50 protein-coding genes, 2 tRNA genes and 1 pseudogene (1 of these 53 running past the window's edge) are annotated in these 57193 nt (G+C 64.0%); 43 read left to right on the plus strand and 10 right to left on the minus strand.

Annotated elements, in window-relative coordinates; genetic code table 11:
• Positions 1-97: 97 nt before the first annotated feature.
• The 27 genes and pseudogenes from rpmI to M0D43_RS19800 all read left to right on the plus strand — a co-directional run bounded on the left by rpmI (position 98) and on the right by M0D43_RS19800 (position 27313).
• Entirely contained in the window at positions 98-295 is a 198-nt protein-coding gene (rpmI, locus tag M0D43_RS19670) for a 50S ribosomal protein L35 (RefSeq protein WP_002811096.1), read from the plus strand.
• Between the two features lie 10 nt (positions 296-305).
• Positions 306-665, plus strand: coding sequence for a 50S ribosomal protein L20 (gene rplT, locus M0D43_RS19675; RefSeq protein WP_003484828.1), 360 nt, complete (start codon positions 306-308; stop codon positions 663-665).
• A gap of 258 nt (positions 666-923) precedes the next feature.
• Positions 924-1919 (plus strand): phenylalanine--tRNA ligase subunit alpha, encoded by a 996-nt coding sequence (gene pheS, locus M0D43_RS19680; protein WP_260807507.1) that lies wholly within the window; start codon positions 924-926, stop codon positions 1917-1919.
• A gap of 112 nt (positions 1920-2031) precedes the next feature.
• Entirely contained in the window at positions 2032-4410 is a 2379-nt protein-coding gene (pheT, locus tag M0D43_RS19685) for a phenylalanine--tRNA ligase subunit beta (protein ID WP_260807508.1), read from the plus strand.
• A gap of 21 nt (positions 4411-4431) precedes the next feature.
• Positions 4432-4731, plus strand: coding sequence for an integration host factor subunit alpha (locus tag M0D43_RS19690; RefSeq protein WP_002811076.1), 300 nt, complete (start codon positions 4432-4434; stop codon positions 4729-4731).
• Positions 4712-5068: a MerR family transcriptional regulator gene (locus tag M0D43_RS19695; RefSeq protein ID WP_005914014.1), complete on the plus strand. Its 357-nt coding sequence runs from the start codon at positions 4712-4714 to the stop codon at positions 5066-5068. The genes M0D43_RS19690 and M0D43_RS19695 overlap by 20 nt, the downstream gene beginning before the upstream one ends.
• Positions 5069-5129: 61 nt before the next feature.
• A tRNA-Pro gene (locus tag M0D43_RS19700) sits at positions 5130-5206 on the plus strand.
• 469 nt (positions 5207-5675) lie between these two features.
• Positions 5676-6374 (plus strand): polysaccharide biosynthesis/export family protein, encoded by a 699-nt coding sequence (locus tag M0D43_RS19705; RefSeq protein WP_162301074.1) that lies wholly within the window; start codon positions 5676-5678, stop codon positions 6372-6374.
• Positions 6356-7795: a GumC family protein gene (locus M0D43_RS19710; protein WP_252162692.1), complete on the plus strand. Its 1440-nt coding sequence runs from the start codon at positions 6356-6358 to the stop codon at positions 7793-7795. The genes M0D43_RS19705 and M0D43_RS19710 overlap by 19 nt, the downstream gene beginning before the upstream one ends.
• A 244-nt stretch (positions 7796-8039) precedes the next feature.
• Positions 8040-9494 (plus strand): undecaprenyl-phosphate glucose phosphotransferase, encoded by a 1455-nt coding sequence (locus tag M0D43_RS19715; protein WP_252162693.1) that lies wholly within the window; start codon positions 8040-8042, stop codon positions 9492-9494.
• 94 nt (positions 9495-9588) lie between these two features.
• Positions 9589-10878: a polysaccharide biosynthesis protein GumE gene (locus M0D43_RS19720; protein ID WP_252162694.1), complete on the plus strand. Its 1290-nt coding sequence runs from the start codon at positions 9589-9591 to the stop codon at positions 10876-10878.
• Positions 10875-11966 (plus strand): acyltransferase family protein, encoded by a 1092-nt coding sequence (locus M0D43_RS19725; RefSeq protein ID WP_260807510.1) that lies wholly within the window; start codon positions 10875-10877, stop codon positions 11964-11966. Before M0D43_RS19720 ends, M0D43_RS19725 begins: the two co-directional genes overlap by 4 nt.
• Positions 11967-11979: 13 nt before the next feature.
• The gene (locus tag M0D43_RS19730) at positions 11980-13056 is read left to right on the plus strand and encodes an acyltransferase family protein (RefSeq protein WP_252162695.1); all 1077 of its coding nucleotides are present in this window, start codon (positions 11980-11982) and stop codon (positions 13054-13056) included.
• A gap of 67 nt (positions 13057-13123) precedes the next feature.
• Positions 13124-14265 (plus strand): annotated as a pseudogene (gumH, locus tag M0D43_RS19735) (GDP-mannose:cellobiosyl-diphosphopolyprenol alpha-mannosyltransferase).
• Positions 14262-15311 carry a glycosyltransferase gene (locus M0D43_RS19740; protein ID WP_252162696.1) on the plus strand — a complete coding sequence of 350 codons (1050 nt, stop codon included), beginning with the start codon at positions 14262-14264 and terminating at the stop codon, positions 15309-15311. The pseudogene gumH and the gene M0D43_RS19740 overlap by 4 nt, the downstream one beginning before the upstream one ends.
• Before the next feature lie 17 nt (positions 15312-15328).
• A complete protein-coding gene (locus M0D43_RS19745; protein ID WP_252162697.1) occupies positions 15329-16816 on the plus strand; it encodes a lipopolysaccharide biosynthesis protein in 1488 nt (495 codons plus the stop codon).
• 66 nt (positions 16817-16882) lie between these two features.
• Positions 16883-18079: a GumK N-terminal domain-containing glycosyltransferase gene (locus M0D43_RS19750; protein WP_252162698.1), complete on the plus strand. Its 1197-nt coding sequence runs from the start codon at positions 16883-16885 to the stop codon at positions 18077-18079.
• Between the two features lie 38 nt (positions 18080-18117).
• Positions 18118-18912 carry a polysaccharide pyruvyl transferase family protein gene (locus M0D43_RS19755; protein ID WP_252162699.1) on the plus strand — a complete coding sequence of 265 codons (795 nt, stop codon included), beginning with the start codon at positions 18118-18120 and terminating at the stop codon, positions 18910-18912.
• Between the two features lie 4 nt (positions 18913-18916).
• Positions 18917-19711 carry a WecB/TagA/CpsF family glycosyltransferase gene (locus M0D43_RS19760; RefSeq protein ID WP_252162700.1) on the plus strand — a complete coding sequence of 265 codons (795 nt, stop codon included), beginning with the start codon at positions 18917-18919 and terminating at the stop codon, positions 19709-19711.
• A gap of 34 nt (positions 19712-19745) precedes the next feature.
• The gene (locus M0D43_RS19765) at positions 19746-20207 is read left to right on the plus strand and encodes a cupin domain-containing protein (RefSeq protein WP_252162701.1); all 462 of its coding nucleotides are present in this window, start codon (positions 19746-19748) and stop codon (positions 20205-20207) included.
• Positions 20208-20296: 89 nt separating this feature from the next.
• Positions 20297-21307 carry a TraB/GumN family protein gene (locus M0D43_RS19770; protein ID WP_252162702.1) on the plus strand — a complete coding sequence of 337 codons (1011 nt, stop codon included), beginning with the start codon at positions 20297-20299 and terminating at the stop codon, positions 21305-21307.
• Positions 21308-21482: 175 nt separating this feature from the next.
• A complete protein-coding gene (locus M0D43_RS19775) occupies positions 21483-22514 on the plus strand; it encodes a ketoacyl-ACP synthase III (protein WP_252162703.1) in 1032 nt (343 codons plus the stop codon).
• On the plus strand, positions 22514-23362 hold the full coding sequence (locus M0D43_RS19780; RefSeq protein ID WP_252162704.1) for an MBL fold metallo-hydrolase: 849 nt from the start codon (positions 22514-22516) through the stop codon (positions 23360-23362). The genes M0D43_RS19775 and M0D43_RS19780 overlap by 1 nt, the downstream gene beginning before the upstream one ends.
• Positions 23359-24318 carry an NAD-dependent epimerase/dehydratase family protein gene (locus tag M0D43_RS19785; RefSeq protein WP_252162705.1) on the plus strand — a complete coding sequence of 320 codons (960 nt, stop codon included), beginning with the start codon at positions 23359-23361 and terminating at the stop codon, positions 24316-24318. Before M0D43_RS19780 ends, M0D43_RS19785 begins: the two co-directional genes overlap by 4 nt.
• Complete coding sequence (locus tag M0D43_RS19790; RefSeq protein WP_252162706.1) at positions 24309-25463, plus strand: glycosyltransferase family 2 protein; 1155 nt, start codon at positions 24309-24311, stop codon at positions 25461-25463. The genes M0D43_RS19785 and M0D43_RS19790 overlap by 10 nt, the downstream gene beginning before the upstream one ends.
• Complete coding sequence (locus M0D43_RS19795; protein ID WP_252162707.1) at positions 25453-26052, plus strand: hypothetical protein; 600 nt, start codon at positions 25453-25455, stop codon at positions 26050-26052. The genes M0D43_RS19790 and M0D43_RS19795 overlap by 11 nt, the downstream gene beginning before the upstream one ends.
• Positions 26042-27313, plus strand: coding sequence for a glycosyltransferase (locus M0D43_RS19800; RefSeq protein ID WP_252162708.1), 1272 nt, complete (start codon positions 26042-26044; stop codon positions 27311-27313). The genes M0D43_RS19795 and M0D43_RS19800 overlap by 11 nt, the downstream gene beginning before the upstream one ends.
• A 20-nt stretch (positions 27314-27333) precedes the next feature.
• Here M0D43_RS19800 and dxs read toward each other — a convergent pair whose 3' ends face one another.
• From dxs to M0D43_RS19825, 5 genes are all read right to left on the minus strand, one after another.
• On the minus strand, positions 27334-29247 hold the full coding sequence (gene dxs / locus M0D43_RS19805) for a 1-deoxy-D-xylulose-5-phosphate synthase (protein ID WP_260808296.1): 1914 nt from the start codon (positions 29245-29247) through the stop codon (positions 27334-27336).
• Positions 29248-29679: 432 nt separating this feature from the next.
• Complete coding sequence (locus M0D43_RS19810) at positions 29680-30336, minus strand: HNH endonuclease (RefSeq protein WP_104621445.1); 657 nt, start codon at positions 30334-30336, stop codon at positions 29680-29682.
• A 273-nt stretch (positions 30337-30609) separates the two neighbouring features.
• Positions 30610-32403, minus strand: a complete 1794-nt coding sequence (locus tag M0D43_RS19815; protein ID WP_252162709.1) for an acyl-CoA dehydrogenase C-terminal domain-containing protein — start codon at positions 32401-32403, stop codon at positions 30610-30612.
• A gap of 38 nt (positions 32404-32441) precedes the next feature.
• Positions 32442-32918, minus strand: a complete 477-nt coding sequence (locus M0D43_RS19820; protein ID WP_252162710.1) for an LEA/WHy family protein — start codon at positions 32916-32918, stop codon at positions 32442-32444.
• 115 nt (positions 32919-33033) lie between these two features.
• Positions 33034-33570: a lipocalin family protein gene (locus M0D43_RS19825; RefSeq protein ID WP_252162711.1), complete on the minus strand. Its 537-nt coding sequence runs from the start codon at positions 33568-33570 to the stop codon at positions 33034-33036.
• A gap of 180 nt (positions 33571-33750) precedes the next feature.
• Here M0D43_RS19825 and M0D43_RS19830 point away from each other — a divergent pair.
• From M0D43_RS19830 to M0D43_RS19840, 3 genes are all read left to right on the plus strand, one after another.
• Positions 33751-33826, plus strand: a tRNA-Phe gene (locus tag M0D43_RS19830).
• Between the two features lie 247 nt (positions 33827-34073).
• Positions 34074-34349, plus strand: a complete 276-nt coding sequence (locus M0D43_RS19835) for a hypothetical protein (RefSeq protein ID WP_101363997.1) — start codon at positions 34074-34076, stop codon at positions 34347-34349.
• 639 nt (positions 34350-34988) lie between these two features.
• A complete protein-coding gene (locus M0D43_RS19840) occupies positions 34989-35549 on the plus strand; it encodes a hypothetical protein (protein WP_252165136.1) in 561 nt (186 codons plus the stop codon).
• A 16-nt stretch (positions 35550-35565) separates the two neighbouring features.
• Here M0D43_RS19840 and M0D43_RS19845 read toward each other — a convergent pair whose 3' ends face one another.
• A complete protein-coding gene (locus tag M0D43_RS19845; protein ID WP_101363731.1) occupies positions 35566-36240 on the minus strand; it encodes a class I SAM-dependent methyltransferase in 675 nt (224 codons plus the stop codon).
• Positions 36241-36513: 273 nt separating this feature from the next.
• Between M0D43_RS19845 and M0D43_RS19850 the strand changes: the two genes are divergently transcribed.
• The gene (locus M0D43_RS19850) at positions 36514-36846 is read left to right on the plus strand and encodes an SMR family transporter (protein ID WP_039523025.1); all 333 of its coding nucleotides are present in this window, start codon (positions 36514-36516) and stop codon (positions 36844-36846) included.
• Between the two features lie 131 nt (positions 36847-36977).
• A complete protein-coding gene (locus tag M0D43_RS19855) occupies positions 36978-38603 on the plus strand; it encodes a hybrid sensor histidine kinase/response regulator (RefSeq protein ID WP_252162712.1) in 1626 nt (541 codons plus the stop codon).
• Positions 38604-39001: 398 nt separating this feature from the next.
• Here the strand turns inward: M0D43_RS19855 and M0D43_RS19860 are convergent, their stop codons facing one another.
• The 4 genes from M0D43_RS19860 to M0D43_RS19875 all read right to left on the minus strand — a co-directional run bounded on the left by M0D43_RS19860 (position 39002) and on the right by M0D43_RS19875 (position 43293).
• The gene (locus M0D43_RS19860; RefSeq protein WP_252162713.1) at positions 39002-39280 is read right to left on the minus strand and encodes an oxidative damage protection protein; all 279 of its coding nucleotides are present in this window, start codon (positions 39278-39280) and stop codon (positions 39002-39004) included.
• Between the two features lie 21 nt (positions 39281-39301).
• Positions 39302-40375, minus strand: coding sequence for an A/G-specific adenine glycosylase (mutY, locus tag M0D43_RS19865; RefSeq protein ID WP_252162714.1), 1074 nt, complete (start codon positions 40373-40375; stop codon positions 39302-39304).
• Positions 40376-40691: 316 nt separating this feature from the next.
• On the minus strand, positions 40692-42371 hold the full coding sequence (gene ftsY, locus M0D43_RS19870; RefSeq protein WP_260807512.1) for a signal recognition particle-docking protein FtsY: 1680 nt from the start codon (positions 42369-42371) through the stop codon (positions 40692-40694).
• 205 nt (positions 42372-42576) lie between these two features.
• The gene (locus tag M0D43_RS19875; RefSeq protein ID WP_007965956.1) at positions 42577-43293 is read right to left on the minus strand and encodes an AraC family transcriptional regulator; all 717 of its coding nucleotides are present in this window, start codon (positions 43291-43293) and stop codon (positions 42577-42579) included.
• Positions 43294-43453: 160 nt separating this feature from the next.
• On the opposite strand from M0D43_RS19875, the gene M0D43_RS19880 reads away from it, so the two are divergent.
• The 11 genes from M0D43_RS19880 to M0D43_RS19930 form a co-directional block, all read left to right on the plus strand.
• Positions 43454-44392, plus strand: coding sequence for a proline racemase family protein (locus tag M0D43_RS19880; RefSeq protein WP_252162715.1), 939 nt, complete (start codon positions 43454-43456; stop codon positions 44390-44392).
• A gap of 116 nt (positions 44393-44508) precedes the next feature.
• The gene (locus M0D43_RS19885; protein WP_425510682.1) at positions 44509-45669 is read left to right on the plus strand and encodes an NAD(P)/FAD-dependent oxidoreductase; all 1161 of its coding nucleotides are present in this window, start codon (positions 44509-44511) and stop codon (positions 45667-45669) included.
• A complete protein-coding gene (locus M0D43_RS19890) occupies positions 45666-45911 on the plus strand; it encodes a 2Fe-2S iron-sulfur cluster-binding protein (RefSeq protein ID WP_252162717.1) in 246 nt (81 codons plus the stop codon). The genes M0D43_RS19885 and M0D43_RS19890 overlap by 4 nt, the downstream gene beginning before the upstream one ends.
• The gene (locus M0D43_RS19895; RefSeq protein ID WP_252162718.1) at positions 45904-47217 is read left to right on the plus strand and encodes an NAD(P)/FAD-dependent oxidoreductase; all 1314 of its coding nucleotides are present in this window, start codon (positions 45904-45906) and stop codon (positions 47215-47217) included. Before M0D43_RS19890 ends, M0D43_RS19895 begins: the two co-directional genes overlap by 8 nt.
• Entirely contained in the window at positions 47214-48122 is a 909-nt protein-coding gene (locus M0D43_RS19900) for a dihydrodipicolinate synthase family protein (protein WP_252162719.1), read from the plus strand. The genes M0D43_RS19895 and M0D43_RS19900 overlap by 4 nt, the downstream gene beginning before the upstream one ends.
• Before the next feature lie 210 nt (positions 48123-48332).
• Positions 48333-49949: an aldehyde dehydrogenase family protein gene (locus tag M0D43_RS19905; RefSeq protein WP_252162720.1), complete on the plus strand. Its 1617-nt coding sequence runs from the start codon at positions 48333-48335 to the stop codon at positions 49947-49949.
• Positions 49946-51145 carry a M24 family metallopeptidase gene (locus M0D43_RS19910; protein ID WP_260807514.1) on the plus strand — a complete coding sequence of 400 codons (1200 nt, stop codon included), beginning with the start codon at positions 49946-49948 and terminating at the stop codon, positions 51143-51145. The genes M0D43_RS19905 and M0D43_RS19910 overlap by 4 nt, the downstream gene beginning before the upstream one ends.
• A 140-nt stretch (positions 51146-51285) precedes the next feature.
• Entirely contained in the window at positions 51286-53103 is a 1818-nt protein-coding gene (locus M0D43_RS19915) for a DUF885 domain-containing protein (protein ID WP_252162721.1), read from the plus strand.
• Positions 53100-54965 (plus strand): DUF885 domain-containing protein, encoded by a 1866-nt coding sequence (locus tag M0D43_RS19920; RefSeq protein ID WP_252162722.1) that lies wholly within the window; start codon positions 53100-53102, stop codon positions 54963-54965. Before M0D43_RS19915 ends, M0D43_RS19920 begins: the two co-directional genes overlap by 4 nt.
• A gap of 62 nt (positions 54966-55027) precedes the next feature.
• On the plus strand, positions 55028-56614 hold the full coding sequence (locus M0D43_RS19925) for an APC family permease (protein WP_252162723.1): 1587 nt from the start codon (positions 55028-55030) through the stop codon (positions 56612-56614).
• Positions 56604-57193 carry the 5' end (the start) of a S9 family peptidase gene (locus tag M0D43_RS19930; protein WP_252162724.1) on the plus strand. Its footprint extends 1750 nt past the window's final position, so only the first 590 of its 2340 coding nucleotides appear in the window; it begins with the start codon at positions 56604-56606; its stop codon lies beyond the right edge, outside the window. The genes M0D43_RS19925 and M0D43_RS19930 overlap by 11 nt, the downstream gene beginning before the upstream one ends.

Genomic DNA, 57193 nt, shown 5'->3' on the forward strand with positions numbered 1-57193 from the left:
CGATCAAGGACTTACAAGCAGGCAAGGGCAAGGATGGAAAGCGTGGTCGCAAGACTGCCGCCCGTGTCAGTGACAAAACACCATCAAGGACATTGCAATGCCCAAGATCAAGACCAACCGGGCGGCGGCCAAGCGTTTCCGCAAGACCGCCTCCGGCAAGTACAAGTGCGGCCACGCGAACCGTAGCCACATCCTCACGAAGAAAGCGACCAAGCGGAAGCGCAACTTGCGGCAGACGAATCACGTCCGTGCCGAGGACGCAGGCCGTCTCGATCGTATGCTTCCCTACCTCTGAGGACTGACCCATGGCACGAGTAAAGCGTGGCGTACAGGCGCGTCGCCGCCACAAGAAAATTCTGACCCTGGCGAAGGGTTACTACAACGCTCGCCGCAAGGTCTTCCGCGTTGCCAAGCAGGCAGTCATCAAGGCGCAGCAGTACGCCTACATTGGCCGTAAGCAGAAGAAGCGTAATTTCCGTTCGTTGTGGATTACGCGCATCAATGCGGCTGCCCGCATCAACGGCTTGAGCTACAGCCGTTTCATGAATGGCCTGCTCAAGGCTGGCATCACCCTGGACCGCAAGGTGTTGGCTGATATCGCCGTACACGACGCCGCCGGCTTTGCCGCGCTGGCTGAGAAGGCCAAGGGCGCGCTGGCGGCATAGTGCGAGTCCCTCGCAAGAGCCCGCACATCCATGCGCGGACTTTTGAAGGGGGGGGTCTCGAGGGAGCTTGCACATTCGTGTACAGGCCTCCGGCGAGGCAAGCAGATATGCAGGGGAAGGGCGCGAGTCCTTCCCCTTTTGCGTTTTTAGATGGCTGGCATTGCTGACTGGATGCCGGGCTAGACCAGATTTGAGTGGCAATGCGTTCCGGTGCATCCGGAAACACCGTTCGGTTGACGCAGTTGAGGCGCGAGTGCAATGAGTGAGATTCAATCCCTGACCGAACGTGCGCTGGCCGATGTTGCCGCGGCGCAGACGCCGGAACAACTGGAAGCCTTGCGCGTCGCATTGCTGGGCAAGAGTGGCAGCATCACCGCCCAGCTCAAGCAGCTCGGCACGCTTCCGGCCGATCAGCGAAAAGCCGCTGGCGAAGCGATCAATCTGTCGCGCGACGCGTTGACTGCGGCGTTGGCCGAACGCAAACACACGCTGGACACCGCCGCGCTGGATGCACGTCTGGCCGGGGAGCGAATCGATGTCACCTTGCCGGGGCGTCGCAGCGAGCGCGGTGGTCTGCACCCGGTGACGCGCACACTGGAGCGCATCGTCGAAATCTTCGCGCGGCTCGGCTATGAGCTGTCGGACGGTCCGGAAATCGAGGACGACTGGCACAACTTCGAAGCGCTGAATTTCCCGCCGCATCATCCCGCACGCGCAATGCACGACACGTTCTATTTCGGCGATGGCCGTCTGTTGCGCACCCACACTTCAGGTGTGCAGGTGCGTTACATGGATGCGCATAAGCCGCCGCTGCGCATGATTGCGGCCGGCAAGGTGTATCGCTCCGATTCGGATCAGACCCATTCGCCAATGTTCCATCAGGTCGAGGGTCTGCTGGTGGACGAGCATTCGACTTTCGCCGACCTCAAGGGCACCTTGTCCGAGTTCGTGCGAGCGTTCTTCGAGCGCGATTTCGAAATGCGCTTCCGCCCCAGCTATTTCCCGTTCGTGGAGCCGGGCGCGGAGGTGGATATCGCCTGGCAGCAGCCCGATGGCAGCACGCGTTGGTTGGAAGTGCTGGGCTGCGGCATGGTGCATCCGAACGTGCTGCGCAGCGTCGGCATCGACCCGGAGCGCTACACCGGCTTTGCCTTCGGTCTGGGCGTGGAGCGCTTTGCGATGCTGCGCTACGGCGTCAACGACCTGCGTGCCTTCTTCGAGAACGACGTGCGTTTTCTCAGGCAGTTCGCCTGACGGCGGGGAATCGGGAATGGGGAATCGCAAAAGCCACGCGCTTTGCGGATCCCGTCTCGAAGCCCCGGTGCCCCCGCTTTTGCGATTCTCTATTCCCGATTCCCGGCCCCTCATGAAATTCTCTGAAAATTGGCTGCGTAGCCACGTTCCGATCCAGGCCTCGCGCGACGAACTGGCTGCGACGCTGACGGCGATCGGCCTGGAAGTCGAAGACGTCACGCCGCTGGGCGAGTCGCTCGGTCAGGTGGTCGTGGCGCGCATCGTCGAAGCCGTGCGACATCCGGAAGCCGATCGCCTGCAGGTCTGCAGCGTCGATGCAGGGCAGGGCGAGTTGCTGCAGATCGTGTGTGGCGCGCCGAATGCGCGCCCGGGTCTGGTGGCGCCGTTGGCGCTGGTCGGTGCGAAGATCGGCGATCTGACCATTGCCGCTGCCAAGCTGCGCGGTGTGGCGTCCAATGGCATGTTGTGTTCGGCCAAGGAATTGGGCCTGGATGGCGATGCGTCGGGGCTGTTCGAGTTGCCGGACGATGCGCCGGCGGGGCAAGCGCTTGCCGAGTATCTGGGGCTGCCCGATGCCAGCATCGAGATCAAACTCACCCCCAATCGCGCCGACTGTTTCAGCGTGCGTGGTATCGCCTTCGACGTGGCTGCAGCGTGCGCCAGCGAAGTGGTGGCATTCGATGCCGGGGCCGTCGCTTCGGTGTCCACGCGCACGCTCGCGGTGGAATTGAATGCCGGCAAGGAAGCGCCGCGGTACTGCGGGCGGGTGATCGAAGGCATCGACCCGCTGGCGAAGACGCCGGTGTGGCTGGCCGAGCGGCTGCGTCGCAGCGGCGTGCGTCCGGTGTCGTTGCTGGTGGATATCACCCAGTACGTGATGCTGGAACTGGGCCAGCCGATGCATGCCTTCGATCTGGATACCTTGCAGGGACCGATCGGGGTGCGTCGTTCGCGCAGTGGCGAGCAGTTGGCGCTGCTGGACGGGCGGCAGGTCACGCTGGACGACAGCTTCCTGACCATTACCGATGCCGACCGCCCCGTGGCGCTGGCTGGCTTGATGGGCGGGCTGGACACGCGCGTCACCGACACGACGCGCAATGTGTTCCTGGAGTCGGCGTATTTCGATCCGGCCGCCATCATGGGCCGTGGCCGCAAACTTGGCCTGCATACCGATGCCGGGCATCGCTTCGAGCGGGGCGTGGATCCGGCATTGCCGCCACAGGCGATCGAGGTCGCCACGCGTCTGGTGCTGGAACTGGCCGGCGGCACGCCGGGCCCGGTGGTGCACGCGCAATTGCCGGAGCATCTGCCGCAGCCGGCACGCATTGCGCTGCGTCGCGCACGCATCGCGCGCGTGCTCGGCATCCCCATCGACGACGCCGATGTCGTGCGGATTTTGAGCGCGCTCGGCATGCAGCTCGAGGCGGTGTCCGAAGGCTGGCACGTCGTCGCGCCGAGCCGTCGGTTCGATATCGCCATCGAAGAAGATCTGATTGAAGAGCTGGCGCGTATTCACGGTTACGACCGGGTGCCGACCACGCTGCCCGGCGGCGCCAGTCGCATCGCAATGCCGAGCGAAACCCAGCTGGACGAACTCAGCGTGCGACGCCAGCTGGTGGCGCGCGAGCTGCAGGAAACCATCAACTACGCCTTCGTCGATGCCGGTTTGCTGGAGCGCTGGCAGCTCACCGATGGCTTGGTGCCGTTGGCCAACCCGCTGAGTGCGGAGCTGGCGATCATGCGTCCACGCTTGTTGCCGGGCCTGGTGGCGACACTGGGCCGTAACGCTGCCCGTCAAGCCGGGCGGGTGCGCTTGTTCGAACTAGGCAAGGTGTTCGCCGCGGCCACCGATGCCGGCGCAGCGCCGCTGGAATCGCAGCACGTTGCCGCGGCGGTGTGCGGCGATGCGCTGGCGCTGCAGTGGGGCGAGGCCGCGCGCAAGGTGGATTTCCACGATTTGAAGGGCGACCTGATGGCGCTGGCTGCGGCCAGTGGCGCGCAGCTGGAGTTCCAGCCGTCGACGCAGCCGTTCGGGCATCCGGGCCGGTCGGCCGATATCTATCGTGACGGTGCCTGCATCGGCTGGATCGGGCAGGTGCATCCGCGTCTGGTCAAGGCGCTGGACATCGATGTGGACGTGGTCGCGTTCGAACTGCAGCTGGCGTCGTTGGTGCAGCGGGCACTGCCGCGTGCCGGTGAGCTGTCCCGCTTCCCCTCGGTACGCCGCGATCTGGCCTTCCTGGTGCCGGAAGAGGTGAGCTGGGCGGCAGTGTCGGCGAGTGTGCGGACCACGATCGGGCCGTTGTTGCGCGAGGTGCAGTTGTTCGACCGCTATGTTGGGCAAGGGGTCGAGCCAGGTTTCAAGAGTCTGGCTATGGGCTTGATTTTGCAGGATAAATCGCGCACTCTCACTGACCGGGACGTCGATGCGGTCGTCACCGATGTGGTGGCCGTGATCGAGCGCGAGCATCGCGCCCGGATCCGGAGTTGAGGCGGTAACCAGGGGATTGGCATGGCATTGACGAAAGCGGAGATGGCCGAACGTCTGTTCGACGAGGTCGGTCTGAACAAGCGTGAGGCAAAGGAATTTGTCGACGCGTTCTTCGATGTGCTGCGCGATGCGCTGGAGCAGGGCCGTCAGGTGAAGCTGTCCGGTTTCGGCAACTTCGATCTGCGGCGCAAGAACCAACGGCCCGGTCGCAATCCCAAGACCGGCGAAGAAATTCCGATCTCGGCACGGACCGTAGTGACGTTCCGCCCCGGGCAGAAACTCAAGGAACGGGTGGAGGCTTATGCTGGATCCGGGCAGTAATCGCGAGCTACCGCCGATCCCGGCCAAGCGCTACTTCACCATCGGTGAGGTGAGCGAGCTATGCGACGTCAAGCCGCATGTGCTGCGCTACTGGGAAACCGAATTTCCCAGCCTGGAGCCGGTCAAGCGGCGCGGCAACCGGCGCTACTACCAGCGCCATGACGTGCTGATGGTGCGCCAGATCCGTGGGCTGTTGTACGAACAGGGCTACACCATCGGCGGTGCGCGCCTACGCCTGGAAGGCGAGGGTGCCAAGAGCGAGTCCGCGCTGAGCAATCAGATCATCAAGCAGGTGCGCATGGAGCTGGAAGAAGTCCTGCAACTGCTGCGCCGCTAGGAAAACGTTTCACAAAGCCGCTATAATCGCAGGCAGCCCTCGCGGCGGAGCGCAGCATCTTCGGGGTATAGCGCAGCCTGGTAGCGCACTAGTCTGGGGGACTAGTGGTCGTCGGTTCGAATCCGGCTACCCCGACCACCTATCAAGCCCATGACGTTCTGTCATGGGCTTTTTGTTGCCATGCAACATTGCATTTTTATGTCTACGCCCGAGGCGCAGCATATGTAGATCGGCATATCGCACCGCAGCATGAACGCTAGGCGAGCGCTCGGTTTCTGCGGCCCAGTTCGCTATGGACTTGGGTCACGGAATGATGCTAAGTGTCCGGAAACGCTCCAAAACCTCGAGGCTACGCCCAAACGTGGATCACGGTTCGTTAACGCGATATCGACGAACTTGAATCAATAGGCCAACGCCGTCAAAAAAATGGCGTGTAGCGTCTTGCAGTGCAATCTTTCTATGCCATAGTGCAGTGCAACACGCCTTACCTGTCGTGATCCCGATGTCCTGGGATGAACCCTCAGTCGTACGTTCGTGCTGGCGTGTTTGGCCGGTTGAATGCTGCGCGAGCTCCTGTCCCACCCAACCGAGGCAGCCAGCCACACGCATGAAGAAACTGATCGGACGATTTTGCCAAGCGCTGAGCCTGGCCTTGATCTGCTCGATAACACTGGGCGCTTGCAGCACCGGGAAAGACATGGCGACGTCGTTGCCGCTTCCCGATCCGCTCGCAATGTCTGCAGTGCAGCCCGAGTATCGACTCTCTCCAGGCGATCTGCTGCTGGTCAAGGTGTTCCAGATCGACGATCTGGAACGACAGGTGCGTATCGATCAGAACGGCCACATTTCGTTGCCGCTCATCGGCGATGTCAACGCAGCCGGCATGGGCGTCGGCGAGCTGGAAAAGATGGTGGCCGACCGGTATCGCAACGGCTACCTGCAAAATCCTCAGGTGTCGGTGTTCGTGCAGGAATCCAACGGTCGCCGCGTCACTGTGACCGGTGCTGTTACCGAGCCCGGCATCTATCCGGTCATCGGGGCAAATCTGACCCTCCAGCAGGCGGTGGCGCAGGCGAAGGGCGTCAGCACCGTGGCCAGCCGCGGCAACGTCATCGTGTTCCGCATGGTCAATGGGCAAAAGATGATCGCGCGGTTCGACCTGACCGAGATCGAGAAGGGCACCAATCCGGATCCTGAGATTTACGGCGGCGATATCGTCGTGGTGTACCGCTCGGATGCGCGCGTATGGTTGCGCACCATGCTGGAACTGACTCCTCTTGTGATGGTGTGGCGCGCTTACCGATGAGTATGAATTCCGACAATCGTTCCTCTTCGTCTCATCGTCACGGGCATCTCGAACTCGCTGATGTGGGCTTGCTCGATTACTGGCGCGCCGTGGTGTCGCAGCGTTGGCTGATCATCGCGATCGCACTGGCCTCACTGTTGCTTGCGCTGGCCATCACGTTGCTGATGCCGGAGAAGTACCGCGCGACCAGCACGCTGCAGATCGAGCGCGATTCGCTCAATGTGGTGAACGTCGACAACCTGATGCCGGTGGAATCACCGCAGGATCGCGATTTCTACCAAACGCAGTATCAGTTGCTGCAGAGCCGTTCGCTGGCGCGTGCGGTGATCCGCGAAGCCAAGCTGGACAAGGAGCCGGCGTTCAAGGAGCAGGTGGACGAGGCGCTGGAAAAGGCCGCAGCGAAGAATCCCGAGGCAGGCAAGTCGGTCGATTCGCGTCAGGCGATCGTGGACCGCAGCCTCACCGATACGTTGCTGGCGGGTCTGGTAGTCGAGCCGATCCTCAATTCGCGCCTGGTCTACGTCAATTACGATTCGCCTGACCCGGTGCTGTCGGCCAAGATCTCCAACACGTACGCAAAGATGTTCATCATCAGTACGCAGGAGCGCCGCATGAAGGCGTCCTCCTTTGCGACCAAGTTCCTCGCTGAGCGATTGGAGCAGTTGCGCGGCAAGGTGGAGGACTCGGAAAAGTCGCTGGTTGCGTACTCGACCGATGAGCAGATCGTTTCGGTGGGCGACGACAAACCGTCCTTGCCCGCCCAGAACCTGACCGATCTCAACGCGTTGCTGGCTTCTGCGCAGGATGCCCGAATCAAGGCCGAGGCTGCCTGGCGCCAGGCTGATAGCGGCGATGGTATGTCGTTGCCGCAGGTGCTCAGTAGCCCGTTGATCCAGAGCCTGCGCAGCGAGCAGGTACGTCTGACTGCCGAATATCAGCAAAAGCTGTCGACCTTCAAGCCGGATTACCCGGAGATGCAGCGCCTGAAGGCGCAGATCGAAGAATCGCGTCGGCAGATCAATGGCGAGGTCATCAATGTTCGCCAGTCGTTGAAGGCAACCTACGACGCGTCGGTGCATCAGGAGCAGTTGCTCAACGAACGCATTGCCGGTCTGCGCACTAACGAGCTTGATCTGCAGGGCCGCAGCATTCGTTACAACATGCTCAAGCGCGACGTCGACACCAACCGTCAACTCTACGATGCGCTTCTTCAACGCTACAAAGAAATCGGTGTTGCCGGCAATGTCGGCGCCAACAACGTGACCATCGTCGATACCGCAGATGTGCCAACGTCGAAGACTTCGCCGAAACTGAAACTGAATCTCGCTTTGGGACTTATCTTTGGCGTATTCCTAGGCTTGGCTGTGGCTCTCGTTCGGTACTTCTTACGCGTCAATGGGCAGGAAACGCGGTTGAACTGACATCGTGATGTTGCAAAACGATGGTTAATTAAAGTGACAACTGATTCAGCGTGGAAAAGGTGGGATCCCTTATGTTTCGGGTTCCCTCGTTTGAAAGTTTGTCTCTGTTGAAACAAAGGGCTGTCGAGTGATCTGGGGTCGGTAGGTTTTGCCGCGGTGATCGCTTTGACGGAGATGATTGAAAGCTCGCGTGCGATTCGTATGTTCCCCCGCATGCGTCGTATCGAGTTTGGAGGACATCCCCATGCTTTTGGCAGACTTGAGTAGCGCGACTTACACAACTTCCTCGCCGCGATTGTTGTCCAAATATTCGGCTGCGGCCGACTTGGTTCTGCGCGTCTTCGACCTGACAATGGTTGTGGTGTCCGGTCTGGTCGCTTACCGCATCGTATTCGGTTCCTGGGTGCCGGCAGCGCCGTATCGGCTGGCGATCGCCACCACGCTGCTGTATTCGGTGATCTGCTTTGCGCTGTTTCCGTTGTACCGCAGCTGGCGCGGCCGTGGCTTGTTGAGCGAACTGATGGTGCTGGGCGGCGCGTTTGGCGGCGTCTTCGCGCTGTTTGCGGTGCATGCGCTGATCGTGCAGGTGGGCGAGCAGGTGTCGCGCGGTTGGATCGGCCTCTGGTTCGTCGGCGGCTTGGCATCGCTGGTCGCTGCCCGCACGGTGCTGCGCGGGTTCCTGAACCATCTGCGTACTCAGGGTGTGGACGTCCAACGTGTGGTGGTGGTGGGTCTGCGTCACCCGGTGATGAAGATCAACCATTATCTGAGCCGTAACCCGTGGGTCGGCATGAATCTGGTCGGTTATTTCCGCACTCCGTACGATATTGCCGTGACCGAACAGCGCCAGTCGCTGCCGTGCCTGGGCGAGCCGGATGCGTTGATCGACTACCTCAAGGAGAACCAGGTCGAGCAGGTGTGGATCTCGCTGCCACTGGGTGAGCGCGATCACATCAAGCAATTGCTGCAGCGTCTGGATCGTTACCCGATCAACGTCAAGCTGGTGCCGGACCTGTTCGATTTCGGTCTGCTGAATCAGTCTGGCGAGCAGATCGGCAATGTGCCGGTGATCAACCTGCGCCAGGGCGGTGTGGACCGCGACAATTACTTCGTGGTGGCCAAGGCGTTGCAGGACAAGATTCTGGCCGTCATCGCGCTGATGGGCCTGTGGCCGCTGATGGCCGCGATTGCAGTGGGCGTCAAGTTGAGCTCGCCGGGCCCGGTGTTCTTCCGCCAGCGCCGTCATGGCCTGGGTGGGCGCGAGTTCTACATGTTCAAGTTCCGCTCGATGCGCGTGCATGACGACCATGGCACCACGATCCAGCAGGCGACCAAGAACGATGCCCGTATCACGCGTTTCGGTGCATTCCTGCGCCGCAGCAGCCTGGACGAGTTGCCGCAGATCTTCAACGTGCTGGGCGGCAGCATGTCGATTGTCGGCCCGCGTCCGCACGCCGCGCAGCACAACACGCACTACGAAAAGCTGATCAACCATTACATGCAGCGTCACTACGTCAAGCCGGGTATCACCGGTTGGGCGCAGGTGAACGGCTTCCGCGGCGAAACCCCGGAACTGCGCACCATGAAGAAGCGTATCCAGTACGACCTCGATTACATCCGTCGTTGGTCGCTGTGGCTGGACATCCGCATCATCGTGCTGACCGCAGTGCGCGTGCTCGGACAGAAGACCGCGTACTGATGATGGTGGACAGCGTGCGACCTGGCGCGTTCGGCGCCGCGGGCGGCTGCATCGCAGCCGCCTCTTTCAAGCAGGCGGCTGCATGCTGATTCGAATGAGCGAGGAGACTCGCGTCCGCTGGCACAACCTGCTCATCGAGCTGACGTTGCTGGTGGGCGTGGGTTACAACCTGGTACTGGCGTTCATCAACGCTAACGTGTTCACCGTGCGACCGGTAATTACCTACGCGGTCGAGTTCATGGTCTACGCGGCCTGCTTCCTGCTGGGGCTGGGCTCGATGAGCCGCAAGCGCATTGCCTTGATTTTCAGTGGACTCGGCTTCATCGTCGCGCTGATGTTCGTGCGTTTCCTGGTGAACTGGCAGATCGACCCCAAGTTTTTCCGCGACGCGCTGGTGGTGTTCGCCTTCGTCGTGCTTGGCTCGGCCTACACGGGTTCGGTGCCGAAGCTCTTCATCCGCATGACCATCATCGTCTCGCTGGTTGCCGCCTTCGAGCTGGCGATGCCAGTGAAATACGGCGATCTGATCAATCCCAAGAGTTTCTTCGTCAATGCGCGCGGCATGAGCGCGGAAGGCTTCTGGAACGAAGACAGCAATCTGTTCGTCAGCGCGACGCGGCCGGGTGAGCGCAACTTCCTGCCGGGTTCCAATCTGCCACGTGCGTCCTCGATGTTCATCGAGCCGGTGACGATGGGCAACTACATCTGCTTCTTTACCGCGATCGTGTTGGTGTTCTGGCGTTGGATGCGGCCGGCAGCGCTGATCCTGTCGGTGGGGTTGATCGGCTTCATGATCGTGGCTTCCGACGGACGATTGGCGGCGGGCACCTGTGTGCTGATGGTGTTGTTGTCGCCGCTATTGAAACGGCTGGATCAGCGACTAGCCTTCCTGGTGTTTCTGTTGGTGATCATGAGCGCGTGGCTGCTGGTCTGGGCCACGGGCATCACCGCGTACCAGGACACCACGATGGGGCGGGTGTTCTTCACCGTGTATTCGATGAATAACTTGTCGTTCGAGTCCTGGATGGGTCTGGATTTTGATCAGGCGTACCGTTACTTCGATAGCGGGATCTCGTATTTCATTGCGTCGCAGTCGATCGTCGGCGTGCTGGCGTTCCTGCTGTCGTATTCCTTCCTGTTGTTGATGCCCAGCAAGGAAGGGCAGCTGTTCAAGAATCTGGCGATCTTTGCGTTCGCATTGAGCCTGCTGGTGTCCAACGGCTACTTCTCGATCAAGACGTCGGCGTTGTGGTGGTTTGTCTGTGGTTGCATGTGGCACATGCTGCCAACCTGGTCTGCGTCCGGCACACCGGCTGTTTCGATCAAGGACGATCCAACGGTAGATGGCGCGCAGTTGCCATTGCCTGCGGGAGCGGCACGATGAGCGTGTCGGCAACGCCGGCATCGCTATCGGCTTTGCCGGCCGCCGGCGCGCAGGTTGCAAGCACTGGCCGCGCCCGCGATCCGCGCATCGATGCGACGAAGGCAATCGCGATCCTGCTCGTGATGTTCTGCCATGCCAAGGGCGTCCCGCATGGCATGACGTTATTTGCCTATAGTTTCCACGTGCCGCTGTTCTTCCTGGTGTCGGGTTGGTTGGCAGCGGGTTATGCCTCGCGCGATACCGGCTTGACGCAGACGATCAGCAAGCAGGCACGCAGCCTGCTGCTGCCGTATGTCACCTTTTATCTGTTGGGTTACGCGTACTGGCTGCTAACCCGCAATATCGGCGAAAAGGCTGCGCGCTGGGGAAGTCATCCCTGGTGGGAGCCGATCGTTGCGATGTTCACCGGTATTGGCCCGGACCTGTATGTGCAGCCACCGCTGTGGTTTCTACCGGTCATATTGGTGACCGTCGTGAGTTACATGGTATTGCGCCGCCTGATGTCGCCGATATTGATCGCCGGGCTGGCGTTAATCGTGGCGTGGTTCTGGATGAACTGGTTCCCGGCCCAGCACGTGCGGATTTTTTTCGGCTTGGACGTGCTACCGGTGTCGCTGTGTTTCTACGCATTGGGCGCTTTGCTGGTCCACGTGTCGCCACGCCTGCCGATATCCTTGGCTGGCAGCGCCGTGGCGACGGTCGTGTTGGCAGTGCCGGTGGCCTGGCTGGCCAAAGCCAACGGGCGAATCGACGTCAACATGCTCGAATTCGGGCACAACCACGCGCTGTTCCTGATGAGCGCGTTGCTTGGCGCGTTGATGGTGATCTGCGCAGCGCGGCTGGTGCAGAGCTGGGCGTGGCTGCAATGGATCGGCCGCAATACCTTGCTGATCCTTTGCACGCATGTGTTGGTGTTCTTTGTATTGTCCGGGGTTGCGGCATTGGCTGGTGGATTCGGCAGTGCGCGTCCAGGGCTTGGCTGGGCGGTCTTCGTCACGCTGTTTGCATTGGCCGCCTGCGTGCCGCTGCGTTGGATCTTGATGCGCTTTGCCCCATGGACGCTGGGTGCGCGCCGGGTGGCGGCATGAGCGGCGTTTTCGCATGACAAGCGAACTATCTCCAGCGCACTTTACGCGTGCGCACAGCCCGGCAGACGCCAGGCCGACGCGCGATTGGCAGATCGACGCTGCAAAGGCGATGGCTATCGCGCTGGTCGTACTGGGCCATGCCAGCGGAATGCCGCCAGCCTACAAGCTGTTCGCTTACAGCTTCCATGTGCCGCTGTTTTTCGTGTTGTCGGGCTGGGTTGGCGAACGGTTTGGGCAGCGCGCATTGACGGGTGCAACGGTTGCCAAGCTGGCGCGCACCTTGCTGGTTCCGTATCTCGCATTTTTTATGGTGGCCTATGCGCTGTGGTTGCTGACCGCTGCGATGGATGGGCACGCGGGCCATCCACAGGCGCGAGCGTTGTGGCATCCGCTCACGGGATTGCTGTGGGCCAATGGCTCACGCCTGTACGTGCTTCCGGCGCTGTGGTTCCTTCCCGCGCTGTTTGTCACAACGCTCGCTTACCTTGCGTTGCGGGCGCGCTTGGGTGCTGCCACGATCGCGGCGGTCAGTTTGCCACTGGCGCTGGCATGGGCAGGCTGGTTCCCGTCGCTGCAGTTGCGTTTGCCGCTCGCGCTGGATGTGCTGCCTATCGCGTTGTTCTTCATTGCGATCGGCGGCTGGCTGTCGCGTTTTGCCGATGCGCTGCGATCGCTGGGCGCGCAGGTGTGGGCGCTGGCGTTGTTGCCGTTGGCCGCAGCGTGGTGGTGGCTGGCCGGGTGGAACGGGCAGGTGGACGTGAACAACCTGCAGTTCGGGCAGTCGGCTGCCGTGTTCCTGTTGGTCAGTCTGCTAGGAACGGCGATGACGTTTTGCGTCGCCTATTTCATTCGGGGCATGCGCTGGGTGCAGTGGATCGGTACCAATACGCTGCTGATTTTATGCACGCATACGTTGGTTTTCTTGGTGACCACCAGCGTGGTGGCGCGCACGGGCGTGATCGCACGCAGCGCAATCGGTACGCCGGCCTGGGCGTTGGGGCTAAGCGCTTTCGCGATCGCGATGAGCGTGCCGATGCGCGCGGTGCTGGTGCGTGTGGCGCCTTGGATGCTGGGATTGAAACGCAAATGACGAGTTTTCGGAATCATCAGCCGTCGCAGCAACTGGGTGCGCGTCGCTGGCAAAGGAGATTGGCGTAATGAAAGTGGTGCATGTCGTCCGCCAATTCCATCCTTCGATCGGAGGCATGGAAGAGGTCGTTCTCAATGTTGCCCGCCAACATCAAGCCAATAGTACCGATACGGTTGAGGTCGTGACGCTGGATCGTGTGTTCACCGATCCCAGTGCGCGGCTGTCGGCGCAGGACACGCATCAAGGACTGCCGATCCGGCGGATTGGCTATCGCGGATCGTCGCGCTATCCGCTGGCGCCGTCGATACTTGCTGCGATTCGTTCGGCCGATGTTGTCCATCTGCACGGCATCGATTTTTTTACGACTATCTGGCGTTGACAAAGCCGCTGCACGGCAAGCAGATGGTGGTATCCACGCATGGTGGGTTTTTCCACACTGCCTACGCATCGCGCATGAAGCAGCTGTGGTTCCAAACGCTCACGCGCGCCTCGGCACTGGCCTATGCGCGTGTGATCGCCACCAGCGAGAACGATGGCGATCTGTTCGCCAAGGTGGTGGCGCCATCGCGGCTACGGGTGATCGAAAACGGTGTGGACGTGCAGAAATATGCAGGGCAGGGTGCGAGCACGCCCGGCCGGACGATGCTGTATTTCGGGCGTTGGTCGGTCAACAAGGGGCTGATCGAAACGCTGGAGTTGTTGCAAGCCGCGCTCAAGCACGACCCACAATGGCGGCTGATCATCGCCGGCCGCGAGTACGATCTGAACGAGGCCGATTTGCGCAGGGCCATTGCCGAGCGTGGGCTGCAGGACAAGGTGCAGCTGAGCATGTCGCCCTCGCAGGAGCAGTTGCGGGCGCTGATGCAGCAAGCGCAGTTCTTCGTCTGCCTGTCGCGGCATGAGGGCTTCGGTATCGCGGCAGTGGAAGCGATGAGTGCGGGTCTGATTCCGATCCTCAGCGATATTCCGCCGTTCGTGCGGCTTGCCAACGAATCGGGCCAGGGCGTGATCGTCAATCGCGACAAGATCGCGGCAGCAGCCGATCAGGTGCAGGCGCTCGCGCTGCAGGCCGACGGCGATTTCGACACCCGTCGTGCCGCGTCCATGGCTTACGTCAGCCGCTACGACTGGAAGCACGTAGTCGGGCGCTACATCGACGAATACCACGATGCATTGGGCATTCCGCGCGTGCAGGAGGTTGTGCGATGAGTGCGCTGGCTTCTCCGTCGATGACGCATGCGGCAACCCAGCCGCAGGTCACGGTGCTGTTTTCCACCGAAAAACCCAATGCCAGCACCAACCCGTACCTGACCCAGCTCTACGACGCGTTGCCCGCTGCTGTACACACACACTTTTTTTCGATGCGTGATGCATTGCTGTCGCGCTACGACGTGTTGCATCTGCATTGGCCCGAATACCTGCTGCGCCATCCAACTGCTGCCGGCACCTTGGCCAAGCAGGTCTGTGCTGCCTTGTTGTTGCTCAAGCTGCAGCTGACCGGCACGCCGGTGGTGCGCACCCTGCACAATCTTGCGCCGCATGAAGACCGAGGTTGGCGCGAACGGAGCCTGCTGCGCTGGATCGACCGGCTGACACGTCGCTGGATCCGCATCAATGCGACCACGCCGCCGCGTCCGCCATTCACCGATACGATTCTGCACGGGCACTATCGCGACTGGTTCGCGACGATGGAGCAGGGCAACACGGTGCCGGGGCGGTTGCTCCATTTCGGCCTGATTCGCCCGTACAAAGGCGTCGAAACGCTGCTGGACGTCATGCGCCAGGTCGACGATGCGCGCGTGACTCTGCGCATCGTCGGCAACCCGGCCACGCCGCAGATGCGTGCCTTGGTTGAAGACGCCTGCACGCAGGATCCGCGCATCAGCGCGTTGCTGGCCTATGTCGAAGAGCCGGTGCTGGCGCGAGAAGTCAGTGAGGCCGAACTAGTGGTGTTGCCGTACCGGCAGATGCATAACTCCGGCACCTTGTTGCTGGCATTGTCGCTGGCGCGCCCGGTGCTGGCGCCGTGGAGCGAATCGAATGCAGCAATCGCCGAGGAAGTCGGCCCCGGTTGGGTGTTCCTGTATGACGGCGAGTTCGATGCGGCGCTGCTGACCGGCATGCTGGATAAGGTGCGTGCTGCACCACGCGGACCGGTGCCGGATCTATCACAGCGCGACTGGCCACGGATCGGGCAGTTGCATTACCGCACCTATCTGGAAGCGCTGGGCAAGGATGGAGACGCCGCGCTGTGACCGCAGAGACACCTCCGATGACATCTCCCACGCCACCGCCGCCGCCGCAACGCAGCCTGGGGTCGCGCGCTGCCGGCGGCGCAGCGGTGACCATGCTTGGCCAGTCGGCCAAGATGGTGGTGCAGTTCGGCGGCATCATTCTGTTGGCGCGATTGCTGACGCCTTACGACTACGGTCTGATGGCGATGGTCACCGCGATTGTGGGGGCCGCCGAGATCCTGCGCGATTTCGGCCTGTCGGCAGCGGCGGTGCAAGCCAAGCATGTCAGCCGCGAGCAACGCGATAACCTGTTCTGGATCAACAGCGGTATCGGTTTGCTGCTGTCGTTGGTGGTGTTCGCGTCGGCGCATTTGATTGCGAACTTCTACAAAGAGCCGGCCTTGGTGACGATTTCCCAGGCACTGGCGGTCACCTTCCTGATCAATGGCATGACCACGCAGTACCGCGCGCACCTGAGCCGTGGGCTGCGCTTCGGGCAGGTGGCGCTCAGTGACGTGGGGTCGCAGGTACTCGGCCTCGGCGCAGCGGTCGCTGCTGCGCTGCTGGGCTGGGGCTACTGGGCGCTGGTGGTACAGCAGGTGGTGCAGGCCATCGTCAATTTCGTCATCGCCGCAAGCTGCGCACGCTGGTTGCCGGGTGGCTATCAGCGTTCGGCACCGATGCGCGATTTTATGAATTTCGGCTGGAACCTGATGGCTGCGCAGTTGCTGGGCTATGCCAGTCGCAACGTGGGGCAGGTGATCATCGGGTGGCGGACCGGGCCGGACGCCCTGGGCTTGTACAACCGCGCATTCCAGTTGTTGATGATGCCGTTGAACCAGATCAATGCGCCGGCCACCAGTGTGGCATTGCCGGTGTTGTCGCAGCTGCAGGACGACCGCGAACGCTTCAGCGCGTTCCTGCTGCGCGGACAGACCGTGATGGTGCATCTGATCTTTGCGCTGTTCGCGTTCGCTTGCGCACTGGCGATGCCATTGATCGTGCTGGTGCTGGGCGAGCAGTGGCGCGAGGCCGTGCCGCTGTTCCAAGTGCTGACACTGGGCGGTATCTTCCAGACTGCGGCCTATGCGACGTATTGGGTGTTCCTTGCGCGGGGATTGATGCGCGCGCAGCTGGTGTATTCGCTGGTCAGCCGCATCCTGCTGATCGCCTGCATCTTCGTCGGCTCGCGGTGGGGCGCGATGGGTGTGGCGGTCGGCTATTCGTTTGGTTTGTTGCTGACCTGGCCGCTGTCGCTGATATGGATCGGCAAGATTTCCGATGCGCCTGTCGGAGCTCTCTTCACCAATGCGATGCGCGCCATGGCCGCTTACGGCATTGCGGGCGGATGCGCGTATTACGCATCCATCACGGTTGGCGGCCCGCTCTGGGAGCAGCTGGCCGTTGGCGCACTGGCGATGCTTGCGGTTTGCCTGCTTGCCCTGGCGATCTGGCCTGCATTCCGTCGCGATGTGATTGCCATCGTCAACATCCGCAAGCTGCTGACGCAGGCCAAGGCGCGTTAACGAGTCGACATTGTCTTCGCCTGCAATCAGTCATGCTTTCTCTCACTCATTCATAGGACACGGCCCATGAGCGACACACCCGCCGCCGCTTCCGGCATCCGCCGGCCTTGCTATCTGGTCTTGTCCGCCCACGATTACCGCACGCCGCGACGCGCCAATATCCATTTCATCACCGATCAACTGGCGCTGCGCGGAACCACGCGGTTTTTCTCGCTGCGTTACAGCCGGTTATCGCGCATGAAGGGTGATATGCGGTTGCCGCTCGACGAGACTGCAAACACGGTTGTCTCGCATAAGGGCGTCGATTGCTACCTGTGGCGGACGACGGTGCATCCGTTCAATACGCGCCGTCCGTGGCTGCGTTCGGTCGAGGATGCGATGTTCCGCTGGTACGCCGCGCACCCGCCGCGCCAGTTGCTCGACTGGATGCGCGAGTCGGATGTGATCGTGTTTGAAAGCGGCATTGCGGTCGCTTTCATCGAGCTGGCCAAGCGCGTCAATCCGGCAGCGAAGCTGGTCTATCGCGCGTCTGACGGGCTGAGCACGATCAATGTTGCGTCCTACATCGAACGCGAGTTCGACCGCGTCGCGCCCACGCTCGATGTGATTGCATTGGTATCGCCGGCAATGGCAGAAGAGATCGCCAGCCGCGACAACGTGTATCACGTGGGCCATGGGGTGGATCACAACCTGGATCAGCTTGGCGACCCGTCGCCGTACGGCGAGGGTATCCATGCGGTTGCGGTCGGTTCGATGTTGTTCGATCCGGAGTTCTTCGTGGTTGCCAGCAAGGCCTTTCCGCAGGTGACGTTTCACGTGATCGGCTCGGGCATGGGCCGGCATCCGGGCTATGGCGATAACGTGGTGGTCTATGGCGAGATGAAGCACGCCGAGACGATTGGCTACATCAAACACGCGCGTTTTGGAATTGCGCCGTACGCATCCGAGCAGGTGCCGGTGTACTTGGCTGATAGTTCGATGAAGTTGTTGCAATACGACTTCTTCGGCTTGCCTGCAGTGTGTCCGAATGCCGTGGTCGGGCCGTATCAATCGCGTTTTGGCTACACTCCAGGCAACCCTGATTCTGTCATTGCGGCCATTGGCCGCGCCTTGGAAGCACCGCGCGTACGTTATCGCCAGTGCCTGAATTGGTCCGACACCACCGATCGCGTGCTCAATCCCAGTGCGTATCCGGAAACCCGTTTGTATCCACAGCAAAGCGCAGCGGTGCATGCCTCGTCGGAGGCTGCGCTTTCGCATTGATGCGGCGCACATCTTTTCTTTTTAGGAGATCATATGTTATGGCCAACGCCTTGCTCCAGAAATGGATAGAACATGCAGAACGTCGTGCACTGTTCTGGTGGCAGCCCAAGAACGCTGGCGTGAATATGGGAGATCACCTATCCAAGGTGATCGTCTCCTGCGTGCTGTCCTTGCAGGACAAGACGCTGATCGAGAAGCAGGATCTGAGCAAGAAGCTGATCGCGATCGGCTCGGTGCTGCATTTCGCCAAAGACGGTGACACCGTCTGGGGCAGTGGCATCAATGGCAAGATTCCCGCCGAACGCAACACGTTCAGTACGCTCGACGTGCGCGCAGTGCGTGGGCCGAAGACGCGTATGTTTCTGCTCGATCGCGGCATCGCGGTGCCGGAAGTGTATGGCGACCCCGGGCTGCTGACACCGATGTTCTTCCCGGCCGACGCGCTCGGCCCGATCAACAAGCGGCCCTTTGCCATCGTTCCGCACTTCAACGAGCCGATCGAAAAGTACAGTGCGTACAAGGACCACTTGGTGTTTCCCAACGTCAAGCCTGCGACCTTCATGAGCGCACTGCTTGGCGCCGAATTGGTGATCAGTAGCTCCTTGCATGGCCTGATCCTTGCCGAAGCCTATGGAATCCCCTCGGTGTATCTGGACTGGGGCAACGGCGAAGATCGTTTCAAGTACGACGACTACTACAACGGCACCGGACGCATGCAGTGGCATTCCGGTAATAGCGTGGAAGAGTGTCTGCAGTTGGGCGGCAACGGCGATTTCGATTTGGAAAAACTGCAGGCCGGGTTGTTGGCTGCATTCCCTTACGACCTTTGGTGATTCGATGATGCAGGGCCAGCGCGTGGATGTAGAAATAACGGGAATCGCCAGCGGGACCACGCCACCCGGTGTGGTGATTCCGCTAGGTGGCTTTCCGGTGTTGTCCACCACGCAGGAAGCTTTCGCGCTGGATCTGTTCCATGCGTTGGCAGCCCGTCAGCCGCGTCGTGTGTTCTTCGCCAATACCAATTTCATCGTGCAGTGCCAGGCGCTGCGCATGCGCATGCGCGATTCTGGCGTACGCATCGTCAACGATGGGATCGGCATGGATCTGGCCGCGCGGCTGATCCACGGCCGCCGTTTCGCCGGCAACCTCAACGGCACCGACCTGATCCCGTATCTGTGCCGTGAAAGCGCGCAGCCGCTCAAATTCTTTTTGCTGGGCGGTCGTCCCGGGGTCGGCAGGACCGCTGCAGCCACGCTGACCGAGACATTAGGGCAGCAGGTGGTCGGCATGTGCGATGGCTACGGCGAATTCGCGGCGGCAGGCGAGGCACTGGCAGAGCGCATCAATCGCTCCGGTGCCGATGTGTTGCTGGTGGCGTTCGGCAACCCGCTGCAGGAGCGCTGGATCCTGGATCACAGCCACGCGCTGAGCGTGCCGCTGGTCTTCGGTGTGGGTGCGTTGCTCGATTTCTTGTCGGGTACCGCCAAGCGTGCGCCCGAGTGGGTGCGGCGCCTGCATATGGAATGGATCTATCGGCTGCTCAACGAGCCACGCCGTTTGCTCAAGCGCTATAGCTGGGATCTGCTGGTGTTCTTCCGCACCTGCCTGCGCGCGGGCAAACAGCTGCCCTGACGCAGCAGTGGCGTGTCTGGTCTAGCATGCAGGTATGCATCCGACCGCCGCCGCCCTGATCCGCTCGCTGGACCTCGCCCCGCATCCGGAAGGCGGGCACTATCGCCGCGTGTATGCCTCCGCACGCCAGATCACCGACCGCGGCCAGACGCGCCCCGCGTTGACCGCCATCCGCTTTCTGCTGAGTGCAGGCGAATGCAGCGCGTGGCACCGTGTGGACGCCGAAGAGACGTGGCATTGGCAGCACGGCGATGCGCTGGAACTGCTGATCTACGACGCCTCCAGCGAGCAATTGCAGCGTGTGATCGTGGATGCCGCCGAGCGCGGCGAGCCGATGCATGTGGTGCCCGCCGGCTGCTGGCAAGCGGCACGCTCGCTCGGTGACTTCACCCTGGTGGGCTGCACGGTGTCGCCGGGCTTCGTATGGGAAGGCTTCGCGCTGCTTGACGAGGGCGCGTCGCTGGCCGCGCACCTGGCGACGCTGCTTCCACGCTAACCATCGACGACGAGTCCGGCCGAACGCTTCCCTAACGCGTCCGCTGGCGGGTTTGCGTACTGTCCACCTCAAACAGGGGGCCACACGCAATGCAACGCAAGGCAGCGGGATGGGCAATGGCCTTGATGCTGGTGTCGCTGTTGGCGACCGCCGGCGAGACCGTGCCACCGAAGACTATGCCACCGCCGGTGGTGGATCTGGAGGCGATGGTCGTGCGCGGCGTGCAGCCCGGACCGGGCTTGTGGAAGGTCAGCAAGGGCGACCACGTGTTGTGGATACTGGGCACGCAGTCGCCGCTGCCCAAACGTCTGCAATGGCAATCGACCGAAGTGGAGACCATCATCGGCCAATCCCAACAGGTATTGATGGCGCCGACCATAGAGCTCGATGTCGGCCTGGGGTTCTTCGGCAGGCTGACGTTGTTGCCATCGGCGATGAAGGCAATGAAGAACGAGGATGGCCGCGAACTGCGCGAGGTGCTGCCGCCCGATCTGTATGCGCGCTGGAGCGTGGCCAAAGCCCGCTATCTCGGCAGCGACCGCGGCGTCGAGCGCAAGCGCCCGATGCTGGCCGCCGGCGAATTGTATCAGGCAGCGCTGAAACGCTCGGGCCTGGCCCGCTCGCCGGTGATCTGGTCGGTCGTGGAGCGTGCCGCCAAGCGCGCAGGCATCACGCCGACGTCCACGGCGCTTGACTACAAGATCGCGGACCCGCGCCAGGCGCTCAAGGAATTCCGTGCTGGTGGCATGAACGACATCGAATGTTTCCGCCGCATTCTGGTGACGGTGGAACGCGATCTGCCCACGATGGTGGAGCGTGCCAATGCCTGGTCGGTGGGCGATCTCGAGGCCTTGCGTCAGCTTCCGCGCGAAGACCCGCAGGCCGCCTGCATGAGTGCGGTGGCTAGCTCCGGTGCCGCGAAGAAGCGTGGCATCGACGATCTGGAACGGCGCATGCGCGACCATTGGCTAAGCATCGCCGCCGCCGCCCTGCAACGTCATCGCAGCACCTTCGCGGTGCTGTCGATCAGCCGGCTGACCGCGCCGGATGGCTATCTGGCACGACTGCAGGCGCTGGGCTATGAGGTGGAAGCGCCTTGAGCCGGTTTCGGTAACTGCGTCTGGCGCGTCCTGCCGAGCGCGATCACAGATGCAGGCACAGGTCGGTCGTTGCATCATGCGGCCGCAGCGCGTCGGGCACGCGTCGATGGCATGCACTCTGGGTGGGGCATCGGCATACAAGGCGCAGGGTTAGGCCTGCCGATGCCGCCACGGTATGCTGCGCGCCTTCAGTCTTGAGAGTTCCGCGTTGAACGCATTGCCGCTGCGCATTCTGGGCACCGGGTGCCATCTTCCGGCGACGGAAGTGACCTCGCACCAATTGGACGCGCGCTGGCAGTTGCCGGCGGGTACCACGTTCGTGCGTCTGGGCGTGGAAACGCGCCATTACGTGGGCGAGGGCGAGACCGCATCGTCGATGGGTGCAGCCGCTGCACAACAGGCCTTGGACAGCGCCGGTCTGGACGCCAGTCAGATCGATTGCCTGATCTCCGCCTGCAGCGTCATGGAGCAGCCGATCCCGTGCCAAGCGGTGTTGATCCAACGCGCGCTCGGCCTCGGCGATTCCGGCATTCCCGCCTTCGATGTCAATGCCACCTGCCTGAGTTTTCTGGTGGCACTGGATATGGCGGCTAACGCACTGACGCTTGGCCGTTACCGGCGCGTGCTGATCGTCTCCAGCGAGGTCGCATCGGTCGGACTGGATGCGGCGACGCCGGCCACGGCCGGCTTGTTTGGCGATGGCGCAGCTGCAGTGGTGGTCGGACGCAGCGATGCAGAGCAAGGCTCGGCGCTGCTTTCCAGCCGCCTGGCAAGTTATGGCAGTGGCGCGGAGCTGTGCCGCATTCGCGGTGGCGGTACGCGGTATCCGCACGGCGAAGACAATGCGCCCGATGCCTCGCGCGTGTTCTGCATGGACGGACGGCGGGCCTACCGCTTCGCCGCGCGGCATCTGCCGGCGTTCTGGGAACAGCTGCTGCAGGAGGCCGGCACCACCACTGCAGCCTTGCGTTGCCTGGTCCCGCACCAGGCCTCCGGTGGCGGTCTGGATCATGTGGTGCAGACCTTGGAACTGCGCCCCGATCAGGTGGTGCGCATCCTGCAACGCACGGGTAATCAGGTCGCCGCTTCGTTGCCGCATGCGTTGCATCACGCACGTGTCGAACTCGGCCTGCAGCGCGGCGATCTGGTGGCGTTGCTCGGCACCGGCGCCGGGCTCGCCATCGGCGGCATGGTGTTGCGCTACTGATGCCGGTGCGCGTGTCGCTCGAACTGCTGCGCGTCGGCCACTGTCGCCATTGCGAACGCATGGTGCGTGCCGATGGCCATTGGCATGCGGTGGAATTCCCGGCATTGAGCGTGTTGATCCGGCATCCGCAGCGTGGCGCGCTGCTCTACGACACCGGTTATGCCACGCATTTTTTCCGCGCCACCGATCCCTGGCCGGAGCGTCTGTATCGCTGGACCACGCCAGTGCGCTTGCCCACCCACGAAACCCTGGGCGCACAGCTGACCAAGCGCGGCGTGGCGCTGGATGAGATTGCCTGGTGCCTGATCTCGCATTTCCATGCCGACCATGTCGGCGGTCTGCGCGATCTGCCGAATGCGCGCTTTCTCTGCCTGCGCGCGGACTATCAGCAGTTGCGCAGCTGTTCGCGCGTAGGCGGATTGCGTCGCGCCTTGCTACCGCAGTTGCTACCCGACGACTTCGACCAACGGCTGCAATTTGCCGACCAGGCACCGCAGCGTGTGTTGAGCGGAGCTTGGCAGACGCTCGGCCCGGCCTACGATCTGTTCGCAGACGGCAGCGTGCTCGCGGTACCGCTACCCGGGCACGTACCCGGCCAAATGGGGCTGTTGGTACGCGATCAGCACGACCGCGAGGTGTTGTTGTGTGCGGACGCCGTATGGTCGTCGGCCACCTGGGCAACGCTGCAATGGCCGGCTTGGCCCACACGTCTGCTGATGCACGATTGGCGCGCATTCCAGCGCACCGTGCATCACTTGCACGCGTTGTCGCAGGCGCATCCGGAGCTGGCGATCCTGCCGTCGCACTGCCAACCCAGCCTTGACCGTTATCAACCGGAGTGGCGATGAGCCTGCGCATTCTTGTGACCGGCGCGTCCGGCTTTGTCGGTGGTTCGTTCCTGCGGCGCTTTCAGGAATGGCCGGGTGTCGAGATTCACGGCATCGGCCGCCGCGCCAGCGATCTGCCCAACTACCACCGCATCGATCTGAGCCAACCGTTTTCACTCGATTGGCGGCCGGATGTGGTGATTCATGCGGCTGCGCTGGCATCGCCGTGGGGCACGCGTGCGCAGTTTCAGCTGCACAACGTGCAAGCCACCGCCAATGTCATCGATTTCTGCAAACGCAACGGCTGCCCACGCCTGCTGTATGTGTCGTCCAGCTCGGTGTTCTATCGCGAAGCGCATCAATACGATCTGGACGAAGACAGCCGGATCGGTCCGGCGTTCGTCAATACATACGCAGAAACCAAATATCTTGGCGAAACCCTGCTCGATGACTATCCCGGGGAAAAGAGCGTCTTGCGCCCGCGTGCCGTGTTCGGGCCCGGCGACACGGTGCTCTTCCCGCGCGTGATCGCCGCGGCACGCAAGGGCGTGTTGCCACGTTTCGTCGGCCAGACCCAGCCGGTGATCGGTGACCTGATCTATATCGATGCGCTGTGCGATTACCTGTACCGCGCGGCCACCGCGCCGCAGCTGCAGCCGGCCTACAACCTCACCAATGCGCAGCCGGTGGATCTGCAGCAGCTATTGCTGGATGTGTTGACGCGCCTGCGGCTGCCGTTGCCGCAGCGCGAAGTGCGGATCAGCACCGCGCTGCGCATGGCCAGCGTAGTGGAGGCGGTGTATCGCGTGCTGCATCTGCGTGGCGAACCGCCGATCACCCGCTTCGGCGTAGGCGTGTTCGCCTATTCCAAGACCTTCGACCCACGCCGCACGCTTGCCGATCTCGGCCCGCCCAGTGTCAGTCTGGACGAGGGCGTGGAGGCCTTCGTGCGCTGGCAGGCAGCGCAATGGAGCTGATCGTTCCGACCCTGGCCGTGCTGTATCTGGCCGTGCTGCTGGTCAAAACGGTTGCCGTGCTGTGGGTCATGCGTGGCGAACGCATTAGACCAGCGCCCATTGCCGTTGCAACACCGGCAGACGTGGCGATTCTGCAGCCCATTCTTGGTGGCGACGCGCATCTGCAAGAGGTGCTCACTGCCAACGTGCAGGCATCGCCGCAGGCGCACTTCATCTGGTTGCTGGACGCAGACGATGGTCCGGGAAACGCCGCTGCCGATGCAGTGATCGCGCAGCATCCGCAGGTGCAGATCGCACGCGTGCAGGTGCCTCCGGCGCCTGGCGGCATCAATCCCAAGGCGTGGAAACTCGATTACGCATTGCCGCACATCAATGCGCCGGTCAGCCTGATTCTCGACGACGATGCGCATCTCAGCAGCCGCGCGCTATCGCAGCTGTTGTGTGATCTAACCCATGCCGATGTGGTCACCGCATTGCCGTATTACTGCGACAGCGCCACGGTGGCGGGTCGCTTGTTGGCACAGTTCGTCAACAACAATGCCGCGCTGACGTATCTGGGTTGGCTACCGTTCGCAGCGCCGTTGACCATCAACGGCATGTGCTACGCCGTGCGTACCGAGCGACTTCGCAGCTGGGGTGGTTTTACTGCACTGCTGGAGCAACTGACCGACGATCTGGCGTTCGCCACCCTGGTGCGCGAGCGGGGCGGGCGACTCTGGCAATCCACCGCGCCGGTGGCGATGCGCACCGCGATACCGGATTTGCCTGCGTACGTGCGCCAGATGCATCGCTGGATGCTGTTCGCATCGATCCTGCTGCGCCGTCAGCGCCTGGGCGTGCGCAGCGCCATCGGCGTGTTGCAGGGGCTGCCGCCGGTGCTCCTGCTGGCCATGCTGATTTGCGCTTGCATGCAGTACAGCTGGCCGGCCGCACGCTCGTTGTCGATCGTCTTGCTGGTACGCGCGCTGCTGCTGTGCGGTGTGCAATGGCGCGTGTCCGGCGCAATGCGCCACTGCGTGTTGCTTTCGATCGTTGCCGAATGTCTGCAGCCGCTGCATCTGCTGCACGCAGCGCTGGTGCGCACGATTCGCTGGCGCACGCGGCGTTATCGCGTGTTGTCCAACGGGTGCTTCCGTGCGGAATGAGCCAGGCCCGCTGCAGATCGCCTTCCTCACCGGACAAAGCAATCCTTCATGTTGCGCTTTGAGTGCGGAGCAGGTGGCGTTTGTGCGGCAGCTGCAGGGCAAAGGCCGGCAGCTGGTGGATTGCAATTATCCGTACCGCCGCAACAGCGCGCCGCATCGGCGCACGCCGCTGTGGCGGGCCAGCGTGGCCAATGCGCGGCAGTATCTTGCGGCCCGCAATGCCCGTGTTGCCGATGCCGATCGCGCGCGTGTGCATGCGTTGCTCGAACAGGCGCCGATGACCCTGCTTCTTGCCGGTAGTTGCGGGCTGCAGTTGTTGAGCGCTTTGCAGTTGCCGGATGCGCTGCGTGCACGCCTGGCCGTTTTTGCATACGGCCCTGTGTGTCATGCGCCCTCAGCGTTCGGCCAGCTGCGCGTCGTGCAAGGGCGTGGCGACTGGATCTCGCGCGCGCTGTTCGGTGGGCGCGTGGATCTGAGGCCTGCATGCGGGCACATGGCGTACCTGCGCAACGCCGAGGTGCTTGCCGATTGCCAGCGCTTTCTTACCCAACTCGAACGGGCGCGATGGGACATAACGCATGCGGATTGATCTGATCGCACCACCTTACAGCGGCCATCTGCATCCCATCCTGGCGATTGCGCAGCAGCTTGCGGCGCAGCATGACGTGCGCGTCATCAGTACGCCGGCCGCGCAGGCGCGCATCCGTGCGTGTGGGCTCACCGCTGACAGTGTGCTGGATGCGCAGGCCGATCACGTGCTGCTGTCCATCGCCAACCCGCCGCATGCCGTGGGCCATAACCCCTTGCGTCTGCGTCGGCAGCTACACAGCGCGCTCGGTCTAATGGCGCAGCTCGGGCAAGCGCTACAACAGCGCTGGCGCGCGCGGCGGCCCGATCTGGTGATCGTCGACTTCACCTTGCCCAGTGCAGGACTGGTCGCACAGACGATGGGTATCGCGTGGTGGACCAGCATGCCGTCGCCGTGCGTGATCGAAAACACTGACGGGCCACCGGTGTACTTCGGTGGATTGCTGCCTGCGACCACGCCGTTGCAGCGGATCTGGCATGCAGTGGCGCGCCGGCTCACGCGCGGCTTCAAACGGACCTTGCACTTCTGCTATCGGCGCCAGATGCGCGCCTGCGGGCTGCCGGCCATTTATCGCAGCGATCGCAGTGAGGCGGTGTATTCGCCGCACTGCATCCTGGCCTTGGGCGTGCCGTCGTTCGAGCTAGCACAGCGTTGGCCTGCGGCAGTGCGCTTCGTCGGCCCACAACTCTGCACGCCGCCCTGCTCGGTGAGCGCGCCCAACTTCGTCGCCGGTCGCCGGCATGTACTGGTGACGCTTGGCACGCATCTGCAATGGGTCAAGCAGCGCATGGATGGCGTGTTGCGTGCGCTGGCGCCGCAGTTCCCCGAGGTGATCTTTCATTTCAGCGATGGCGACACCGCAGCGCCGCTGCAGCCAGGGCTGGGCAATTATCAACGGCTGCCGTACGTGGATTACGCGCAACACTTGCAGCGCTATGCACTGGTGATTCACCACGGTGGCGCAGGCATTCTGTATGCCTGCCTGGCCGCAGGATTGCCGGCGATTGTCTACCCGCTGGATTACGACCAGTTCGACCACGCTGCTCGCCTGCAGGTGGCAGGCGCTGCCTGGTGGTTGCGCGATCTGGACGGCCTACCGGCACTGTTGCGCGAGGCGCTCAGCGTTGATGAGGTGCCATTGGGCGTGCGTCACTTGCAGGCCGAGCTGCAGACGATCCAGTCGCAGGCGCGCATCGTGCAGTTGGTGGATGAGGTTGCGCGGACTGGCGCAGTGCCGCCGACCTCGAGCGGCACCGCGTAACGCGGAGCTGTCAGGCGTTGTCAGCCAGCCGCCGCATTCAAGGGCGGCTGGCTGGTCATGAGCTGCGGCCAGCGCTTGAACACCGCGGCGCGAATGCCGGCTTGGTCGATACCGGCCTCTGCAAGCAGGTCTTCGCGGCTAGCGTGGTGCTGGAAGCTGTCCGGCAGGCCCAGATGCAGCATCGGCAAGGTAACGGCTTCGGCATTGAGCAGTTCCGACACACCAGAACCGGCGCCACCGGCAACCACGTTGTCTTCGATGGTGACGAAGCCGGCGTGGGTCTTTGCCAGCTCCAGCAGCATCGCCTTGTCGAGCGGTTTGACGAAGCGCATGTTGACCACCGTCAGACCCAGTTCGCGGCCGACTGCTTCAGCCGCATCCACGGTCGCGCCGAAGCCGAGCAGGGCGATACGGGTGCCGCCGTGACGCAGCTGCGCCTTGCCGATCGGCAGGGTGGCGAGCGAGCTGTCCAATCCTGCGCCGGGGCCGGTGCCGCGTGGGTAGCGCACCGCCGCCGGGCCTTGGTACTGCACGCCGGTGCTCAGCATCTGACGGCATTCGGCCTCATCGGCCGGCGCCATCACCACCATATGCGGCACGCAGCGCAGGAAGCTCAGGTCCAGATTGCCGGCATGGGTCGCGCCATCCGGGCCGACCACGCCGCCGCGATCGATCGCAAACAGCACATCCAACTGCTGTACTGCCACGTCGTGCACCAGCTGGTCGTAGCCGCGCTGCAGGAAGGTGGAATAGATCGCCACCACTGGCTTGGCGCCCTGGGTCGCCATGCCTGCGGCCAGCGTCACCGCATGCTGCTCAGCAATCGCCACATCGAAATAGCGCTGCGGATATTCCTTGCTGAAACGCACCAGGCCCGAGCCTTCGCGCATCGCTGGGGTGATCACCAGCAGCTTCGGATCGGCAGCGGCCATGTCGCAGACCCAGTCGCTAAACACATCGGTATAGGTCGGCTTCTTGGCGCCGGCCTTGGCGACCAGGCCCTTGCTCGGGTCGAACGGGCCGACCGCGTGATAACCGATCTGATCGCCTTCGGCGAGCTCGTAGCCCTTCCCCTTGGTGGTGATGACATGCAGCAGCTGCGGGCCCTTGAGCGTTTGCAGGGTCTTCAGTGCACCGACCAGGCTGGGCAGGTCGTGGCCATCGATCGGGCCGGTGTAATGGAAGCCCATTTCCTCGAACAGCGTGGAGGGCACGAACATGCCTTTCCAGTGTTCTTCCCAGCGTCGCACGAAGCGCGCTGTGGGGTTGTTCTTCTTGTCGCCGAGGATCTTCTTGCCGCCTTCGCGGATGGCATTGAGCGTGCGGCTACCGCTGGCGCGGCCCAGCATCTTGGTCAGCCCGCCCACCGCTTCGGAGATCGACATGCGGTTGTCGTTGAGGATCACCAGCAGGTTCGGTTCCGGGTCCATGCCGCCGGCGTGGTTGAGCGCCTCGTAGACCATGCCGGCGGTCATCGCGCCGTCGCCGATGACCGCGACCACCTTGCGGTCGTCGCCATTGCGCTGCGCGGCGATGGCCATGCCGAGCGCAGCCGAGATCGAGGTCGACGAATGACCCACTCCGAAGGTGTCGTAGATGCTTTCTTCGCGCTTGGGAAACGGCGCCACGCCGTCCTTCTGCTTGACCGTGTGGATCTGGTCGCGCCGGCCGGTGAGGATCTTGTGGGGGTAGGTCTGATGCCCGACATCCCACACCAGCTGATCGACCGGGGTCTGGTACAGGTAGTGCAGGGCGACGGTGAGCTCGATCACGCCCAGGCCGGCCGCGAAGTGCCCGCCGCTCTTGCCCACCGACTCGATCAGATAGGAACGCAGTTCTTCGGCGATCGCGGCCAGCTCGGCTTCGTCGAAGCGGCGCAGGTCGTCGGGCGTCTGGATGCGGGACAGGCGCGGATAGCGGGTGGTGTCGATCATCATCGTGTCATTAATCTGAAGCCGTATTGTCCTCCCCATGCGAAGGCCGGGCAAGCAAACCGGTTCAGCTGTCGGCGGGAAGTGATGGGCACGCGCGCTGTTACGCCTGGGGCGCGTGACGCTCACGAGCGCCTGCGGCAATCTGCCGCACCGGGCGATGTGCCGATTGCGGCGTGTTTGCCTGGCGCACGACTGGTCCGCGCGCGTCGGCTGGCGGAAATGCCGACGCATCAGGGAAGGTATGTAGTTGATCGCCCTCGGACGGGTGTGGCGTCGTCTCGGACAGGTGGTGCATGGTGAAAGGACCGACGCTTTGCGAGTGGGGCAACGGCACGTACCGTCCAGGCTCCGCCACCCGCGGATGTCGTGGCGCTCATTGGAAGATTGTGCGCGCCGCTGCCAGCCAGGATCCGCGACGCGTGGCTCGCCGGCCTACAGCGAGAGCTTGGAGCGTTTGGGCAGTTGCGCGCGCAAGAATGCCATCTGATCGGACAGGATGTTGCGGTTGGACAGGATCAGATGCTCGATCCAGCTCGGCCGGTACGGCACTGCCAGCAGCGGCATATGCGCTTGTTGCGGAGTACGGTTGGCCTTGCGCGAGTTGCATTGGAAGCAGGCGGTCACCACGTTTTCCCAACTGTCGCGTCCGCCCTTGGAAACCGGCATGACGTGATCGCGGGTCAGGTGCGGGCGACTGAAATGCTGGCCGCAGTACATGCACAACTGCGAATCGCGTGCGAACAGGGCGGTGTTGCTGAGGGTGGGGGTCGGGTCCAGCGCGCGCGAACGGGCATGGCCGCGTGCGGCGATGATGGGGTGCAATTCCAGCGTGCTGCGCTCGCCGGTCAGCCGCGAGATGCCGCCGTGGATTTGCATGCAGGGCTCGCCCAGTGTCCACGACACCGCATCGCGGGCGTACAGGCAGGCAGCATCTTGCCAGTTGATCCAATCCAGCACGCGGCCGTGCGCATCGAGCGACAGTAGGCGAAGCGTAGGGAGTTGGTGGATCGCAGCGACAGCGCTGCCCGCGTCCGGGGCAGGGCTGCCTCCGGGGACGATCACATCACGAACGTGCGTGTCTGTCTCCATCGGGAAAACAGCTTATACCCGATCGTTGACAGTTTGTGTATCGCAGCGAACACCTGGTGCTGAAGCGTGTGTGCGTGGGCAAGGTGCGGCTGAAAGCAGGCGCCCTCACATGGCCGGCATCGATTCGGCCCATCGCCCCGCATGACTCGCCTCGCCTGCTGTGTAGGAGCGCGCTTGCGCGCGATCAGGCGTCATCGGCAACGCCTGATCGTGCGCAAGCGCGCTCCTGCAAGGCCAAGGCTCGTCGCTCGCAGAGAGCGGTCGAGGTGCGGCTCAGCCTTCGCCGAACAACTCCGCTTCCAGCGTCATCAGCGGTGCGGCGCCGCTGCGGATGGTGGCGGCATGGGTCAGCGTGCGCGGCAGGATGCGGGCGAAGTAGAAGCGCGCAGTCTCGCGCTTGGCACGCTTGAAGTCCTCGCCATGCGCCGATGCATCGGCCGCGGCCACGCTGCGTGCCCACCAATACGCCAGCACCACGTAGCCCGAATAAAACAGGTAGTCGTAGCTCGCAGCGCCGAGTTCGTCCGGGTTGCGCGCGGCGCGATCGAGCACATCGCGGGTCAGCATCGCCCATTCGCTGCACTTGTCGCGCAGCGGCTTGATGAACTCTGCCAGCGCCGCATTGCCGTCCTGCGCATTGGCGAAGATTTCCACATCGGCCAGGAACAGCTTCAGCCCGGCGGCCTGGCTGGCGGCAGTCTTGCGGCCGATCAGGTCCAGCGCCTGGATGCCGGTGGTGCCTTCGTAGATGGTGGTGATGCGCGCGTCGCGGGCCAGCTGCTCCATGCCGTATTCGCGGATGTAGCCGTGGCCGCCGAAGCACTGCAGCGCGTGGTAGGTGTTTTCGATCGACCATTCGGTCTGGCAAGCCTTGGAGATCGGGGTGAGGAAGCTCACCAGGGTCTCGGCATCGGCGCGTTCCTGTTCGCTGCCGCCGCGGTGGGCCACATCGACCAGGCTGGCTGCGTGCAGCGCCAGCAGGCGGCTGCCTTCGGTCAGCGATTTGATGGTCAGCAGCATGCGGCGCACGTCCGGGTGCACGATGATCGGGTCGGCCGGCTTGTCGGGGAACTTGGCGCCGCTGAGCGCGCGCGATTGCAGACGCTCGCGGGTGTAGCGCAGGGCGTTCTGATAGGCGCGCTCGGACAGTCCGATGCCTTGCAGGCCCACGCTCAGGCGCGCGGTGTTCATCATCGTAAACATGGCCTGCAGGCCTTTGTGCGGTTGGCCGACCAGATAGCCTTGTGCGCCTTCGAAGTTCATCACGCAGGTCACCGAGCCCTTGATGCCCATCTTGTGCTCGATGGAGCCGCAGTGCAGCGCGTTGCGCTCGCCCACGGTGCCGTCGCGGTCCACCTTGAACTTGGGGGTGACGAACAGCGAAATGCCCTTGGCACCGGCAGGCGCGTCGGGCAGCTTGGCCAGCACCAGGTGCACGATGTTGTCGGTGAGGTCGTGCTCGCCGGCGGTGATGAAGATCTTGGTGCCGGTGATGGCATAGCTGCCATCGGTGTTGGGTTCGGCGCGGGTCTTGAGCAAGCCCAAGTCGGTGCCGCAATGCGGCTCGGTCAGGCACATGGTGCCGGTCCAGCGGCCGTCGATCAGCGGCTTGAGGAACACGTCCTGCTGCCAGGTTTCGCCGTGCTGGCGCAGCGCTTCCATCGCACCATGCGACAGCAGCGGGAAGTTGCCCCAGGCCAGGTTGGCGGCATTGATCATTTCGCTCAGCGGCACGCCCAGCGTATGCGGCATGCCCTGGCCGCCGAATTGCGGTTCGGCAGTCAGGCCGTTCCAGCCGCCTTCCACGAACTGGTCGTAGGCAGCGCGGAAGCCGGGCGGGGTGGTCACCGCACGGGTGCTCTTGTCGAACGCGCAACCGATCTCGTCGCCTATGCTGTTAAGTGGCGCCAGCACCTGCGAGGTAAAGCGCCCAGCTTCTTCGAGCACGGCGTCGATGATGTCGGTGCTGGCATCGGCGTAGCCGAGCCTGGCGAACAAGGCGTGCGCGCCGAGCACGTCGTGCAGGGCGAAGCGGAAGTCCGTCAGTGGGGCGCTGTAGCTGCTCATGCGGGATCCTTGCAAAGAGGGTGCAGAAGGCGTGCGCGTTAGCGCAGCACGCCGTTGAGGCCGGGGGCCGGGCTGAGCGTATTGCGCGACTGCACCGCGAAATCGCGTTGTTTCTTGTCCTGCGGAGTAGCCCATACCGTGCCCTTGAGCGTGTACGGAAACGAGCGGCCGCCGGCCAGAACATCGGCCACGGTGATGCGGCCCAGCGAGGTCGGTTGCAGGGTGACGGTGACCACGTCGGCGGTTTCCGGGCCGATCGACATGCCGACTGCCTGGTCGAGCTTGCCGGCCAGTTGGTCTTCCGCGGAGATTTCCAGCGCCACGCGTTCGAACTGCATCGGAATGCTGCTGTAGTTTTGCAGCCGTAGGTCCACCGACCAGGAGCCATCGGCACGCACGGTCAGTTGCTGAATGCTGGCGGCCGGCTCGGATACCCGACGCACCGCGCCGCCGCAGGCGCTCAGCAGCAGCCCGCAGGCCAGCGACACAAGAAGAAGGCGATAGGCACGACGCATGTACTCGGGTCCTTGGCGGAATGAGGCGGTGCCAAGAATACTACGCAGTACGGTCGCTGCCCCTGAGCACGCGCGGCGTCGGTGGCGGCTCAGCGGGCTGGGTCGTGGACAAGCCTCACAACAACGGCGCGGCCACGATCAACGGTGATAGGTCGTAGCCCATCTCGGTCGCCTGCGCCTTAAGCCGTTCGAGCTGCGTGCGCTGCATCTGTGGCGAGCGCGACAGAATCCACAGGTATTTGCGATCCGGCTCGCCGACCACCGCCCATTGATACTCAGGGTCGAGCGCGATGACCCAATAGTCGGCCCACACCAGCGGTAACCAACCCAGCCATTCCGGCGCAAAGCGCACCTGTAACTGTCCCGGCTGGCCCTCGACCGGGCGCGCCACGCCGTCGGCCTGGGTCAGGTTGCCATCGGCGGTGCGGCAGCCATTGCGCACGCCGATCAAGCCATCGTCGCGCAAGGTGTAGCTGGCGGTAATGTCGCTGCGGCACTTCTTCTGGAACGACACCGGCAGGTGCGCAATCTCGTGCCACTGGCCGGCGTAGCGCGAGATATCCAGCTGCGGCACCGCACGCACCGGCTGTTGTGCAAACGCTGTCAGCGGCAGTAGGGCGATGAAGCACAACAGCAGGCGGGGCAGGCGCATCACAGTCTCCGGTGGACGCATGCAGGCTAGGTCATGCCCCCCGCCGCGCGGCGTGAACCGGTGCAAGAAACGCGGCGCCGACAGCGGGCAGCAACAAAGTTGGCCGCAGCGCTTGCCCAAACTGCGCCTGCTCGCTATAGTGCGCGTCCTCGCAACGCAGGCATCGTGTTGCAGGTAAGTGGCCGAGTAGCTCAGTTGGTAGAGCAGGGGATTGAAAATCCCCGTGTCGGCGGTTCGATTCCGTCCTCGGCCACCATTTCCAAGCCTTCGTTCGCAAGGCTTCCCGGGTATCACCGGATCCGTTGCTCCCTGTGACTCGCTCGATTGCACCCACGGTGCGCGTTGCTCGTGTTATGTGCGCGGTGGCAACGCTTGGCTAGTCGCGTGTGGACGCAGATTTGGGTGTCCGTTTGGCATGGCTGGGCATCTGCACAGCTCTGTGGTGCCGCGCGATGCAATCGATTTCCACGCCGTCTTCAACTGCGCGTGGCGATACTGTGCGCATGACGCACAAGACACTTCGACGCACCTTGATCCACGGCTACTGCGGTGAATTTCGCGTGGAGACCCTGGAAAGCCAGGCGCCTGGCGCGACGCAGTGGCTCTCGACCGCGTTTGTCTACCACCGCGACCGCGCCGCGCCCGTAGCCACGATCGAGGGTGCAGGGCAGGGGGAGTACCGTGGCGACGCGCGCGAGCAGGCGCTGCGCGTGGGCTCCTGTCTGGCTGAGTTTCTCGACCCCAAGGAATACCGCAGCTGCGCGCTGAAACGCAGTTGAGGACTCGCGAGCGTTTTGCGACTGAACTGCGTTTGTTGTGTGGCGGCGGAGCGCAACGGCCGCGCGAGCGGCGCCAGTGTGCAATTGCTGTGGCGACGTGCGACGCGTTGCATGCGCTGCAGTGAACGGAGTGCCGCCTTCAATCTTGGGCATGGCTTGTCGCAATCACGCGTTGTGCGGATGCGGTTCCAGGCCTCTGCACAGAATCCGGTAGCAGTCATGATTAAAGTCGCCAGGCCCGGCCTTCCGTTCGCGCGCAGCAGTCAACGAGGTGATGCTGCCCAGCGAGTGCCGGTCGCGCAGCACATGAAGTGGCGCAGCCGCGCGCTTTGTATTTTCAGCAGGCCCGGCACCAGGAAACGGGCGCAGGGCCTGCTCTAGATGCTGAAGGGCAGCGCATAGACGCTCTTCGTGGTCGCCAAGCGTCTGGGCACCGTAGCAGGCGCCCAACAGGATGTTGGCGCACTCCTGCGCATGCGCTGCGGGTGTGCGTCGACGAGGCCGTTCTGCCTCTTGCCGCTGCATGCCACGCGTCACCGCCGGCATGGACCGCTATGCTGGCAGCCTCGATGCAGACAGGACATGGCAATGACGACACGGTGCGGTTGGTGTGCAGCAGCGATGGTCATCGCGACGGCAATGGCGATGCCAGCTGCCGCCGCCACGTTGCCCGCGGGTGCCGTCAAATTACTGCCTGCCGGGCAATCGGTGATGCGTGTCGCCAGCGCAGATCTCACCGGCGATGGCCGGCAAGATTATGTCGTCGCGTTACGCGCCTCCGCAGAAGATGCGCTGCGGACCAATGGCCGAGCAGCGCCGCCGCGCACCTTGCTGGTGCTGGTTGCGAACGCGGACGGTCGTTTTGTCGAAGCCGCACGCAATACACGGGTGATCTTCAAGGCCGACGAAGGCGGGCAGTGCGATCCGTTTCTGGACAGCGACCAGGGCCTGTTCGCGAAGGGTGCGTATTTCACCGTGCAAAACGGAGTGGCGTGCGGCCAGCATTGGACCGACTACATCACCTTTCGCTACGACCGCAGCCGCCGCGCCTTCGTGTTCCACAAGCGCGTGATCGAGGCGTGGGAAATGAACACCCAGGACACGTCCGACGCTGATGCGCTGCGTCTGCGCGAGCACAAGGAAATTGCCGCCGACCCGCGTCGGCCAGTATTGCTGTCTGCCTACACGCCTGTGCCGTGATGACGCAACTGCGCGATCAGCCGCCTGCCGGCCACCAGTTGTCCATGTTGCGCCGGTAGACGAACAGGCGCGGCGCCTTGGCCACCTGCACCGAGGCCTGGCGTTCGCCGGCGATCAATGAAAAGCCGATGTCGGCCAGCATGCGCGACAGCGCATTGGCATTGCCGCGGCCGGGGTCGCTGACGACGATCTCGCAGGACGGCTTGGCCAGCTCTGGGATCAACTTGGCCAGCATGGTGGCGTGGCGGGTTTCGTAGAGCACGTCGCTGGCGATGATCATGTCGAACTGGCCCATGTTCGGCCCGCTGGCGTCCCAGTCGAGACGGCGATACGGCACCGATGCCAGCGCATTGAGCGCAGCGTTGTAGGCCAGAAAGACTTCTGCCAGCGGGTGATAGTCGCTGGCAACCACATCGGCGCCGCGTCTGCGCAACACCAGACTCGCCAGGCCCAGGCCGCAGCCGAGCTCGAGGATGCGCTTGCCTTCGATGGGGCGCGTGGCCATGGCCTCAGCCAGCAACTGGCCAGCGGGCCAGACCTGGCCGAATAAGCTCCATTGCGCCGATGAGATACCGGCATCGGCAGCGGTCTGATCGGGATCGGCGTACTGCTGCTTGTCAGCCAGCGCGCGGATGACGTAGGTCAGCTGCCCGAAGGTCAACTCGTGGATCTGGGTCTGATAGCCCGGCATGGCGACATCGCATGGTCGCCAGACAACGGCGCTGGCGTGAAAAGAACACGCGCCGGTACAGCCGGAACCGACCGTCAAGCGCAAGAGCTGCGTGGTGCCCGTGCATGCTACGGCAAAACGACCGATGCACCTGCCTGCCAGTGCCGGCCCGCCGTGCCTTCATTAGCCTGCTTTCAGCAAGCGACGGCGCAGGCAATGGCGCACAGCGGCGGGCTTGCATGCAAGCCGGTGCCTGCCGCTATGGTCGCCGCATTCCACGGGCAAGGTGCCGCGATGAAGAACTGGATATTTCTGGCAATCGCGATCTGCGCAGAGGTCACCGCCACGGCGGCACTCAAATCGAGCGAAGGCTTCACGCGCATGTGGCCATCGCTGCTTACTGTGCTGGGCTACGGCATCTCGTTCTATTTCCTGGCACTGACGCTGCGCGTGATCCCGGTCGGCATCGCCTACGCCATGTGGTCGGGCGCGGGCATCGTGTTGATTTCGCTGGTGGCCTGGGCCGTGCACGGACAACGGCTGGATGCGCCGGCGCTGCTGGGCATGGGGCTGATCGTGGCCGGTGCGGTGGTCATCAACGTGTTTTCGAAGGTGGCGCCGCATTAGCGCGTGCCGCGTACTGCGCGCCGGGTTGCAATGGGGCCCGGCCGTAGGGAAAAGGCTGATGGATGTGACGAATCGCATCACCTGGCCCAGCTAGACTGTGGCCACGGGAATGGCCCCGCGGAGCACATCACTTGAACGATCCCGGTAACGGAGCGCTACGGGCACCTCACATCAGCGAATCTCGCAGCCTGCCTGTGGAGAAGCATCGCTCGGATATCTTTTTTGCCGCGGTGGAGACCACGCGGATGCCGATGACGGTCACCGACCCGCACCTGCCCGACAATCCGATCGTGTTCGCCAACCGGGCGTTCCTGGAGATGACCGGGTATTCGGCCGAGGAGATCATCGGCAACAACTGCCGTTTCCTGCAGGGTCCGGAGACCGATCCGGCCAGCGTGCAGGACGTTCGCGAGTCCATCGAGCAACGCCGCGAATTTGCCACCGAGGTGCTGAATTACCGCAAGGATGGTTCGTCGTTCTGGAACGCGCTGTTCGTCTCGCCGGTGTTCGACGAGCAAGGCAACCTGGTCTACTTCTTCGGTTCGCAGCTGGACGTGAGCCGTCGCCGCGATGCCGAAGACGCCTTGCGCCAGGCGCAGAAGATGGAAGCGCTGGGGCAGTTGACCGGCGGCATCGCGCACGATTTCAACAATCTGCTGCAGGTGATGTCCGGGCATCTGGAAGTGATCCAGATGATGGTCTCCGGCGATGCTGCCAGGAATGCCGAACGCATCGCCTTCAGCGCCGAACATGCCGCAACAGCCGCGGCCAAGGCGGCCACCCTGACCCAGCAATTGCTGGCGTTTTCGCGCAAGCAGAAATTGCGGGGTCGGGTGGTCAATCTCAATGGCCTGGTGTCGGGCATGAACAACATGGCCGAGCGCACGCTGGGGGGCGGCATCAGCCTGCGGCAGTCGCTGGAAGAGGGGCTGTGGAACTGCCAGATCGACACCACCCAGGCCGAAGTGGCGCTGTTGAACGTGCTGATCAACGCGCGCGATGCGATGGCGCAGTCCGAGCACAAGGAAGTGACCGTGCAGACCCAGAACGTGGAAATCACCAGCCACGATCTGGCCATGCACCACCAGTTGGCGCCGGGCCGCTACGTGAGCATTGCCGTCAGCGACACGGGCTCGGGCATGCCGCCGGAGGTGACCAGCCGCGTCATGGAGCCGTTCTTTACCACCAAGGACGAGGGCCAGGGCACGGGACTGGGTCTGTCGATGGTGTACGGCTTCGTCAAACAGTCCGGCGGCACCGTGCGCATCTACAGCGAAGTGGGCGAAGGCACCACGGTGCGGCTGTATTTCCCCGCATCCAACGAGTTCGAGAACGACCTGCAGGCCGTCAAGAGCCGTGCCATCGACAAGGGCGGCAGCGAAACCATCCTGGTGGTGGAAGACAAGCAGGACGTGGCGGTGGTGGCCAGGATGTTCCTGGAAAACGCCGGTTACCGCATCCTCTCCGCAGCCAGTGGGCGCGAGGCGATCGAGTTACTCGAGCAGCATCCGGACGTGGATGCGCTGTTCACCGACCTGATCATGCCCGGCGGCATGAACGGCGTGGTGCTCGCACGCGAAGCACGCCGCCTGCTGCCCAGGATCAAGGTGTTGCTCACGACCGGTTATGCCGACGCCAGCATCCAGCGCACCGACGTGGGCGGGGCGGAATTCGACGTGGTCAACAAGCCCTACACGCAAAAGGAATTGCTCAAGCGCATCCGCATGTTGCTGGACGGGCCGACCGGCGTGGGCTGAGGATGTCATGCATGTTGAAGAGTGCGATGCCGCTGCTGCAGGCGGCATCGCATGGCGATTGGTGCTGAATTTCAAGACTTCTTTAGTCCGTCGGATCAGCGCATGGATCAGCGGTAGGCAGTGAACAATCCTGATCGAAGCGCATAGCAGTGGAGGCTGCTGCCCATTTGCCCTTTGCTGGATCAACTATGCGGTGCGCAGCCCGTTGGTGAAGCCGCCAACGCCAGCGCGCGCCGCCGATACGTCGAACACGTCTCTCGATGGCCTGACCTTCGCAGGTAATCCGCGCGACAGGTCGCAGGTCCGTCGATCAGTTCATATGCGCAGAGGAGTATCCGGGGAGTGGGAAACCGTTTGTGCGAATCCCAACGCCTCAATCCCGAATCCTGGTTTTCAACCTACTCCTCACCAAGCGGTGCCACATACCCATCAGGTTTGTCGGCATTGCGCTCGAACAGGAACTTTTGCAGCTCGGCTTCCAGGAAGGCGCGGTGCTTGGGATCGCGTGGCGATAGCCGGTTTTCATTGATCAGCATGGTCTGGTGCGCCAGCCATGCCTGCCAGGCGCTCTTGCCGATCTGCGCAAAGATGCGCTGGCCGAGTTCGCCGGGATACGGCACGAAATCCAGCCCTTCGGCGTCGCTTTGCTGGTACTGGCAGAACACGGTGCGGGACATGCGAATTCCTTTGAGGCGAGCTTAGAGCGTGTCGAGCAACTTGCGGATCGGCGCTGGCAAACCCAGCGCGCCGAGATCGGCGCGGGCGACCCAACGCAGATCGTCATTGTCGCGCACCGCCGCACGCAGTGCGACCTTGCGTAGGCGCAAGGGCTGCAGATGCAGGCGATAGTGGCTGAATGTGTGCACGATCGGCGGCATCGCATCGGCGCGTTCGTAGCTGCCATCGATGGATCTGTCGAACCAGGCGCGCATGCCGCTGTCGGTGTCGGCCTGCGGCAGCGTCCACAGCGAGGCCCAGATGCCGGTGGGTGGGCGGCGCTGCAGCAGGATCTCGCCTTGGGCGTTTTCCAGCAGTAGGGCGGTCGCTTCGCGCTCGGGCAGGACCTTGCCCGGTTTGGGCGTCGGCAGCGCATCCACCAGGCCCTCGCGGCGGGCGACGCAGGCATCCTGCAGCGGGCACAGCACGCACGCCGGTTTGGCGCGGGTGCACAGGGTGGCGCCGAAATCCATCTGCGCCTGGGTGTAGTCGGCCAGGCGGCCGTCGGGTACATGCGCGACATGGGTTGTCGCCAGCTGCCACAGTTGCTTTTCGACGGCTGGCAGGCCGGGATAGCCGGTAATGCCATGGAAACGCGTCATGACGCGTTTGACGTTGCCATCCATGATGGGGAAGCGGTCGTTCCACGCCTGGCTCAGGATCGCACCGGCGGTGCTGCGGCCGATGCCGGGCAGCGCGAGCAATGCATCGAAGTCGTGCGGCAATTCGCCACCATGCAGGGCGAGGCATTGTTTGGCAGCGGCATGCAGATTGCGTGCGCGGGCGTAGTAGCCCAGCCCGGCCCAGTGCGCCATCACCGTGTCGTTGTCGGCCGCAGCCAGAACGGCCAGCGCAGGGAAGCGCGTCACGAACTTGTTGAAGTAGGGAATGACCACTGCAACTTGCGTCTGCTGCAGCATGATTTCCGACAGCCAGACGCGATACGGCGCGCGTGGATGCTGCCATGGCAGGTCGTGACGGCCGTGGCCGTCGAACCAGTGCAGCAACGGGGCGACAAAAGCGTCAGCGGATGAAGCGGCGAGATCTGCGGGCATGAGGTCTGCTGGCGGTAATGGAGGGCGGTGCCGGGCACAAGCGTGATGTTGCGGTGGCGAGCTCAGCGCAGTGGAAACGCCATGCCGACCCGGCACTGCTGACAGAACAAGCCTTCGTCGCCAGCCCATGCGGTGCCCGAGGTGCGTGGTACCAAGACACCGCCGCATCGCTGCACTGCGTTGCACTTAGCGAGGCGGGCATGGGGCGCGCGAACTCCAGCACGCGGTTGGCATGCGACCAGCCGTACGACACCTGCTGCACCGTGCAGCCGGCCTGCAGCGCGCTTGCAGGGGCTGCAGGCCGGCGGTCGGCCACTCAGCTGCCCAAGGCTTCCGGCAGCAAGGCGTCGACGAAGGCGACCGGGTCAAACACGCGCAGATCTTCCGGGCGTTCGCCGATGCCGGCAAAGCGGATCGGAATATTGAACTCGCGGGCCAGTGCGAACACCACGCCGCCCTTGGCGGTGCCATCGAGCTTGGTCACCACCAGGCCAGTGACACCCACCGCGGCATGGAACTGACGCAGCTGCGAAATGGCGTTCTGGCCGGTGGTGCCATCGATGACCATCAATACTTCGTGCGGCGCGGCGGGGTCGATCTTGCCGAGCACGCGGCGGATTTTGCCCAGCTCGTTCATCAGCCCGGTCTGGGTATGCAGGCGGCCGGCGGTGTCGGCGATCAACACGTCGGTGCCGCGTGCCCTGGCGGCCTGCAAGGCGTCGAACGCCACCGAAGCGGCATCGGCGTTCTGCCCTTGCGCGATCACCGCCACGCCATTGCGATCGCCCCAGGCCTGCAGTTGCGCGACGGCGGCGGCGCGGAAGGTGTCGCCGGCAGCCAGCATCAGGCTATTGCCCTCATCCTTGAAACGCTTGGCCAGCTTGCCGATGGTGGTGGTCTTGCCGACGCCGTTGACGCCGACGGTGAGCACCACGAACGGCTTGAGCGAACGGTCGATGACCAGCGGCTTGGAGACCGGCTGCAGCAGCGCGATGAGATCGGTGCGCAGGGCCTGGAACATCGCCTGTGCATCGACGAATTCGCGCGATTTCATGCGCTTGCGCAGGCCTTCGATCAAGGCGGTGGTGGCGCCGATGCCGACGTCGGCGGTGATCAGCGCGGTTTCGATTTCATCCAGTAGGTCGTCGTCGAGCTTGGGGTTGCGCGAGAACAGGCCGCCGAAGCTGCGGGCGAAGGTGCTGTTGCGCAGCCGTTCGCGCCAGCCCGGTTTGCCGGCCGGTGCGGCAGGCAGCGCGTCGCGCTGGCCGACGATGTTGTCGCTGTCCTGGGTGGTCGGCAGCGGTGCGCTGACGCTGGCCTGCGCGGTGACCGTCGGTGCGGCACTTGCCGGAGTCGCAGCAATTGGAGCTGCGGTAGGTACAGCGGCGGCAGGTGCAGGCGTTGCGGACGGCGGAACGACGACCACGGGCGTGGTGACCGGCGGTGCAACCACGGCGGGCGCCGCGCTTTGCGGCGGCGTTACCGGCTGTGCAGGCGCCGCGTCAGGCGGCGTCGGTGTGGTCTGTGGCTGTACCACCACCGGCGGCACCACCACAGTGACCTGCGCGCTTGGCGCGCTGGCGGGAATCGGGTCGGGTAGCGCCTGCAATGCGGTCGGCGCAGGCGCCGCCGGGGCTGCAGGTGTGCTCGGAACGGCAGCAATGCTCTGCGCTTGGCCTGTGCGTGCAGCGATCTCCTGCGCAAGCTGGTCGGCAGGCGTGGCGGCAGGTGGCGGCGCAGCGACCGATGCAGGTGCTGCAGGAGCAATACGCGCCGCAGCGGGAGTGGCTGGAGCGACAACCGGCGCTGCGGCTGTGTCTATGCCTGTTTCGGCATTGGGCATGGCCTCGACCGGCGATGCCGGGGGGGCGGCAGACGGTGCGGTAGGGAATGCGGCTGCCAGTTCTTCCAGGCTGTAGCGCGAGGTACGCGAGGTACGCGAGGTAGCCGAGCTGTCGGGCGTGGTTGGCTTGTTGCGGCGAAAAAAGCTGGCCATTGGCAACGCGGTAGGGGAAACCGGAAATTCTATCATCCGGGCCTTCTGACGCCTTGACGCGCCCTTCAGCGCAGTACGTTGTGTGAGTGCATTGCATGGACCGCAGCGCCACTTGCGTAGCAACTCAGCTGCGGTCGCCAGCGCCAGGCGAATCCTGCCGAATTCGGCATTTTTGCCGGCGATGTGTCAATGCGGACTTCTGCGCCTATAACTGACCTTTGAGCGCGCGGTAATCGCGTGGCGTCATGCCGACGGTGGCCTTGAACTGACGCGCAAAGGCGCTCTGGTCAGCAAAGCCGCAGCGTTGACCGATACTGGCGATGCTGTCGTCGCCGTACAACAGCCGCATCGCCGATTCGATGCGCAACTTGGTCAACAGTTGCTGCGGAGTGACCTGAAATACGCGGCGGAAGTGGCGTTCCAGCTGCGCCACCGACAGTCCGGCCAGGTCGGCAAGGCTTTGCACGCGCAGGTTGTCGCCGAAGTTGGCCTGCATATGTTCCATCACCTGGCTCAAGCGTTCGTAGGCGGAGTGACGGCTGTCGGGCTGGCCCAAATCGCGCGAGATGCCGACCACGCCGATCACCTCATTGGCCTCGCATAGCGGGCGTTTGAAGGTCAGGCACCAGCCCGGCAGGCGATTGGGATACAGGTGCACTTCGAGCTGGTTATCGATGAGCTCGCCGCATAGCACGCGGCGGTCCTGCATCATGTAGCTGCCGCCCAGCGGCAAGGGGAACACTTCCAGCGGCGAACGGCCGATGATCTCGCTGCGCAGCTTGCGCCCCAGCCGGCGCACCAGGGTCAGGTTGCAGTGGGTGTAGCGGCCCTCACTGTCCTTGATGAAGAACACCACATCCGGCAGTGCGTCGAACAGCGTCTGCATTTCCAGGGCGGGCAGGTTGAGGTCCATCAGGGTCATGGTAGCGGTCACGATTAGACGGCTGCACGAATGTGCAACCCAGCGATGATCCTAGCGCAAACGCGCGGCCGTGATTCGGGTTGGCCATTGTGCAGATTTCCGCATTTCCAATTCGCATTGGACGCTAGTCGTCCGCAGGCCGGCAGTGGGAGCATGGGGCATGCACACCATCGACGTCATCGACTCCCATACAGCCGGCGAGCCTACCCGCGTGGTCCTTTCCGGCTTCCCCGACCTGGGCGATGGCGACCTGGCGCAGTGCCGTGAGCGCTTCCGCAGCGGGTTCGACCATTGGCGCAGCGCCATCGCCTGCGAACCGCGTGGGTCGGACACCATGGTGGGCGCCCTCTTGCTGCCGCCGCGCGACCCGAGCGCCTGCACCGGGGTGATCTTCTTCAATAACGTGGGCTATCTGGGCATGTGCGGGCACGGCACCATCGGGGTGGTACGCACCCTGGCCGAGCTGGGGCGCATCGCGCCGGGCCAGCACCGGATCGAGACGCCGGTGGGTACGGTCGGGGTGGCGCTGGCCGAGGACGGCACGGTGTCGGTGGATAATGTCGAGAGCTATCGCTTTGCCAGCGGCGTGGAGGTCGAGGTGCCGGGGCATGGCCAGGTGCGTGGCGACGTGGCCTGGGGCGGCAACTGGTTCTTCATCACCGAACAAGCGCCGTGTGCGCTGGATCTTGCGCATCAGCGCGAGCTGACTGCCTATACCGAAGCCATCCGGCTGGCCCTGGAGGCGGCCGGTCTCACTGGCGAGGCCGGTGGCGAGATCGACCATATCGAAGTCAATGGCGCCGCGCCTGACGGCAGCGGTGTGGCCCGCAATTTCGTGCTGTGCCCGGGCTTGGCCTATGACCGCTCGCCGTGCGGCACCGGCACCAGCGCCAAGCTGGCGTGTCTGGCGGCCGACGGCAAGCTGGGCGAAGGCGAGCGCTGGGTGCAGCAAGGCATCCTGGGCAGCGCCTTCGAAGGCAGTTATCGCCTGAGCGGGCGCGGCATTGCCCCGCGCATCAGCGGGCAGGCGTACATCACGGCACGCTCGCAACTGGTGATCGACCCGGCCGACCCCTTCGCCTGGGGCATCGTGCCCTGATGGAAGGAGTGTGGCCCGCGCTGGTGGTTGCGTCGGCCACGCCGTCGGTCGATGCGGTGGCGGCTGCAATTGCAAAAACGTCTACGGCGCTGCCTGATTCGGCATCGGCGCATGGCTTGGGTGCCGACGCCGAATCCGGCTTCGCAACGTCTGCCGCGTCCACGCGACGCAGTTACGACCTGATCGTGATCGGCGCCGGCATTGTGGGCGCAGCCTGCGCCGAAGCCGCGGCGGGTGAGGGCTTGCGCGTGGCAATCGTCGAGCCGGGGCCGATCGGCGGTGGCTCCACCGCAGCGGCGATGGGGCACTTGGTGGCGATGGACGACGACCCGGCCGAGCTCGCGTTGTCGGCGTATTCGCTGCGTCTGTGGGAGCGCTTCGCCACGCTGAGCGAAGCGGAATTCAGTCGCTGCGGCACGCTGTGGGTGGCCCGCGATGCGCGCGAACTGGCGGCGGTGCCGGCCAAGATCGCGCGCTTGGCAACCGCCGGCCTGCATGCCGAAGCGATCGATGCGGCGCAACTGTACGCGCTGGAACCACAGCTGGTACCAGGCCTGGCTGGTGGCATGCGCGTGCCCGATGAAGCGGTGGTGTACCCGCCGCGGGTAGCGCGGCATTTGGTGAGCCTGGCCGGCAAGTCTGGCGCGCGGCTGTTTGCCGGCCGTCGCGTGGCGCAGCTGCAGGAGCGTGCGGTGCGTCTGGACGATGGGCAGGTGCTCTCGGGGCCGGTGTTGGTTGCCAGCGGTGTGGCCCTGCCGCAGTTGCTGCCTGAGCTGGCCGTGCGCCCGCGCAAAGGGCACCTGGTGATCACCGACCGACATCCTGGATTGATCCGGCATCAGTTGCTGGAATTGGGCTATGCGGATTCGGCGCATGGTGCCGACGACACCAGCGTGGCCTTCAATGTGCAGCCACGGCCCACCGGGCAGATTCTGATCGGCTCGTCGCGCCAGTTCGGCGAGCACGATCGCACCTTGTCGATGCCGGTGCTGCAGCGGATGTTGCAACGCGCGTTCGCGTACCTGCCGGTGCTGCGCGAGCTGCAGGCGATTCGCGTATGGACCGGTTTGCGTCCCGCCACGCCAGACGGGCGCCCGTATTTAGGGGCGGTGCCCGGACGGCACGATGTGTGGGTGGCTGCCGGTCACGAGGGGCTAGGGGTTACCACCGCGCTGGGGAGCGCGCGGGTGATCGTGGATAGCCTGCTCGGGCGCACCCCGGCCATCGACCCGGCGCCGTATGCACCGGCGCGTGCCATGCAAGGTGCGCCCGCATGAGCGCGACGGTGCGTCTGCACGTGGATGCGCAGTTGGTCGAGGTGCCGGCCGGTGCCAGTGTGGCGGCGGCCGTGGCGCTGGCCACGCTGCAGTTTCGGCAATCGAGTAGTGGACAAGCGCGCGCGCCGTTATGCGGCATGGGCGTGTGTTTCGAATGTCGCGTGCGCATCGATGGTGTCGGTCAGCAACGCGCGTGCCTGGTGGACGCGCGCGATGGCATGCAGGTGCGTACCGATGGTTGAGCGCGTGCTGCATTTCGATGTCCTGGTGATCGGTGCCGGCCCGGCCGGGCTGGCAGCGGCGCAGGCGGCGGCCAGCCAAGGTGTCCGCGTGGGCATCGTGGACATGCAGCCGCGTGCCGGCGGTCAGGTATGGCGCAGCGACGTGCAACACGGTGCGCCAGCCGATGCGCGCGCGCTGTTGCAGCAGGTGGCGGGCAACGCAGCGATCACGGTGTTGATGCGCACGCAAATTCTGCTAGCGCAACCGGGCTGGCTCCTGGCGGATGGTCCGGACGGCACGCTGCAACTGCATTACGCCGCGTTGGTGCTGGCCACTGGTGCGCGCGAATTGCTGCTGCCGTTTCCAGGATGGACCTTGCCTGGCGTCACCGGTGCCGGCGCGGCGCAGGCGCTTGCGAAGCAGGGGTGGCCGCTCAGCGGCAAGCGTGTGCTGGTGGCCGGCAGTGGCCCCTTGCTGTTGGCCAGTGCGGCGACCTTGCAACGGCATGGCGCACGGGTGCTCGGCATCCACGAACAAACCTCGGCAGCGGCGTTGCGCAAGTTCGCGCTGCAATTGTGGCGCTGGCCTGGTAAAGCCGCGCAGGCCGCGACGTTGCGCCTGCAGCTGCGTGCAGTGACGTATCGCCCCGGCAGCGTTGTGATTGCCGCGCATGGCGACACGCAGCTGCGCGAAGTCGAACTCGAAGGTCCCACCGGGCGCATGCGGATTGCCTGCGATCAATTGGCGGTGGGCTATGGCCTGGTGCCCAACACCGAGCTTGCGCAATTGCTGGGTTGCCAGCTGCAGGCATACGGTGCGCACCAGCAGGTGCAGGTGGATGCGCTGCTACGTACCAGTGTCACCCAGATATTTGCCGCCGGCGAAGCCTGCGGCATCGGCGGTCGCGATTGCGCATTGATTGAAGGTGCGATGGCCGGGCATATGGCCGCCGACGCGCCTGACGCGGCGCTGCGCCTGCAGCCACGGCGTCATGCTGCGCGTGCGTTTGCCGATCTGCTGCAGCAGCAATTTGCGCTGGACCCGCGCATCCGCACGCTGGCGCAAGCGGACACGCTGGTCTGCCGCTGCGAAGACGTGCCGCTGGGCGCGCTGGACAGCTTCAACGATGCACGCGATGCCAAGCTCGCGTCGCGCTGCGGCATGGGCGCCTGCCAGGGCCGCATCTGCGGCAGCGCGCTGGCCGAACTGGGGCGTTGCCCGCCCGATCTTTCCACCGACGCCGGCCGCCGGCCGCCGTTGTTCCCGGTCCGCCTCGCGGCGCTGGCCGACTCGTTCACTTCCGACTCGCAAGGGAATCATCCATGAGCATTGCTGCGTTCTGGCACGGCGTGTTGCCAGCCATCACCACCCCGTTCACCGCCTCCGGTGAGATCGATCACGACTTTCTCGGCAAGCACGCCAATCAGTTGGTGGATGCCGGCTGCACCGCGATCGTGCCGCTGGGCTCGTTGGGCGAAGCCGCCACCTTGAGCGTGGAAGACAAGCTGGCGATCCTGCGCACGCTGGTCACCGCCCTGAACGGCCGCGTGCCGGTGGTGCCGGGTATCGCCAGCCTCGCCACCGGCGAAGCAGTGGCGCTGGCCAAGGCGGCCAAGCAGATCGGCTGCGGTGGCTTGATGGTGCTGCCGCCGTACGTGTATTCCACCGACTGGCGCGAGATGGGCGCGCATGTGCGCGCAGTGATCGCCGCCACCGATCTGCCGGTGATCCTGTACAACAACCCGGTTGCGTACAAGACCGACTTCGGCCCGGCGCAGATCGCCGAGCTGGCTGGCGAATTCCCGAACCTGCAGGCAGTGAAGGAATCTTCCGGCGATGTGCGCCGCTTCGCCGCGCTGCAGGAATTGCTGGGTGATCGCCTGGCGCTGCTGGTCGGCATGGACGATGCCATCGTCGAGGGCCTGAGCATGGGCGCCAAGGGCTGGATCGCTGGCCTGGTCAATGCGTATCCGAAAGAGTCGGTGCGCCTGTTCGAACTGGCGCGTGACGGCGGTTACCCGGCGGCCAAGGAGCTTTACCACTGGTTCCTGCCGCTGCTGCGTCTGGATACCGTGCCCACCTTCGTGCAGCTGATCAAACTGGTGCAGGCAAAGGTCGGTATGGGCAGCGAGCAGGTGCGTGCACCGCGCCTGGTGGTGGCCGGTGCCGAGCGCGATGCCGCGTTGAACGTGATCGACCATGCGATCGCCACTGCGCCCAAGTTGTCTTGAGGACGCAATGACGCTGCCATCGCACGCTGTGCCTGCGGATGAGCGCAGGGTGTGGGTTGCGCGAATTCGCACCACGCGCCGGACCTGCGCGTGGTGCGATGCGTCGGCCGCTGCGGATGTGGACTCGCGTGCTGCATCCTCCTCACCTTTTTGGTCGGCCGCTGGCGCACAGTACGCAGGCCCTGCATTCCTGTCACCGAAGGTGCCGCAATGAACGACACGAACCATTCCAGTCCCGCGACCACAGCGCAGATCCTGCTAGGTGGCCAATGGCAACCCAGCTGTGCCGCCACCGGCAGCTTCCGCGCGGCAAACCCGGCCACCGGCGAACCGATCGGGCCGCATTTTCCCATCAGTGGTGCGGACGATGTGGAAGCGGCAGTCGTTGCGGCGCAGGCAGTGGCAGCGGAACTCGCGGCCGCGCCGGTCGAGCGCATCGCTGCCTTTCTGGCGGGTTACGCCGACGCGTTGGATGCCGATGCCGACACGCTGGTTGCACTGGCGCATGCCGAGACGGCGTTGCCGGCGCCCACACGCTTGCGCGGCAACGAACTGCCGCGCACCAGCGGACAATTGCGTCAGGCTGCCCAGGCGGTGCGCAGCTACAGCTGGACCCAGCCCATCATCGACAGCGCGGCAGATTTGCGCTCGCACCTGGCACCGTTGGGCAAGCCGGTGCTGGTGTTCGGGCCAAACAATTTTCCGTTCGCGTTCAATGCGATTGCCGGCAGCGATTTCGCCTCGGCCATTGCGGCACGCAACCCGGTCATCGCCAAGGCACATCCGCTGCATCCGGCCACCAGCCAGCGCATGGCGCAGCTCGCGCATCGGGCGCTGGTCGCGGCCGGTCTTCCTGCGGCAGCCGTGCAGTTGCTGTACCACTTCGACAATACGATCGGAGTGCGACTGGCTGGCGATGCACGACTCGGCGCGATTGGCTTTACCGGCAGCCGTGCCGGTGGGCTGGCGCTGAAGGCAGCCGCAGATGCCGCGGGCGTACCGTTTTATGCCGAGCTGTCCAGCGTCAACCCGGTGTTCCTGTTGCCTGGTGCGCTGGCCGAACGCGGCGACGCGCTCGCACAGGAATTCTTCGCATCCTGCACGCTGGGTAGCGGCCAGTTCTGTACCAATCCAGGCGTGGTGGTAGTGCCGCACGGTGCGACTGGCGATGCATTCGTGGCAGCCACCAAGGCACAGTTCGAAGCCGCCATGCCAATGGTGCTGTTCTCCGCGTCTGGCGTACACGGTGTGCAACGCGGAGTGGCGGACCTGCGTGCTGCCGGTGCCAGCATGCTGGCCGGCGGTCACACCGGCGAGGATGGCTACCGCTATGCACCAACCTTGTTGAGCGTGGATGCGCAGGCCTTCATCGCCAACCCGCACGCGCTGCAGGCCGAAGCCTTCGGCCCGGTGAGCCTGCTGGTGCGCGCAGCCGATGTGGCGCAAATGGCAGAGGTGGCTGCCGCTTTCGAAGGCAACCTTACCGGTACCCTGTACCGCGCCGCCGACGGTAGCGACGATGCGGCATGGCAGGCCATCGCCCCGGTGCTGCGCGCGCGGGTAGGGCGGTTGATCAATAGCAAGATGCCAACTGGCGTGGCAGTGAGCGCCGCGCAGAACCACGGCGGTCCGTTCCCGAGCACTGGGCATCCGGGGTTCACCGCCGTGGGCATGCCCGGTGCCATCCGCCGTTTTGCCGCCTTGCACAGTTACGACGCGGTGCCCGATGCGCTGTTGCCTGCCGAATTACGCCAGCGCAATCCGGGCGGTGTGCAGCGTCTGGTTGATGGGCAATGGAGCACCGCCGATCTTGGAGCGGGCGCATGAACAGCCAGATCGGCGGGCTGTCGCTGGAGCAGGCGCGCGCGCAGCTCGCGCCGTGGTCACGACGCGCCGCGCCGATCGCTGCGGACGAATACGAGCGCCGCATCGAGCGCGCACGTCGCTTGATGCGTACGCATGGCGTGGATGCCCTATTGATCGGCGCCGGCACCTCGCTGCGCTACTTCACCGGCGTGCCGTGGGGGGCGAGCGAACGGCTGGTGGCGTTGCTGCTGATGCTGGACGGCGACCCGGTGTTGATCTGCCCCGCGTTCGAAGAAGGCTCGCTGGATGCGGTGCTGAAGATCCCAGTGGCCAAATGCCTGTGGGAAGAACACGACGACCCGTATGCGCTGGTGGTGCAGGCTATGGACGAGCGCCATGCGCATGCCTTGGCGCTGGACCCGGGCATTGCATTCGCCGTGCACACCGGCCTGCGTGCGCACCTGGGCAAGGCAATTCGCGATGCCGGCTCCATCATCGACGGCTGCCGCATGTGCAAGTCGCCGGCCGAGCTGGCCTTGATGCAGCAGGCCTGCGACATGACCTTGCTGGTGCAGCGGCTGGCCGCCGGCATCGCGCACGAGGGCATCGGCACCGATCAACTGGTGCGCTTCATCGATGAGGCGCATCGCGCGCTGGGTGCCGACAACGGGTCGACCTTCTGCATCGTGCAGTACGGCCATGCCACCGCGTTTCCGCACGGCATTCCCGGTGTGCAGCACCTGCGCGAAGGCGAGCTGGTGCTGATCGATACCGGCTGCACCGTGCAGGGCTACCACTCCGACATCACCCGCACCTGGATCTATGGCGCCCCCGACGATGCGCAGCGGCGCATCTGGGACCTGGAACAGGCCGCGCAGGCGGCGGCATTTGCGGCAATTCGCCCCGGCGTGGCGTGCGAGGCGGTGGACCAGGCTGCACGCACGGTATTGGAAGCCGCAGGGCTCGGTCCCGACTACCGGCTGCCCGGCCTGCCGCATCGCACCGGCCATGGGTGCGGCCTGGCGATCCACGAGGCGCCGTATCTAGTACGTGGCAATGCGCTGCCGCTGCAGCCGGGCATGTGTGCCAGCAACGAGCCGATGATCGTGGTGCCGGAGCAGTTCGGCGTGCGCCTGGAAGACCATTTTTACGTGACCGACGGTGGCGCGCAGTGGTTCACACCGCCGTCGGTGGCGATCGATCAACCGTTTGCGTGAGCCTGCGCGGAGGCGTGATGTTGTAGGAGCGTGCTTGCACGCGGTGGGTTCTATCGATGACACCACGCGCGCGCAGGCACGCTCCTACGGCCGTCCTTGCATCGAGCGCTTCCAGCGCACCGTTTCTTTGGAGTGAATGCATGAAGCACCTGCGTCCTGTCGCCATCGGTCTGCTTGCAGCCGCGTTGTTCACCGCCTGCAAGCCGGTGCCGCCCGCAGCGGGGCAGGCCGCCACACCTGCCTCCGCCTCCACCAGCGAGCAGGCTGCCAAGGCCTTCGATGCGTTGCTGGACAAGCAGTGGCAGTACCAACTGCAGCACAACCCGGAGTTCGCCAGCATCATCGGCGACAAGCGCTACAACGACCGCTGGAGCGATTACTCGCTGCAGGCCGTGCAGGCAGATCGCACCGCAACAGCCGAGCTGCTCAAGCAGTTCGAAGCAGTGGATGCCAAGACGCTGGACGCGCAACGCCAGCTCAGCCTGCAGATGATGCTGGGTCAGTTGCGCGACAAGCTGGAAGGCATCGATCTGAAGACCTATGCGATGCCGCTGGAACCAATTGGCGGCATACAGCTAGCGCTGGCAGGGTATGGCGATGCATTCCCGTTTGAAAATGCCAAGGACTATCAGGATTACATCAAGCGCCTGCAGACCTTCCCGACGGTGATCGATCAGGTCATTGCGGTGTCGCGCCAGGGGGCAAAGGATGGCCTCACCCAGCCGCGATATCTATTAGAGCGCCTGCCCGAGCAGATCGACAAGATTGCCGCGCTGACCGGGGAGCAGAGCCCGTTCGCCTCGCCGTTGAAAAAGCTCGACGCTGCGGTACCGGCTGATCAACGCGACGCGTTGCGCAAACAACTGCTTGCAGCGATCGACCAGCGGGTGCGTCCGGCGTACGGCAAGCTGGCGGCGTTCGTGCGCGACGAATACGCCACGCAAGGGCGCGCGCAGGAAGGCGTGTGGTCGCTACCCGATGGCGAGCGTCGTTATCGCTACGCCATCCATACCCAGACCACCACCGACATGGCGCCGGAAGAAATCCACCAGATCGGTTTGAAAGAGGTCGCGCGCATCGAAGGCGAGATGACGGTGATTGCAAAGGCGCAGGGCTTTGTCGATCTGGCGAGCTTCCGCAAGTCAGTGGAGACCGACAAGCGCCACTTCGCCACTTCGGGCGAGCAGATTTTGCAGCAGTACCGCCAGTACATCGCGGCGATGGAGCCGGAGTTACCCAAGTTGTTCGGCCATCTGCCCAAGACGCCGCTGGAAGTGCAGGCGATGCCGGCGTTCCGGCGCACTGCGCCTGGCGCCGAATATTGGCAGAGCAATCCGGAAGGCACCAAACCGGCGATCGTGAAGGTCAACACCAGCGACTTCGCCAGCCGCACGCTGATCAATATCGAAACCACCGCCTATCACGAAGGCGTGCCGGGCCATCACCTGCAGATCTCGCTCGCGCAGACGCTGCCGTTGCCGCCGTTCCGCCAGCAGGCCGGCTACAACGCTTACATCGAAGGCTGGGCGCTGTATGCCGAGCGCCTCGGCAAAGAGATCGGTTTCTTCAAGGACCCGTACAACGATTACGGGCGTCTGTCCGGCGAGTTACTGCGCGCAAACCGGTTGGTGCTCGATACCGGTGTGCACTACAAGCACTGGAACCGCCAGCAAATGGTGGATTTCTTCCACGCGCATCCGTCCGACGACGAGCCCAGCATCCACTCCGAAACCGATCGCTACATCGTATGGCCCGGCCAGGCGCTGGGCTACAAGCTCGGCCAGCTGCAGATCCTGGCGCTGCGCGCGGAAGCGGAAAAAGAACTCGGCGAGCGCTTCGATGTGCGCGCCTTCCACGACGCGGTGTTGGGTGGTGGCGCGATGCCGCTGGCGATGCTGCAGCAACGCGTGCGGCAGTGGATTACACAGGCCAAGACGGCACCGGAGGCACAGCAATGAGTACCAGCAGCGCGTTACGTGTGAGCGCATTGAGTTTCTTGCTTGCAGCCAGCCTGAGCGGCCTTGCCCTGCCTGCACAGGCAGCCGACGCTGCTGGTGCGGCGACGCAGGACACCGCAGCGGCACGCTTCAAGGCCTTGTACACGCGCGAATGGCGCTGGCGGCAGGCCCAGGCGTCCGGCGCGGTGGATGAGGACAACCAGGTCACGCAGGAGCAGCAATCCGATCATCTGCCCAAGGTCGATGTCGCCACGCAGAACCTGCGCACGGCGTATTGGCAACACGCGTTGAAGGAACTCGATGCCATCCCGCAGGCGCAGTTGTCGGCCGAAGATCAGGTGAGTTACCAGGTGTACCGACAACAGTTGCAGGTACTGCTGGACCAGCAGCATTTTCGCGCCTGGGAAATGCCGTTCAACAGCGACTCGGCGTTCTGGAGCGATCTGGGGTTCAGCGCTGAAGCCAAGCTGCGCACGCGCGAGGATTACCAGCATTATCTGAAGATGCTGGCCGACATCCCACGCTATTTCGCCGAGCACACCGACAATATGCGCGCTGGGTTGGCGCGCGGTTTCAGCCAGCCTCGGGTCACGATGACCGGGCGCGACCAATCCATCGCCGAGGTGGCGCAGGCCAAGGGCGCGGCCAATCCGTTCTACGCGCCTTTCAAGAAAATGCCGGCGACGCTGCCTGCCGATGTGCAGGCGCAACTGCGCCAGCAAGCGGTCCAGGCCATCGATACGCAGGTGGTGCCGGCGTACGCCACGTTGCTGGACTTCATCCGCAATGAGTATCAGCCACGCGCACGCACCACGCTCGCCGGCGAAGCCCTGCCGGACGGGCAGGCGTACTACCGTGCGCAGATCCGCGAGTTCACCACGCTGGATTTAAGCCCCGATCAGATTCATCAGATCGGCTTGCAGGAAGTGGCCAAGCTGCGCGCGCAGATGGACCAGACCATCGCTGCCAGTGGCTTCAAGCCGCCGGCCGGGCAGGCGGTGTTTCCGGCATTCCTGCATTTCCTGCGTACCGACCCGCAGTTCTACGCCAAGACCCCGGAAGAGTTGCTCAAGCAGGCGGCTTGGATCGCCAAGCGCGTGGACGCCAAGGTGGGCGATTACATCGGCCGGCTGCCGCGCCGGCGGTTTGCGATCGAACCGGTGCCGCCGGAGTTGGCGCCGTTCTACACCGGTGGCCGCGGCGGGCCGGGCATCTATTTGGTCAACACCTACAACCTGCCGTCGCGGCCGCTGTACAACCTGACCGCGCTGACCTTGCATGAGTCCTCGCCGGGCCACGCACTGCAGATGCCGCTGGCGGCAGAGGCGCAGGGCTTGCCGGAGTTCCGTCGTTACGCCTTCATCTCTGCCTACGGCGAGGGGTGGGCGCTGTATTCGGAGTATCTGGGCCAGGAAATGGGCATGTACGACACGCCCTATGACCGCTTCGGTTTTCTGACCTACCAGATGTGGCGCGCCTGCCGCCTGGTGATCGACACCGGCATCCACCACAAGGGGTGGACGCGCGAGCAGGCGCAGGCCTACCTGCGCGACAACACTGCCTTGAGCGAGCACGAAGTGACCACCGAAGTGGACCGCTATATCGCCTGGCCGGGGCAGGCGCTGTCGTATTACCTGGGCGAGTTGAAGATGCTTGAGCTCCGCCACAAGGCAGAAGCTGCACTCGGGGAGAAGTTCGACCTGCGCAACTTCCACGATGCGGTGCTGCAGACCGGTTCGGTGCCGTTGCCGGTGCTGGAAGCACGTATCGACCGCTTCATCGCCGATGGTGGCGTGTCGCCGTATCCAAAGGACGATGCTGCAGATACATCGGTAGAGGCGAAAGCGGCTTCCAGCGACTGACGCGTGCGCGCACGGCATCGCGTTACTGCAGTAACTGCGCTTTCTACACTTCGGGGCGACGGATGACCACACACGCTGCGACCACGCAAGGCAAGTTCCACAAGCGGCTTAGCCTGACCGACCTGACCTTTATCGGGCTGGGTTCGATCTTCGGCTCCGGGTGGTTGTTTTCGGCCAGCCACGTGTCCTCGATCGCAGGACCGGCCGGCATCGTGTCGTGGATTTTGGGGGGCATCGCGGTGCTGCTGCTCGGGCTGGTGTATTGCGAGCTCGGCGCGGCGTTGCCGCGGGCGGGCGGGGTGGTGCGCTACCCGGAGTATTCGCATGGCGCCTTGCTCGGGTCGCTGACCGGCTTCATCACGCTGATCGCGTTTTCCAGTTTGATTGCGATCGAAGTGGAAGCCGCGCGGCAATACGCAGCAGCGTGGTTGCCATGGCTGAGTCAACCAGATAGTACGCACCCCAGCATCTGGGGATGGCTGGCGCAGTTGGCATTGCTGGTGCTGTTTTTTCTGCTCAACTATTTCAGCGTCAAGACGTTTGCCCTGGCGAACAACATCGTCAGCATTTTCAAGTTTCTGGTGCCGGTTCTGGTGATCGTGCTGCTGATGAAGCAGTTCAATGCAGGCAATCTGAGCGTGCATGGGTTCGCACCCTCGGGCATGGCAGGCGTGGAAGCGGCGATCTCGGCCGGCGGCATCATCTTCGCCTATCTGGGACTGACCCCGATCGTGTCGGTGGCCAGCGAAGTACGCGATCCACAGCGCAATATTCCGATCGCGCTGATCCTGTCCGTGGCGCTGTCCACGGTGATTTACGTGCTGCTGCAGCTGGCGTTTCTGGGCAGCATTCCGGCCGCGCAGCTCGCACAAGGCTGGGTGGGCATCGACAAGGCCTTCTCGCTGCCGTACCACGACATCGCATTGGCGTTGGGCATGGCGTGGCTGGCGGCCCTGGTGATCTGCGATGCGATGGTGTCGCCCAGCGGTACCGGCAACATCTACATGAATGCCACGCCGCGCGTGGTGTACGGCTGGGCGCGCAGCGGCGGGTTCTTGCCGGTGCTGACGCGGGTGGATCCGGTGTCGGGCATCCCGCGTCCGGCATTGTGGTTGAGCCTGGGCTTGTCGATTTTCTGGACGCTGCCGTTTCCCTCGTGGGAAACGTTGATCGGCGTGGTGTCGGCGGCCTTGGTGTTGAGCTATGCCGTGGCGCCGGTCACGGTGGCAGCCTTGCGCCGTAGTGCGCCGGACTTGCCACGCCCATTTTTCGTGCGTGGCTTGAGGGTGTTGGGGCCGCTGTCATTTATGGTGGCGGCGCTGATTGTGTACTGGTCCACCTGGCCGACCTTGTCGTGGCTGCTTGGCTTGCAGGTGCTCGCGTTCGCACTGTACATACTGTATCGCTCGCCCTCGCGCGAGGGGCGCACGCGCTTGTTGCGGCAAGTGCGTGCATCGTTGTGGCTGATCGTGTTCTTCGTGCTGGTGATGCTGGTGTCGTGGGCCGGCACGTTCGGTGGACACGGCTGGATCGGGCATCCGTTCGATACGCTGAGCGTGGCAGTGATTGCGTTCTTCATCTATCACTGGGGCGCGCGCAGCGGTTTGCGTAGTGATGAGCTGGCGTTGGAGGAGGACGATGGTGAATGATGCGCGCCGCAGCGCAGTTGGTGTGTGTGGGTGGCGTGTGTTGGCCGCGTGCGTGATGGTGGTGTCGGGTGCGGTGCAGGCTGCGCCCAGCGTTGCCGACTATCAACGCTCGCTGGGTCTACGCGAGCAGTGGATCACGCTAACCGAGAACGTCGCCTGGCCGGCGCAGTGGCAGGACGACGGCAGGTTCTACTACCGCAAGACGGTGCCGGGCGGCTTCGCATTCGTCAGCGTCGATGTGACCACGCGACAGAAGCAGCCGGCGTTCGATCAGGCGCGCGTGGCCCAGGGCTTGCGTGCGGCAACCGGAAACGCCTATGCGCCGCTGCGTCTGCCGTTCGAGCAGTTTTCGTTCTCGAAAGAGGGCGAGCGCAGCGATGGCGCGATTGTCTTCGCACTCGAAGACGCGACTTGGCGCTGCACGTTGATCACCTATCACTGCGCGCCCGATGCACGGCCGCAGTCACAAGCACGTCCACGCGGTTTCGGGGTGGTGCGGGACCCGCGAGTGCCGGCGGACACCACGCCGCGTCGTTCGCCAGATGCCACCTGGGAGGTGCTAGCCGATGGCTGGAACCT

The sequence above is a fragment of the Xanthomonas prunicola genome, from assembly GCF_025266575.1.
Taxonomy (GTDB): Bacteria; Pseudomonadota; Gammaproteobacteria; order Xanthomonadales; family Xanthomonadaceae; genus Xanthomonas; species Xanthomonas prunicola.

What these genes read in the sequence shown, in the direction of transcription:
- M0D43_RS19815 (WP_252162709.1), bottom strand. Translation starts at nt 32,403, where the DNA reads ATGAGCAGCTACAGCGCCCCACTGACGGACTTCCGCTTCGCCCTGCAC.
- M0D43_RS19765 (WP_252162701.1), top strand. Translation starts at nt 19,746, where the DNA reads ATGCATCCGACCGCCGCCGCCCTGATCCGCTCGCTGGACCTCGCCCCG.
- M0D43_RS19835 (WP_101363997.1), top strand. Translation starts at nt 34,074, where the DNA reads ATGACGCACAAGACACTTCGACGCACCTTGATCCACGGCTACTGCGGT.
- M0D43_RS19910 (WP_260807514.1), top strand. Translation starts at nt 49,946, where the DNA reads ATGAACAGCCAGATCGGCGGGCTGTCGCTGGAGCAGGCGCGCGCGCAG.
- pheT (WP_260807508.1), top strand. Translation starts at nt 2,032, where the DNA reads ATGAAATTCTCTGAAAATTGGCTGCGTAGCCACGTTCCGATCCAGGCC.
- M0D43_RS19850 (WP_039523025.1), top strand. Translation starts at nt 36,514, where the DNA reads ATGAAGAACTGGATATTTCTGGCAATCGCGATCTGCGCAGAGGTCACC.
- M0D43_RS19900 (WP_252162719.1), top strand. Translation starts at nt 47,214, where the DNA reads ATGAGCATTGCTGCGTTCTGGCACGGCGTGTTGCCAGCCATCACCACC.
- M0D43_RS19845 (WP_101363731.1), bottom strand. Translation starts at nt 36,240, where the DNA reads ATGCCGGGCTATCAGACCCAGATCCACGAGTTGACCTTCGGGCAGCTG.
- M0D43_RS19755 (WP_252162699.1), top strand. Translation starts at nt 18,118, where the DNA reads ATGGCCAACGCCTTGCTCCAGAAATGGATAGAACATGCAGAACGTCGT.
- M0D43_RS19880 (WP_252162715.1), top strand. Translation starts at nt 43,454, where the DNA reads ATGCACACCATCGACGTCATCGACTCCCATACAGCCGGCGAGCCTACC.
- M0D43_RS19840 (WP_252165136.1), top strand. Translation starts at nt 34,989, where the DNA reads ATGGCGATGCCAGCTGCCGCCGCCACGTTGCCCGCGGGTGCCGTCAAA.
- M0D43_RS19745 (WP_252162697.1), top strand. Translation starts at nt 15,329, where the DNA reads ATGACATCTCCCACGCCACCGCCGCCGCCGCAACGCAGCCTGGGGTCG.
- M0D43_RS19705 (WP_162301074.1), top strand. Translation starts at nt 5,676, where the DNA reads ATGAAGAAACTGATCGGACGATTTTGCCAAGCGCTGAGCCTGGCCTTG.
- M0D43_RS19905 (WP_252162720.1), top strand. Translation starts at nt 48,333, where the DNA reads ATGAACGACACGAACCATTCCAGTCCCGCGACCACAGCGCAGATCCTG.
- dxs (WP_260808296.1), bottom strand. Translation starts at nt 29,247, where the DNA reads ATGATCGACACCACCCGCTATCCGCGCCTGTCCCGCATCCAGACGCCC.
- M0D43_RS19770 (WP_252162702.1), top strand. Translation starts at nt 20,297, where the DNA reads ATGCAACGCAAGGCAGCGGGATGGGCAATGGCCTTGATGCTGGTGTCG.
- rplT (WP_003484828.1), top strand. Translation starts at nt 306, where the DNA reads ATGGCACGAGTAAAGCGTGGCGTACAGGCGCGTCGCCGCCACAAGAAA.
- M0D43_RS19915 (WP_252162721.1), top strand. Translation starts at nt 51,286, where the DNA reads ATGAAGCACCTGCGTCCTGTCGCCATCGGTCTGCTTGCAGCCGCGTTG.
- M0D43_RS19760 (WP_252162700.1), top strand. Translation starts at nt 18,917, where the DNA reads ATGATGCAGGGCCAGCGCGTGGATGTAGAAATAACGGGAATCGCCAGC.
- M0D43_RS19925 (WP_252162723.1), top strand. Translation starts at nt 55,028, where the DNA reads ATGACCACACACGCTGCGACCACGCAAGGCAAGTTCCACAAGCGGCTT.
- ftsY (WP_260807512.1), bottom strand. Translation starts at nt 42,371, where the DNA reads ATGGCCAGCTTTTTTCGCCGCAACAAGCCAACCACGCCCGACAGCTCG.
- rpmI (WP_002811096.1), top strand. Translation starts at nt 98, where the DNA reads ATGCCCAAGATCAAGACCAACCGGGCGGCGGCCAAGCGTTTCCGCAAG.
- M0D43_RS19820 (WP_252162710.1), bottom strand. Translation starts at nt 32,918, where the DNA reads ATGCGTCGTGCCTATCGCCTTCTTCTTGTGTCGCTGGCCTGCGGGCTG.
- M0D43_RS19890 (WP_252162717.1), top strand. Translation starts at nt 45,666, where the DNA reads ATGAGCGCGACGGTGCGTCTGCACGTGGATGCGCAGTTGGTCGAGGTG.
- M0D43_RS19695 (WP_005914014.1), top strand. Translation starts at nt 4,712, where the DNA reads ATGCTGGATCCGGGCAGTAATCGCGAGCTACCGCCGATCCCGGCCAAG.
- M0D43_RS19810 (WP_104621445.1), bottom strand. Translation starts at nt 30,336, where the DNA reads ATGGAGACAGACACGCACGTTCGTGATGTGATCGTCCCCGGAGGCAGC.
- M0D43_RS19725 (WP_260807510.1), top strand. Translation starts at nt 10,875, where the DNA reads ATGAGCGTGTCGGCAACGCCGGCATCGCTATCGGCTTTGCCGGCCGCC.
- M0D43_RS19775 (WP_252162703.1), top strand. Translation starts at nt 21,483, where the DNA reads ATGCTGCGCGCCTTCAGTCTTGAGAGTTCCGCGTTGAACGCATTGCCG.
- M0D43_RS19780 (WP_252162704.1), top strand. Translation starts at nt 22,514, where the DNA reads ATGCCGGTGCGCGTGTCGCTCGAACTGCTGCGCGTCGGCCACTGTCGC.
- M0D43_RS19750 (WP_252162698.1), top strand. Translation starts at nt 16,883, where the DNA reads ATGAGCGACACACCCGCCGCCGCTTCCGGCATCCGCCGGCCTTGCTAT.
- M0D43_RS19920 (WP_252162722.1), top strand. Translation starts at nt 53,100, where the DNA reads ATGAGTACCAGCAGCGCGTTACGTGTGAGCGCATTGAGTTTCTTGCTT.
- M0D43_RS19690 (WP_002811076.1), top strand. Translation starts at nt 4,432, where the DNA reads ATGGCATTGACGAAAGCGGAGATGGCCGAACGTCTGTTCGACGAGGTC.
- M0D43_RS19785 (WP_252162705.1), top strand. Translation starts at nt 23,359, where the DNA reads ATGAGCCTGCGCATTCTTGTGACCGGCGCGTCCGGCTTTGTCGGTGGT.
- M0D43_RS19730 (WP_252162695.1), top strand. Translation starts at nt 11,980, where the DNA reads ATGACAAGCGAACTATCTCCAGCGCACTTTACGCGTGCGCACAGCCCG.
- M0D43_RS19715 (WP_252162693.1), top strand. Translation starts at nt 8,040, where the DNA reads ATGCTTTTGGCAGACTTGAGTAGCGCGACTTACACAACTTCCTCGCCG.
- M0D43_RS19860 (WP_252162713.1), bottom strand. Translation starts at nt 39,280, where the DNA reads ATGTCCCGCACCGTGTTCTGCCAGTACCAGCAAAGCGACGCCGAAGGG.
- M0D43_RS19875 (WP_007965956.1), bottom strand. Translation starts at nt 43,293, where the DNA reads ATGACCCTGATGGACCTCAACCTGCCCGCCCTGGAAATGCAGACGCTG.
- M0D43_RS19800 (WP_252162708.1), top strand. Translation starts at nt 26,042, where the DNA reads ATGCGGATTGATCTGATCGCACCACCTTACAGCGGCCATCTGCATCCC.
- M0D43_RS19720 (WP_252162694.1), top strand. Translation starts at nt 9,589, where the DNA reads ATGAGCGAGGAGACTCGCGTCCGCTGGCACAACCTGCTCATCGAGCTG.
- M0D43_RS19740 (WP_252162696.1), top strand. Translation starts at nt 14,262, where the DNA reads ATGAGTGCGCTGGCTTCTCCGTCGATGACGCATGCGGCAACCCAGCCG.
- mutY (WP_252162714.1), bottom strand. Translation starts at nt 40,375, where the DNA reads ATGCCCGCAGATCTCGCCGCTTCATCCGCTGACGCTTTTGTCGCCCCG.
- pheS (WP_260807507.1), top strand. Translation starts at nt 924, where the DNA reads ATGAGTGAGATTCAATCCCTGACCGAACGTGCGCTGGCCGATGTTGCC.
- M0D43_RS19825 (WP_252162711.1), bottom strand. Translation starts at nt 33,570, where the DNA reads ATGCGCCTGCCCCGCCTGCTGTTGTGCTTCATCGCCCTACTGCCGCTG.
- M0D43_RS19790 (WP_252162706.1), top strand. Translation starts at nt 24,309, where the DNA reads ATGGAGCTGATCGTTCCGACCCTGGCCGTGCTGTATCTGGCCGTGCTG.
- M0D43_RS19895 (WP_252162718.1), top strand. Translation starts at nt 45,904, where the DNA reads ATGGTTGAGCGCGTGCTGCATTTCGATGTCCTGGTGATCGGTGCCGGC.